Genomic DNA, 56,085 nt, shown 5'->3' with positions numbered 1-56,085 from the left:
CTGGCGGCCCGGCTGAGCGAGGACCCGGCCGCTCGGGTGCTGCTGCTCGAGGCCGGAGGCGAGGACACCGCCGACGAGATCCACATCCCGGCCGCGTTCGCGTCGCTGTTCAAGACGCGCTGGGACTGGAACTACGAGACCGTCGAGCAAAAGCACACCGGCAAGCCGGCCTACTGGCCACGCGGCAAGATGCTCGGCGGCAGCTCGTCGATCAACGCCATGATCTACATCCGCGGCAACCGCGCCGACTACGACGGCTGGCGCGATTCCCACGGCGCCACCGGCTGGGGCTGGGACGACGTGCTGCCGTACTTCAAGCGCGCCGAGGGCAACCAGCGCCTCGGCGGAGCGCTGCACGGCACCGACGGCCCGCTGCAGGTCGAAGACCGCCGCTTCACCCACGAGCTCTCGAGCGCGTGGGTCGACAGCGCCGTGGCCTGGGGTTTGAAGCGCACCGACGACTTCAACGGCGAGACCCAGGAAGGCGCCGGCGTCTACCAGGTCACCTGCAAGCGCGGGCGACGCTGGTCCACCGCCGACGCGTACCTGCGGCCCGCGTTGACCCGGCCGAACCTGACTGTCCACACCCACGCGCAGGCCACGCGGGTCGTGTTCGAGGGCACGCGCGCGGTGGGCGTGACCTACCTGCACAAGGGCGTCGAGGTCACGGCACGCGCCGACGCGGAGGTGCTGCTGTCGGGGGGCGCGGTGAACTCGCCGCAGCTGCTGATGCTGTCCGGCATCGGGCCGGCGGAGCACCTGCGTGAGCTGGGGATCGACGTCGTCGCCGGGCTGGCGGGCGTCGGTTCGAACCTGCACGACCACCCGGCGGCCGGGATCATCTGGTCGACCAAGGGCACCACCGACCTCGTCGACGCGGCCACGCCGGCGGGCCTCGTCCGCTGGCAGCTGACGCGGCGCGGGCCGCTCGCGTCGAACATCGGCGAGGCCGGGGCGTTCTTCCCGACCCGCGACGGTCTCGCCGCTCCCGACATGCAAATCCACGTCGCGCCAACGTTGTTCTACGACAACGGTTTCCGCGAGCCCACCGTCCCGGGCTTCACCTCGGCGGCGACCTTGGTCGACGTCGCCAGCCGCGGCCGATTGCGGCTGAAGTCGGCGAATCCCCTGTGGAAGCCGGAAATCGACCCGGCTTACTACGCGGAACCGATCGACCTGGACATCATGAAGACGGCGCTGCGGTCACTGATCGACATCGGCAAGTCGGGGCCGCTCGCACGGTTCCTGGACAAGCCCTTCCTGCCCACGACCCACGACCTCTCCGACGACGCCCTCACCGACCACATCCGCGAGAACACCCAGACGCTCTACCACCCGGTGGGCACATGCGCGATGGGCTCGGACGAGCGCGCGGTGGTCGACCCTTCGCTGAAGGTGCGCGGGGTGGAAGGCCTGCGCGTCGTCGACGCCTCGGTGATGCCGGTGGTGCCGCGCGGCAACACGAACGCTCCGACGATCATGGTGGCGGAGAAAGCTGCCGACTTGATTCGAGGTCGGTCGGCTTAGGTCGGACCCCGGTTTAGGTCGGACCCAAGGAGCTGTCCCCAGTTTGCGCGCAGCTAGGTCGGACCTAGGCAGTTGTCCACGATTGGGTCGGACCTCGCCTCACCGGTTGCCCCCAGCCTGGTCCGACCTCGCCAGTTATCCCCGGCCGGGTCCGCCCTCGCCGGTTATCCCCGGCCGGGTCTACCTCGCCAGCGACCCCAGTTAGGTCGGACCTAGCCAGTGGTCCCGATTGGGTCAAACCTAACCAGTTGTCCCCTGGTGGGTCAGACCTGACGAGACCACCCACAGGTAGGTCCGTCCCAACCAGCCAAACCTAGGTCGAACCCAGCCGCCTACCCACAGTCTGGGTCGGACCCACCCGCTTATCCACACCTGGGGTCAGCCCATGGACTTCTCCCCAATTGAGTCGATCCCTGGCGCCTAGCCACACGGTTGGGTTCGACCTAAGTACCTGCCTTAGGCCTAACCCAAGCAGTTGTCCTCAGCTCGGTCCGACCCAGCCAGTTGTCCTGAGCTGAGTCCGACCTCGCCAGTTATCCCCAGCCGGGTCCGACCTAGTCAGTTGTCCCCAGCTGGGTCCGACCTAGCCAAGCTGTCCACAGCCAGGCCTGTTAGGCCCGACCTAACCAACCTTCCGCAGGCTGTCGCGCGTGAGGTCGGCGAGCGTCGGGTAGCCGTCGACCGCCATGATCAGGTCGGCTTCGGCGAGGAGGCTGCGGAGGACGTGGACGGCGCCGTCGACGCCGCCCAGTGCGAGGCCCCAGACGTAGGGCCGGCCGACCCCCACTGCCCGCGCGCCCAGCGCCAGGGCCTTGATGACGTCCGCGCCCGAGCGGACCCCGGAGTCGAACAGCACCGGCGTGTCACCGGAAGCGTCGACCACGCCGGCGAGGCAGTCGAGCGCCGGGAGCCCACCGTTCGCCTGGCGCCCGCCGTGGTTGGAGCAGTAGATCCCGTCGACGCCGCCGTCGATGGCGCGCAAGGCGTCGTCCGGGTGCTGGATGCCCTTCACGAGCAGCGGCAGCGACGTCAGCGAGCGCAGCCAAGGCAGGTCGTCCCAGGTCAGCGGGTTGCCGAACAGCTGGGCCCACAGCCCGACGGCTGCCATCGGGTCCTCCTCGGGCGCCTTGCCGAGGAGCCGCCGGAACACGGGATCGGTGAAGTAGTTCGCGAGACAATGACCGCGCAACTGCGGGAAGTTCGACGTGCTCAGGTCGCGTGGACGCCACCCCGTGACCCACGTGTCGAGCGTGACCACGATCCCCTTGAACCCCGCCGTCTCGGCGCGCTGCACCAAAGACGCGGCCAGGTCGCGGTCAGTCGGCGTGTAGAGCTGGAAGAACCCGGGCGTCTCCCCGAACTCGCCCGCGACCTCGTCCATCGGGTCGGCCGAGAGCGTCGACGCGACCATCGGCACGCCCGTCCGCGCGGCGGCGCGAGCGGTGGCGAGGTCGCCGTGGCCGTCCTGTGTGCAGATGCCGACAACGCCCACCGGCGCCATGAACAACGGCGACGCCAGCTTCAGCCCGAACAGGTCCACCGACAGGTCGCGGTCCTTGGCCCCGACGAACATTCGCGGCATCAGGCCCCAGCGACCGAACGCTTCGGCGTTGCCTCGCTGAGTCGCCTCGTCGCCGGCACCACCGGCCACATAGGACAAAACCGAAGGCGGAAGTGCCTGCGCAGCACGGGCTTCGAGGTCGGCGTAGACCATCGGCATGGTCGGGACGCGGCCGGTGAGCCCGGCGAAGTAGATCTCGTTCTGGAAATCGCCGTAACGCGTCATTCGGGCTCTTTCTGGGCTCGGGAGGACCGCACCCCGGCGTTCCGGGGTCGCGGTCCAGACCCTAGCGCTTGCCGTGCATGACCGTGATGAGCTTGGCGACCAGCGCGTCGGTCGATTCCTTGCGGCTGAAGGAAGTCAGGGTGATCGGCGCGGTGAAGCGCTGCCGCGCGACGGCCTTGGTCCGGGCGAACTCGCGCAGGCCCTCCGGCCCGTGGATGCGGCCGAAGCCCGAGTCGCCGACGCCGCCGAAGGGCAGCGACGCGATGCCGGCGAACGAGAGCGGCGCGTTGATCGACGTCATGCCGGTGCGCAGCCGCGCAGCGAGCTCGACGCCACGGGACTTCGAGAACACGGTGGAACCGAGGCCGTACGTGGTGGCGTTGGCTTTGTCCACAGCCTCGTCCATGTCGCGGACCTTGGCGATGGTGACTGTCGGGCCGAACGTTTCCTCACGCACGGCTTCGGAGTCTTCCGGCACGTCGACGAGAATGGTGGGTTGGGCATAACGATCGCCGACGCTGTCCACACCCCCGAGCACCGCGCGGCCGCCGCGTTCGAGGGCGTCGGCGATGTGGCGGCGGATCACGGCCAGCTGCGAGGGCATGGTGACGGGACCGTACTGGGCGTCCTCGTCGGAGCCGGCGCGCACGTTCTGCGACTTCTCCACGACCTTGGCGACGAATTCGTCGTGCACGCGCTCGTGGACGTACACCCGCTCGACGCCGATGCAGGTCTGGCCGGAGTTGGAGAAGGCGCCCCAGACGGTGGCGTCGGCGGCTGCGTCGAGGTTGGCGTCGGCGTCCACGAGCACGGGGTCCTTGCCGCCGGCCTCGATCACGACCGGCGTGAGCGTATTGGCCGCCGCGGCCATGATCTTCTTGCCGGTGGCCGTCGAGCCGGTGAACGCGATCTTGTCCACACCCGACGTCACGAGCGCGCCACCGGTCTCGCCGAATCCGGTGATCAGCTGCAGCACCGGCTGCTCCGGCACGACCTCGGCGAACGCGTCGACCAGCCACTTGCCGACGCCTGGGGTGTACTCGCTGGGCTTGAAGACCACGGCGTTGCCGGCGGCGAGCGCGTAGGTGACCGAGCCGAGCGGCGTGTACACGGGGTAGTTCCACGGGCCGATCACGCCGACGACGCCGAGGGGCCGGTACTCCACCGTCGCCGCCTGGTTCGACATGAGCAGCCCCGCCGAGCGGCGATGACGGCCGAGGTACTTGCGCGCGTGCTTCGAGGCCCACGCGATGTGCTCGATGGCGAGCACGGACTCGAGCTGGGCGTCGGCGATGGGCTTGCCCGTCTCATCGCGCACGACCTGGCACAGCTGCGGCAGCCGGCGCGTGATCACGCCCTTCCACTGCCGCAACCGGTCGGCGCGCCCCGCGAAGCCCAGCCCGTCCCACCACTCCGCCGCCACGCGCGCCCGCTCGACCGCCGCGCGCACGTCTTCGGCGGTGTGCACCGGGTACGTGCCCACGACCTCGTCGGTCGCCGGGCTGAGCGAATCGAAGGTCTCACCGACCGAGGTCGGCTTCGGCTGGACGGCGGTCATCGGCGTCTCCCCTGCTCTTCGGCGTTGTGGTTCAGGCTACGAGGTTGCTGACGCAGTGCCAATAGTCGCCCGACGCTCCCGTCAGCATCGCACCGGCGGGCACCGCGGGGAAAGGGTCGTCGAAACCACCCGATCGAGACCGCGGCCGCGACGCCCAGCAGCGGCGCCAGCCACAACGGCAGCACCCCCACGGCCAGCGACCCGAGCCCGAACCCGCACGACTGCACCGTGAACGACACCGAGAACCCTTCCGACCTGCGGTTCTCCGGCAGCAGACGTTGCATGTTGACGGACGCGATCGTCACGAGCGGTCCGGTCGCGCCGCCGATGAGCACGACTCCGGCGATCAAGCCCGCCCAGCCGAGGTTGGCCGCGACGAGCGTCCCGCCGGCCACGAAGCCGGCGAGGAACAGCCCCGGCCCCCGATCACGGCCGCGCCACGCGTAGACCGCGCTGCCGGCGATGCTCGCACCGCACAGCAGGGCGACGACTCCCGGCGCCGCCGCGGGCGGTGCGTTGAGTCGCTCGACCAGGGGCAGCGGCGCGACTTCGATCGTCGACAGCAACAGCCCGACGGTGAACTGACACCCGAGCCAGGGCAGGCAGGCGTTGAGGGGCAGCTTGGTTCCTTTTTTGGTCCCTGGTTTGGCGACCCTCCGGGGCACCAAACACGCTGCGGCGGCTGCCGCACCCGCCATCGTGAACAACGGCACGAACGGACCACTCACACTCGCCACAGCCACCAGCACCGGCCCGGCCACCAACACCCCGTCGAGAATCATCGCGTCGACGGCGACGGCCTCGGTGAGCTGGCGTTCGTCGACGACCGCCGCCAGCAACGCCCTGAACCCACCCGCGACCCCACCTCCTGCCAATCCCGGCAGGACGACGAGCGCGATCAGCGTTGCTTCGTTCACCCTGGCCTCGGCCGCCGTCGCCACTGCGGCCAGCCCCACCGCGACCGCCGCGAGCAGCGTCCTGAGGCCGCGCGCCGTCCCCACCCGATCCAGCAACCTCCCCACCGGCACCGCCCCCGCCATCTCGGCCACGACGAACACCGCCATCAACACACCCCCGAGCCGATACGACCCGGTCACCGCGGCCGCCACCGTCGTGAACGCGAGCGGCGCCATCCCCCCGGGCAACCGCGCCAACTGCACCCCTGCTGACCAGCGCCAATACGTGGTGGTGAACATGCTTCGGAGCCTTGCTGGGGAGCCGCCTTGCCGGAACTGATTCGTTTTTGGCCGAATGTTGTGGCTCGTTTCTCTGGTATCCACAGGGCGTGGCGAGTTGTGGACAACCGGTGGCTCGCGCGGGTCTTTGTCCGTTTCTGCTGCCGCCGCCCGATAGACGGGGTCTGGGGACGCCCCCATTGGGCTTGCCTGGCGGGGGCTTGCCTGGCGTCGGGGTTGGGCGAGTAGCTCGCCGACATTCGGTATATCCGAATTCATGGTCGAGTTGGTCCTCAGCACCGCCGGAGTCCGGTTTGCGATCTCGCCGCTCGAGGAGGTCATCGGGGTGGTGCGGGGGTGGCTGGGGAGGCGGCGGCTGCCCGGTGGGGTGGTGTGGCTGGGCGAGGAGCGGCTGGACGTGCCGGAGTTGGCGGCGGTGCTCGGGGCGCGGCACTACATCACGGAGTTCCTCTCACCACCACCGGCGACGCCGGAGACCACAGCCGACGAGCAGTTGACCGTGGTCAGAGGGACGCCGCCGGGGCAGGTGCGGGTCGAGCTGGGGATGGTGGACGCGGACCTGACGAAGCTGCCGCGGGATCCGGCCGCGGCGCGGGACCTGCTGGCGGATCAGCTCGAGACCGTGTGGCACCACACCGTCGAGCCGGAGTGGGGGCGGATGCGGGAGGTGCTCGCGGCGGACATCGCGTACCGGACGCGGCGGCTGGGTGAGCACGGCGTGGCGGGGGTGTTCGAGGGGCTGCACCCGAGGGTGCAGCTCACCAAGGACTCCGTGCTGGTCGACATTGCGGCGCGGCAGCGACTCACGCTGGGCGAGCGGGGGCTGCTGCTGGTGCCGAGTGTGTTCGCCTGGCCGTCGGTCGGGGTGGTCACCGTGCCGCCGTGGCAGCCGACGTTGTTGTACCCCGCGAGGGGCTTGGCCGGCCTGTGGACGGAGCCGGCGGCGGCGCCGGGGGCGCTGGCCGGGGTGGTGGGGCGGGCGAAGGCGATGTCGCTCACCACGTTGGACCGGCCGGCCACCACCACGGAGCTCGCCGCGCGGCTCGGGCTGGCGAAGGGGACCGTTTCCGCGCACCTCACGGCGTTGCGGGCCGCAGGCCTGACCGCGACAACGCGCCAGGGCCATCGCGTGCTCTACCGGCGGACCGAGCTTGGCGACGCGCTCTGCGCGGGCATAGGGTGAATGTGACCATGTGTGAAGGAGAATCCTGATGCGGATCGTCCATTTCGGACACGCCTGTGTACTTCTGGAAACCGACGGCGAGCGGATCCTGATCGACCCGGGCGCGTTCTCCACCGACTTCGAGCGCGAGCGCGAGCTGTCGGCCGTCCTCATCACCCACCAGCACTTCGACCACATCGACGGCGAGCGCCTGCCGAAGGTGCTCGCGGCGAACCCGGACGCGAAGCTGATCGTCGACCCGGGCACGGTCGAGACCGTGCAGAAGCTGAACCTGCAGTACGAGGTCGCGAACGTCGGCGACGCCTTCGAGATCGGCGGCACCGCGGTGAACGTGGTGGGCGGTGAGCACGCCGTCATCCACAGCGACATCCCCGTGATCCCGAACATCGGCTACGTGCTGGACCACGGCGCCTTCTACCACCCGGGCGACTCGTTCTTCGTGCCCGAGCAGAAGATCGACGTGCTCGGCCTGCCGACGGGGGCGCCGTGGCTCAAGGCCGGCGAGGCGGTGGACTTCCTGCGGGCGGTCGCGCCGCGCAAGTCCGTGCCGATCCACGAGGCGGTGCTGTCGAGCCCCGCACTGCACTACGGCCTGTTCGAGAACCTCGCGCCCCAGGGCACCGAGGTGAAGGTCGTCGAGCGCGGCGTCGCCACCGACCTCTGAGGACACTCCGGGGTGGTGACCGACGGGTTACCACCCCGGGAGCTCAGGGTCGCGAACCCACGATCTGCAGTGCGAACCGGCTGTATTCGTCGGCGACGGCGTCGGCCGGCATCGGGCCGTCGTCGCGGAACCAGCGGGCGATGCTCACGCACATCTCACGGATCGCGAACGACGCCAGCGCCGGCGAGCCCACGTGGAACACCCCCGCGTCGACACCACGGGCGATGATCCCGCGGAAGGCGTGCTCGTGCCGGCGGCGCCGATCCTGAAACCGTGTGCGATGCGGTTCGCCGAGGCAGTCGGTGTCGCGGTTGACCACAAGCGCCTCGCGCCGGTGGGTGGCGTGGCGGAACGCGTACACGCGGGTGGCGCGCGCGAGCTGGGTCGGCCAATCGCCGTCCTCGCCGGACACGCGCTCGAAGTCGTCGAGCACCGCGGCGGTCGTGCGGTCCACAATGGCGCGCAGCAAGTCCTCCTTGGACCGCATGTGGTTGTAGAGGCTCGGGGTGCGGATCCGCAGCACGTCGGCGATCTGGCTGAGCGCGGTGCCGTGGTAACCGCGTTCGGCGAACAGCGTGAGCGCCGTGTCCAGCACCACTTCTTCGCTGACCGCGGCGCGCGTTTGACCTGCCGTCACCAGTTCCTCCCCCGCACGAGCGCGCCGAAATCGGCACCCGTCAGCGGCCGGTCGACCGGGAACACGACCTCGTCCGCCTCGAACTCCCGCCGCTGTGTCACCACGACGGAGCTGGTCGGCACCGGTCGGCCGAGCGCGGCGCAGCGGGCGGCCAGGTCGTCCGGTTCGCCCGGAACGTCCATGGTCTGCCGGCACGTGGCGAACTCCGCCGCCAATCGCACGGTACCCCGGCCGCCGGCGACCGTGATCGGCACCGGGCCCAGCGCCCTCAGTACTTCCTCGGCCAGGCGGGCGTGCGCGGTGATCGAGCCGAACGGGCCGTCGTCGTCATCGGCCGGACGCAGCCCGAGCACAAACCGGCCGTCGCTGAGGTACTGGACGGTCCGTGCGCCGGGCAGCACCTCCGCGGGCCGGGGCGCCACGAAACAGCAAATCTCGGCCGAAGTGGTCTCCACCGCCAGAGCCGCGCACAACGCGAGATCGCCGTCGACGTAGAACCTCGCGCAGCCGTGGCGCTCGAGCACTCGCCACGTCTCCCGCGCGGCCGAGGCCGGCACGCCGGCCACCCGCAGCCAGGCAGCGGTTCTCATCGCGGGTTCAGCTCCTGCGCCGCGGCCTCCACCGCGTCGACGATCCCGACGTACCCGGTGCACCGGCAGATGTTGCCGGACATCTCCTCCCGGATGCGTTCCCGGCAGGGCGCGGGTTCACGGTCCAGCAGGTCCAGCGCCGTCATCAACATGCCGGGCGTGCAGAATCCACATTGGAGCCCGTGCTTCGCGCAGAACGCTTCCTGCAACGGGTGCAGCGTGCCGTCGTCGGCCGCAAGGCCCTCGACGGTGCTGACGGAACACCCGTCCGCCTGCACGGCGAGCATCAGGCACGCGCGCACGGGCTCGCCGTCCACCAGCACGGTGCACGCGCCGCACACGCCGTGCTCACAGCCCAGGTGTGTGCCGGTCAGGCCGAGGTCCTCGCGCAACGCGTCGGCGAGCGTCCGGCGCGGCTCGACGTCGACGTCGTAACGGGTTCCGTTGACGCTGAACTCGGCTTTCATGCCGCGGCTCGCTTCCCGTGAGGTGCCAGGGCACGGCGGACGAACTCCGCCGTCATCGCCCGCCGGTAGTCCGCCGACGCGTGGATATCGCTCTGCGGCTGGGTTTCCGCAGCGGCGGCCGCAGCGACGGCGTCGACATCGGCGCCGTCGTTCAGCAGCTGCTCGGCCTCCGCCGGACGCAGCGGCACCCCGCCGACGCCGCCGATCGCCAGCCGCCACCGACCGTCCACTTCGGTCGCGACCACGAGCACGAGCCCGAAATCACCGTGCCGTCGGGAAAACTCGGCGAACCCCCATCGCGACGGCGCAGGCAGGTCCACCGCGGTGATCATCTCGTCCTCGGCCAACGTGGTTTCCAGTGGCCCCGCGAAAAACGAGGTCGCCGTCTCCACGCGCCCGCCACCTGGCCCGGCAATGTGGACGGTCGCTTCCAGCGCGGCGGCGACCACCGGAAGCTCAGCGGACGGGTCGGCGTGCGCGATGCTGCCGCCGCTCGTGCCACGCGAGCGGATCGCCGTGTGCCCGATCCAGCGTGCGGCCTCGGCGAGGAGCGGGTGGTGCGGTTGCTCGATCAGCCGCGCGTGCCGGACCAGCGCGCCGAGCCGGACGCCTTCGCCGGTGGGTGTGATCGTGGCCAACCCGGGGATCCGGTTGACGTCGACCAGGACCTGCGGGCGCGCCATGCGCAACGCGAGCACCGGCATCAGGCTCTGGCCGCCGGCGAGGATCTTGCCGTCCCCGTCGGCCTCCGCCAGGGTGCGCACAGCCTCGTCGACGCTGTGCGCCCGGACGTAGTCGAACGGTGCCGGTTTCACTTCGACGCCTCCCGGGGCCAGCTCTCCTCGAACGCCGTGTCCAAAGTGGAATCCCACGGCGCGCCTTCGAACAGCGTGTCCAGCGCCTGTTTCGAATACTTCAGGGACGATGGCGCGAACTCGGCGATCTCGGCGGCCCACTCCAACGCGGCATCGAGGTCACCCAGGCGGTCGACGAGTCCACGGTGAAAAGCCAGACCAGCGTCCAGCCGGTCACCACCCAGCAGCATCGCCCGCGCGGCCCCGCCGCCGGCCAGCAACGCCAGGCGGCGGACCGTCCACGGGTCCACGACAAGGCCGTTGCGCGCGGTCGGCACCGCGAACACCGCGGACGGGGCCGCCACCCGCAGGTCACAGGCGATCGCGAGCTGCGTGCCGGCGCCGATCGCCGGCCCGTTGACGGCCGCGAGCACGGGCACGGGCAGCGCCGTGATGCTGCGCAACGCGCCGTACAGCGCCGTGCGGAACCCGTCGCCGTAAACGCCACCGAGGTCGGCCCCCGCGCAGAAGCTCGTGCCCCGGCCGGTGATCACCAGCGCGCGCACCCGAGGGCCCAGATCCAGAACCGCTTTACGCAGGTCGACGCAGTGCTCGACGTCCAGCGCGTTGCGCCGCTCGTGCCGGTCGAGGGCGATGACGCCGACCTCGCCGCGGACTTCGGTGGTGATCATCGCAGTGCCTCCCAGATCGCGCCCGGCGTCAGCGGCAGGTGCGTGACCTGCACGCCGAGTGCGTCGGTGACCGCGCCCGCGAGCACCGCGTTCGGCCCGAGCGTGCCGCCCTCGCCGACGCCGCGGACGCCGAGCGGGTTGTCCGCGGGGTGCGAGAGGTGGCCGATCACGAGCTCGGGCACCTCGGCGCTGGTCGGCATGAGGTAGTCCATCAGCGTGCCCGTGGACAGGTTGCCGCCCTCGTCGTAGATCAGGTGCTCGTACAGCGCGCCGCCGATGCCCTGCGCGATCGAGCCGGCGATCTGCCCCTCGACGACCTGCGGGTTGATGACGGTGCCGGCGTCCTCGACGCACACGTACTTGAGGATCTTGAGCTCCCCAGTCGCCCGGTCCACCTCGACGACCGCGGCCTGCGCGCCGGCCGCAAAGGCCCCGCGGATCGGGTCGTAGAACTGCGTGGCCTCCAGCCCCGGCTCGATGCCCTCCGGCAGCCGGTTGGACTCCAGGTACGCGACACGCGCCAGCTCGGCCAGCGTGCCGACGGGTTTGGCCTCTCCGGCGACGCGCACGTCACCGTTCACGAGGCTGAGATCGTCCACATTGGCCTCGTAGAGCTCGGCCGCGAGCCGGAGTATCTTCTCCCGCACGGTGATCGCCGACCGGTGCGCCGCGCCCCCGCCGATCACGGCCTGCCGTGAGGAGAACGCGCCGAAGCCCCAGAGCGATTCGTTCGTGTCGCCGATCCGGACCTCGACGTCCGCATAGGACACTCCGACCGCGTCCGCGACGATCTGCGCCACGGTCGTCTCGAGTCCCTGGCCCTGCGACGTCACGCCGGACAGCACGGTCACCCGGCCGTCGGGGTTCACGCGCACGGTGCAGGCGTCGTGACCGGTGCGGAAGGGCATCCGCGGGCCGGTCGCGGCCGCGCGGCCCAGGCCGGTGAGCTCGTTGTAACAGGCCAGCCCGAGACCGATCGGGTTCTCATCGGCCGACCGGCGCCGGGCTTGCTCCGCGCGGAAGTCCTCGTACCCGATGGACTCCACGGCCTTCTCCAGGCACTCGCCGTACCACCCGGAGTCGTCGACCAGCCGCGACGGCATCCGGTACGGGATCTCCTCCGGCGTGATCAGGTTCCGCCGACGGATGTCCAAAGCGGACATCCCGAGCTCGGCCGCCGCCGCGTCGAGCACCGACTCCATCGCGAATACGCTCGCCGGCCGCGCGACACCCCGGTACGGCCCGGACGGCGCCGTGTTCGTCGCGACCCCGCGCACAGTGCAGCGGTAGTGCTGCAAACGGTACGGCCCGGACAGCAGGCCGCCCGCCATCAGCGGCTCGATCCCGGCCGTCCACGGGTACACCGAATACGCGCCGACGTTGCAGATCACGTCGGCGTCGAGCGCCACCAGCTCGCCGTCGGACCGGAACCCGGCCTTCACGACGTAGCGGTGATCACGCGCGTGCGTGGCCGCGAGCAGGTGCTCCGCGCGGTCCTCGACCCACTTCACCGGCACCCCGCGCAGCTGCCGCGCGATCAGGCACAACGCGACGTCTTCGGGGTACACCACGGCTTTCACGCCGAAGCCGCCGCCGACGTCGGGCGCGATCACCCGCACGTTGCCTTCGGGGATGCCCAGCAGCTCCGCGATCATGTTGCGCGCGATGTGCGGCACCTGCGTGCCCGACCACAGCGTGAGCCGGTCGTCCGCCGGGTCCCACAGCGCGACGCCCGCGCGGCATTCCATCGGGTTGCCCGCGTGACGGTTGGTGATCAGCTCGCGCTCGACCACGAGGTCGGCGCCCGCGAGCGCGTCCGGCACCTCGCCGGTGTCGAAAGTGCGCTCCAGCAGGACGTTGTCCGGCGCGTCGGCGTGCACCGGTTCGGTCGGCGGCAGCCACGCGGTGATGTTCACCGGCAGCGGTTCGTAGTCGACGTCGATGAGCTCCAGCGCGTCTTCGGCGCGGTAGCGGTCGTCGGCGACGACGGCGGCCACGGGCTCGCCCGCGAACCGCACCTTCTCCCGCGCCAGCAACGGCTGCTCGGTCTCCACATAGGACGGCAGCGCCGACAACGCCCGCAACGGCACGGCGGCGAACTCCGCCTCGTCGCCGGTGAACACGTGCACGCGCGGGAGCTCGCGAGCGGCGGACGCGTCGACCCGCGTGATCCGCGCGTGGCCGAACGGGCTGCGCAGGAACGCGACGTGGCGCATGCGCGGCAGCTGCAGATCGGAGACGTACCGCCCGCGTCCGGTGATCAGCCGCGCGTCTTCCTTCCGCCGCACGACCTTCCCGACGGCGCCAGCTGGGTTCTCCTCCACGGTGGTCACGGCATCGTGTAGCCGCCGTTGACCGACACGATCTGCCCCGTGGTCCAGGACGAGAGCGGGGAGGCCAGCAGCAGCACGGTCGGGGTGACGTCCTCGGCGCGCCCCAGGCGGCGCAACGGGTAGGCCGACAGGATCTTCTTCATCTTGGCGTCGTCGGCGTGTCCGGTGTGGTCGTCCAAACTGGACGTTTGGACAAGCGCGATGGAGACAGCGTTGGCGCGGATGCCGTGTCGGGCCAGTTCCTTGGCGAGCGACTTGGTGAGGCCCACCGTCGTCGAGCGCGTAGTGGCCGTGACCAGCAGCCGTGACTCGCCGACGCGACCGGAGTCGCCCATGAGGTTCACGATGGCGCCGCCACCGCCGTCGACCATCTGCTTCGCGACGGCCTGGGTGATCCGCAGCGTGCCCTCCACCGTCACGCCGATCTGCGGCGCCCAGTCTTCTTCCGTGCTTTCGAGGAAGGGCTTGCTCTGCGTGGCCGCCGCGTTGTTGACGAGCACGTCGATCGAGCCGAGCTGCGCCACCACCTCGTCGACGGCCGTGCGCACCGAGTCGCCGTCACGCAGGTTGGCGCCCACGGCGATGGCCTTCACACCGAGCGCGGCCGCTTCCTTCGCCGCGGCTTCGGCGCCGTCGGAGGAGGTGTTGTAGTGGAACGCGACGTTGGCGCCTTCGCCGGCGAACGCCATCCCGATCGCGCGGCCGAGTCCCTGGCCGGCGCCGGTGACCAGCACGTTCTTGCCACTGAGCTTGAGGTCCATGGGTTCCCTTTCAGATGAGCTCGAACCGGCGCTCGCCGGAGACGGTCACGACGCGGCCGAACCGCAGGCCCGGGAAGTGCGCGCCGGCCACCGCGTCGGAGCTGTCCGTGAGCTCCTCGATCAAGCCGGCGCGCACCTTCCGCGCGGCCGTGCGGTCGACGTCGAAGATCGCCTCCCACGTTGGGCCGGTGAGCTCCACTGTGGAGTGTGCGACGTCGCCCAGCAGCAGCGCGCGTTCGCCTTCGCTGGAGACCACGAAGATCGTGGAGCCGGGCGTGTGGCCGGGCACGTGCCGGGTGTCGAGGCCGGGCGCGAGCGTGGTGTCCGCTTCGAACGGTTCCAGCCGCTCGGCCAGCGGCGACAGCTTGCGGACCGCGCCGGGTTCGGAATCCGGGCTGTCGACGAAGTGGGCCCAGTCGGCCGCGTGCACGCGGTAGGTCGCGTTCGGGAAAACAACCTGACCCTTCTTGGTGGCCCAGCCGACATGGTCGAAGTGCAGGTGCGTGAACACGACGTCGGTCACGTCGCTGGGAGCGACGCCGTGTTCACGCAGGCTTTCGAGGAACTGCCCGCCGTGGTACTTGTCGTTGTCGATCGTGCCGACGCCGGCGTCGATCAGCACCACGCGGTCGCCGGTGCGCAGCAGGAACCCGCCGAGCGTGAGGTCGAGGTCGCCGCGCTCGTCGAGCAGGTGCTCGTGGCAGGCCCACGCGTCGGGCACGTCCGGTCGCACGAGGACTTCCCGGGCGGGCTCGCGGCCGTAGCCGTCGTAGACCGGTTCGATGGTGAGGGCTCCGACCTTCATGCCGGCACCACCAGCGTCCGCACGCCCTGACCGGCAGCCATGTCGGCCAGGGCGTTTTCGATATCGCCGAGTCCGCCGTGGCCGGTCACCATCGCGGCGAGGTCGAGCCGTCCACTGCGGACGTCTTCGAAGTACCTCGGCAGGTCGTGGGCCGCGTCGAGTGAGCCGGCGACGCAGCCGACGAGAGTGCGGGCGAAGTGGAACAGTTCGAGCGCGCTGAACGACACGAGGTCGTCCTTGCCGCCGACACCGACCACGCACGCGGTGCCGCCGCGGCGCGTCATGCCCCACGCGTCGCGGATCGTGCGGGCCGAGCCGACGCAGTCGAACGCGTAGTCCACCCCCTCGCCGCCGGTCAGGGCGCGCACGGCCTTTTTCGTGGTGTCGTCGGCCGGGACGAAGTGGTCGGCGCCGAGTTTTGCGGCGTAGGCCGCCTTGTCGGGGTTGCGGTCGACGGCGATGATCGTGCGGGCGCCCGCCAGCCTCGCGCCCTGGATCGCCGCCAAGCCCACGCCGCCGAGACCCACCACCAGCACCGACGAGTCGGGCTGAACGCGCGCGGTCTTGGTGACGGCCCCGACGCCGGTGGTCACCGCGCAGCCGAGCAACGCGGCGTCGGCGGAGCTGATGTCGTCGGACACCTTCACCGCTGCAGCCGCCGGGACGACGGTCTGTTCCGCGAAGGAACCGACAGTCAGGCCCGCGTAGACAGGGTTTCCGTCAGCGTCTGAGGCGTACGCTTCGCTGCCACGCGCGGCCCCGTTGACGCACAGGTGCGCCTCACCCCGTCCACAGTGGACGCAGTCGCCGCACGGCGTGATCCACAGCAGGATCACCCGATCGCCTTCGGCCAGGTCCGTGACTTCGGCGCCGGTCTCCAGCACCGTTCCGCACGCCTCGTGCCCGAGCACGGCCGGGAGCTGCTGCACGAGCACGCCGCGGGCCAGCGAAAGGTCGGAGTGACAGACGCCGGTGGCGTCGATGCGCACCCGCACGTCACCCGGACCGACATCGCGCAGGCGGATGCGTTCCACGGTCATCGGAGCGCCGGTTTCCCTGAGCACCAACGCGTTCACTTCGGTCACAGCTGCACCGCCTTGATCTCGAGGACGTCGGAAATGCCGTAGTCGCCGATCTCCCGGCCGATGCCCGAAGCCTTGTACCCGCCGAACGGTGCACGCGGGTTGAACTGCGCCGCGTTGACGTCGACCTGGCCGGTGCGGATGCGGGCGGCGTACTCCAGCGCGTGGTCCGGGTCACCGGTCCACAGTGCACCCCCGAGGCCGTAGCGCGAGTTGTTGGCGATGGCGATGGCATGGTCGTCCGACTCCGCGGACAGGATGGCCAACACCGGGCCGAAGACCTCTTCCTGCGCGAGGCGGGAGTCCGGATCCACACCGCTGTAGACGGTCGGGGTGACGTAGTGGCCGCGCTCGGGCAGTTCGGCAGGCCCGGTGATCACGCGGGCCTCACCTGAACCCAGGAAGCTCTCGACCTCCTTGCGCTGCCCGGCCGAGATCAGCGGTCCGAGCCGCTCACCGGGCACGTACTTCGCCGACGCCGCGGCCGCCAGCTCCTCGACCTGCGGCAAACGATCGGCCGGCACGATCAGCCGCGAGAGCGCCGTGCACGTCTGGCCGCCGTTGAGGTAGCAGTTGGCCACGGTGACCTTCACGGCCTTGGCCAGCAGCGCGTCGTCCACATCGGACAGAACAACGCTCGCGGACTTCCCGCCCAGCTCCAACGTGACACCTTTGATCGTCTCCGCCGCGGCGGCCGCGACCTGCGCCCCCACCGGCGTCGAGCCGGTGAAGGACACGTGGTCGACGCTCGCGTTGCGGGTGAGCTGGTCACCGACGTCGCCGCCGCTGCCGGTGACCAGGTTGATCACGCCGGCCGGGAACCCCGCGGCTTCGAAGGCGCGCATCAGTTCGAACGCGGTGAGCGGCGTCAGGGCGGCGGGTTTGAGCACCACGGTGCAGCCGGCCGCCAGCGCCGGGACGACCTTGACCATGATCTGATGCAGCGGCAGGTTCCACGGCGTGATCGCGGCGACGACACCGACGGGCTCGCGCAGGATCACGGAGTTTCCCAGCTGGCTCCGGAAGGGAAACTCCTCCAGCGCGTCGGCCGTCTGAGCCAGCACCGCGAGCGGAGTGTCCACATGCAACTTCCGCGCCACCGGTGGTGGGGAGCCTTGTTCGAGCGTGATGAGCTCGGCGAACCGGTCGGCGCGCTGGGTGATCACGTCGTGCAAGCGGCGCAGCGCGGCGGCCCGCTCGGCGACCGGGGTGGTGGCCCAGCCGTCGAACGCCGCGTTGGCCGAGGCCACGGCCAGGTTGACGACGGCGGGCGAGGCCTGCGTGACGGCACCCGCGAGCTCCTCGGTGGCCGGGTTCTCGACCTCGCAGTCGGTGCCGCCGCCGGCGATCCACTGGCCGCCGACGTAGAGGTGGGGTTCACGAACCACGGTCACTGCGCCGCCTTTCCCTTGCGCGTCAGGAGGATCGCGAGCATGACGAGCACCAGCGCGACGGCCGCGACGGGCACCGCGCGCTTGGCGACCGTGCCGCCGACGCTCGCCATCACGTCGAGCGGTTCGACGTCGTCGAGGTTCACGGGCTTGACCGGCGCGGCGCTCGCGACCTCCGCTTCCAGCCGTTGGACGAACTGGCCGAGCAGCTTGCCGGTGACGTCGGCGATCACGCCGCGGCCGAACTGCGCGACCCGGCCGGACAGCGCCAGGTCCGTCCGCACGTCGACCTTCGTCCCGCTGCCCTGCGCGGTGAGCGTGGCGGTGACGGTCGCGGCCGCGTTGCCCTGACCGCCGGCGTCCTTGCCCTCGGCCCGCAGCACCGCACGGTGGGCGTCGGCGTCCTTCTCGACGAAGCGCGCCGTGCCCTGGTACTTCGCGGAAACGGGGCCCACCTTGATCTTCACCGCGCCCCGGTACACCCCGTCTTCGAAACCGAGCAGAGCCGCACCGGGCAGGCAGGGCGCGACGCGTTCGAGGTCGGTCAGCACGCGCCAGGCGGCGTCGATCGGGAGGTCCACGGTGAAGGTGTTGGAGAGGTCCACGTACACCACCTTACTAATTAACGTTAGTTTGCAGAGTAGGGGGATGGCTTGGTGCGGTCAACCCGCGACCGGAATCAGGCGTCGACCAGGCGTTCCTGCAGGCGGAAGCGCATGACCTTGCCGGAGCCGGTGCGGGGGATGGCGTCGATTTCGAGGATTTGCTCGGGCACCTTGAAGTGCGAGAGCTCCTGCGCGCAGGCGGCGCGCAGCGTGGCCACGTCGAGGTCACCGGGTTGTTCGGGCACGACGAACGCCACTGGCACCTCGCCGAGGTCGGCGTGCTTGCGCGCGACGACGGCGGCGTCGGCCACGCCGGGCACCTTCAACAGCACGGCTTCCACCTCGGCGGGGTAGATGTTCTCGCCGCCGCGGATGATGAGCTCCTTGGTGCGGCCGGAAATCGTGAGGAAGCCATTGGCGTCGCGGCGGCCGAGGTCGCCGGTGCGGTACCAGCCGAGCCGCAGCACTTCGGCGCTGGCCTCGGCGCGGTTGTGGTAGCCCCGCATGATGTTCGGGCCGCTGACCCACAGCTCGCCCTCTTCGCCGACGCCGACGTCCTCGCCGGTCACGGGGTCCACGAGCCGCACGCCGACGCCGGGCAGCGGCAGCCCGCACGAACCGAGGACCCGTCCGCCGTCCGGGGTGTTCATGGTGACCATTGTGGACGTTTCCGTGATGCCGTAGCCCTCCAGCAGCTGCACGCCGAACGCCTGCTCGAACTCGGCGTTGAGCGCCGCCGGCATGATCGCGCCGGCCGACACGCACATGCGCAGCGTGGTGCTGCTCCACGGCGTACCGCGGACGCCGTGCAGGAGGTATTGGAACATCGTGGGCACGCCGGGCATCAGCGTGAACGGCTCTTGTTCGAGCAGCTCGAGCACGCGAGGCGTGGAGAAGCGCGGCAGGATCCGTTCCGTCGCGCCGACGGCGAAAACGCCGAGCACGCACAGGTCCAGGGCGTAGGAGTGGAACAGCGGCAGCGGGCAGAGCACCCGGTCGGCCGACGTGAGGCCCACGATCGGGGCCCAGCACGCGGCGACCACCCACAGGCAGCTGCGCTGCGTGAGCAGCACGCCCTTGGGGCGACCGGTGGTGCCGGACGTGTAGAGCATCCACGCGACGTCGTCCAGCCCGAGGTCGTCCCGGGGCGCGGATTTCGGTTCGACGGTGGCGAGGTGTTCGTAGTTCTCTTCGGGTGCTTCGTTTTCAGTGACCAGCACGACCAGCGCTTCCCGTCCGTCGACCATGGCGCGAACGTGGTCGATGTGCGCGTCGTCGGTGATCACGACGCGCGCCTCACTGTCGGCGAGCTGGTACGCGACCTCCGCGGGCGCGGCGTTGGGGTTCACGCACACGCCGACCGCGCCGAGCCGCGTGGTCGCGAGGTACGACTCGGCCGTCTCGACGCTGTTTTCCAGGTAGATCAGCACCCGCGCACCTCGGTCCACGCCGCGATCCACGAGGTTCCCGGCGAGCCGGCGGGTGCGCTCGGCCAGCTCCCCGTAGGTCACCGCCCGGCGATCGTCGTAGAAGGCGACCTTGCCCCCGAAGCGCGCCGCGTGCCCGACCAGCAGCTGAGGGATGGGACGGATCAACTCGACTCTGAGCATCGACATCTCCACCGCGAGGTTAACTAATGATAGTTAGTTGATGGAGTGTAGGGAGGAGGAACGGCGGGGGCAAGGTGCGGTCGGGTGGGGATTCGGGTGGTTCGGCCGAGGACAGGTGCGCAGCTGCGGGACGCGTGGTCTTGCACCCAGGCGGGTCTTGGCGGGCGAGATCGGAGTCGCGGTCGCTGTTACCGAGGCGGTGGGCGAAACGGGGTTGCCGCTGTGGAGCGCGTGGCTTTGCGCCGGCACGGCAGGGCTCGGCTGTTGCCCAGTCCCGAAAGTCCACAGCGAACTCGCGTGACGCAGGTGAATCCGGCGCGACCGGCGTCGGGGCGGGTCGGCAGCCGTCTGCGATCGAGATCGACGCCGGTCGGCGGGAATCGCTATTGCCTGGGCTCGCGGAAACGCCGGCAGTACACCCACCCGACCCGAGCAGTGCCCGGCGGCGTGCTCAGGCGAGGGAGGCTGTGCGGGACCGATCCGCGGGTGGGGGTTCGGGTCGTTGGCCGTCGCTGTTACCGAGCCTTGTGGTCAGGTCGCCGGCACACGCCAACGACGCGGCGAGGTGGTCAGGCGAAGCAGGTGCGCGTCGCCGAAAGGATCCTCAGGCGAGGCCCGCGACGCGCAATGCGTACTCGCTGTACTTGTCCGCCACGGCTTCCGCCGACAGGGGCCCGTCTTCGTGGAACCAGCGGGCGATGCTCACGCACATCTCCAGGATGCCGAACGCCGCGAGCGTCGCGGATTCCTCGTCGGTGGGGCCGGCCTGTTCGATGAGGGTGCGAAAGGCGTGGGCGTGGCGGCGGCGCAACTCGAGGACGGCCGTGCGGGCGGGGTCTTCGAGGCTGGCGATGTCGCGGTTGACGACGAGGGCTTCGCGGCGGTGCGTGGCGTGGCGAAGGGCGTAGACGCGGGTGGCGCGGCGGAGGCGTTCGGCGACGTCGTCGATGCCGGCGACGGCGGACTCGTAATCGGCCCAGACCTGTTCGGTGGTGTCGGCGACGATGTCGCGCAGGAGGTCCTGCTTGGCGCGCATGTGGTTGTACAGGCTGGGCGTGCGGATGCCGAGCGCCGCGGCGATCTGGCTGAGCGCGGTGCCGTGGTAGCCGCGTTCGGCGAACAGGGTGAGGGCGGCGTCGCGGACTGCCGCCGGGCTCACCGTGGTCTTCGTTTCCGCCATGCGGCCCATGATTCCAGCCGCGGGCTTGGCGGGTGGGGTCAGGCGGCGGCCGCGCGGCGCAGGGAGCCGTAGGTGCTGCCGAAGGCGCGGTTTTCGATGGCGACGTCGACCGCGTCGAGCAGGGCCTGGCGCAGGCCGGGGCGGGTGAGGTCGGCGGCGTCGATGCCGAGGCGCACCAGGCCGCCGCGGCGGGCGGCGCGGGCCGACGCCAGCACGAGGGCGAAGCAGCGGACCGTCTCGGTGCGGTGCGACTGGCTCGTGAACTCCTGCACGCGCGCCCGGAGCACCTCGCCGGTCACGAGGTCACGGACGGAGCCCACGTCGGCGCAGAGCGTGAACCCGTGTTCCCGCAACGCTTGCAGCGTGCCCTGCGAGGCGAGCCAGCGCGGCGGCGCGAAGCCGTCGACGGCGACGCCGGTGGTGTCGAGCGCGGCCTTCGCGGCGATCAGGCGCAGGCGCGCCTCGTGCGCCGGCAGCGCGGCGAACTCCGCGCGACGGCCGAGCTGGACGGTGCGGTGCGTCGGGGTGATGCGGTGGTCGTAGCCGTGCAGCAGCACCGAGTCCCCCGCGGCGGCGCGCGTGCGCACCCAGGCGGTCACGGGGCCGTTCTCGGTCCGCGCGACGTGCAGGATCGACAGCGGCACCCGCCGCCGCTCCAGCTCCGACGCGAGGTCGGCGCAGCGGTGCAGCGTGCGCGGGGTGGCCCCGGACAGCGATACCAGCAGGCGAGCATCCACGTGTCCCATTGCGCCTCAGCCCGGTGGCGCCTGCCTGACAACGCCGTGAACTGCGCAGAAAGGACACATGAGAGTTACGCAGTGTCAGGCTTTCGTGGCCTCCACCAACCTGCTCACGGCCATCGCGATCCGGCCCCGCAGGTCGGGGTCGGTGATGATGCCGTCGGACACGGTGTGGCGCGGGATGGGGATGCGCGCGCAGGCGTCTTCGACGATGCGCGCGCCGGCGTAGGTGAGGACCTTGCGCAGCGACTCGTGGGCGTCCGCGCCGCCGGTGGGGGCCGCGACTGACGACGCGTTGATCCACGACACGGGCTTGCCGTAGATCTCACCGCCGCCGACGGTCCAGTCCAGCACGTTCTTGAACGACCCCGGCAGGCCGCCCGCGTACTCCGGCGTGCAGATCAGCACGCCTTCGGCCGCACCGACCTCCGCGCGCAACGCCACAACGGCCGGGTGCAGGGGGTCTTGGTCGTCGTCGGGGTTGAAGTGGGGGAGGTCGCCGAGGCCCGCGTAGACCTTGGACTCGGTGAACCCCGCGGCGGTCCCGATCACCGCCGCGTTCACCGAACCGCCCCGCAGACTGCCGCAGATGAGCATGATCACGGACGCCAGTCTGCCAGTGAAAGTCGGGTCGGCTGCCTGTTTTCCGCCTCACTCATGAAGCGATCACACCCCGGACATGGCCCGACCTCCGCGATCCACTGCAAAAACTGACCCGATCGAATGCCGCACACCCGCCGATGCCGCGGGTCCGCCACCATCGCCAGATGTTTACGCAGGTCGCCCGCCCACCCGGAGCAGCGTCCACCGCCGTCAGCGGGACTAGGCGATCAAAAACGGCCGGAAAGGCCCGATGGCACAGCAAGCACGACTCTCCCACACGATCATGGGACCCAGACACTCACATGATCGCCAGAGACCGTGCCCGCCCGACAACCAGGCCACAAGACTTTTCCGGGCCCCCAGCCGGGAGGACACACAACCCCCGCCCCCCTGGGGGGCGTCCCCGTCCCAGTCTATCGGCGCCCGCGGCCGAAAAACGGCATGCGCGGAATCTGTGGACAACTGCGCCTCGAGCGGGTGGGTGTGGACAAGTCGTGGGCGGAATCTGTGGACAAGTGCGGCCCGGGCGAGCAGGTGTGGACAAGTCCCGGGCGAGCGGAGCGACAGCGGCAGTGACCACGGCCAGAACACGACCGTGGCGAAGCGATCACGACCAAACGATCTCCAGGCCCTTTCCCTGCACCCGCCCCGCCTCGGCGGATGGGCGGCGCGTTTCCGGGTCCAGGGGGTTCTGGCCGATCGCCGCCAGGGAGGCCTCGTCGGGTTCCACCACGGCCACCGAGGAGCCGCCGGCGCGCAGAGAGGCCACGACGTCCGCGAAGGGCTTCTCCGTCGGAAAGACATCGGCCGAGCCCAGGGGCATGACCACCAGCACCCGGTCGTACCCCGCGGCGTAGTCGGCGTTGTCCGCGGACCGCACGCCGCCGTCGACGTAGCGGTGGCCCTCGATGGAGACCGGCGGCCAGATGCCCGGGACGGCGCAGCTGGCGGCCACGGCGTCGACCAGCGACACGCCCGAGTCGTTGCGGAAGACGCGGGGCTCGCCGGAGACCGCGTCGACCGCCACGATCGCCAACGCGCGGGTCGGCCACTCGTGCGACGGGAGCCGCGCCTCGATCACCGAGCGGCGGCGCGACTCCGGCACGGTGGAGGCCGACAGCGCGAACTCGCCGACCGCGCGCCGGACCTCGAGAACCGAGCCGGCCGAAACCGCGGCGCCGAACTGCTCGCCGAACTTCTCCAGGTCCACCTCGACCGGGATCTCCGGGGACTGACGCGCCGCGTCCGCCTGCCGGACGTACAGCTCGCCCAGGCTCAACCCGCTGCCGATCTGCGCGGCGACGGCGGAGCCCGCCGACGTGCCGACGATCAGGTCCGCGCCGCTGACGTCATGCCCCGCGTCGGCGAGGCCCGCCAGGAGGCCCGTCATCCACGCGATCCCCGCGACCCCGCCGCCGCCCAGTACCAAAGCCTCGCTCATGTGATCCAGTCTGCCAGCGCCCACCGACAGTTTCAGGCGCCCGGCCAGTCGGCCAGCGAAAGCCCGCTGATGCGCTCGTAGGCCTCGACGTAACGCGCGCGCGTGGCGGCCACGACGTCGTCCGGCAGCGGCGGCGGCTGGGTGTTCGACGCGCGGTCCCAGCCGGACGGGCCGGTGAGCCAGTCGCGCACGTACTGCTTGTCGAACGACGGCTGGGTGTGGCCGGGCTCGTAGCCGTCGGCCGGCCAGTACCGCGACGAGTCGGGCGTGAGGACCTCGTCGGCGAGGACGAGCCGGCCCTCGGCGTCGAGGCCGAACTCGAACTTCGTGTCCGCCAGCAGGATGCCGCGCTCGGCCGCGAACTCGGCGCCGCGGCGGTAGATGGCGAGCGTCGCGTCGCGGACATCGGTCGCGCGCGCCAAGCCGATCTGCGCCGCGACCGTTTCGAACGACACGTTCTCGTCGTGCTCACCCAGCTCGGCCTTCGTCGCCGGCGTGAAAATGGGCGAGGGCAACCGTGCCGACTCCACCAAGCCGCCCGGTAACTCGACGCCGCAGACCGAACCGCTGCGCTGGTAGTCGGCGAAGCCGGACCCCGTGAGGTACCCGCGCGCGACGGCCTCCACCGGCAGCATGTCCAACCGCCGCACGAGCAGCGACCGGCCCAGGACCTCGGCGGGGATGCGCGGGTCGTCCCAGGCCACGAGGTGGTTCGGGATGAGGTCGGCGAGCTGGGTGAACCAGAACACGCTCATCGCCGTGAGGACGCGCCCCTTGTCCGGGATGGGCGTGTCCAGCACGAAGTCGTAGGCCGAGATGCGGTCGGACGTGACCAGCAACAGGTGGTCGTCCCCTACGGCGTAGAGCTCCCGGACCTTGCCGGCGGCGATCTTCGGGTATTCGGCGAGCGTCGTCACGGCTGCACCCTAACCCGAGGCCCCGGGAACCGAGGATGATGCAGGTCATGCGCTACCGCTGGATCTCGTTCACCACCGACTACGGCCTGCGCGACGGCTTCGTCGCGGCCTGCCACGGGGTGATCGCGCGCCTGGCGCCCGACGTGCGGGTGCTCGACGTGACGCACCTCGTGCCGCCGCAGCAGGTGCGCCCGGGCGCGGCGGTGCTGGCGCAGACCGTGCCGTCGCTGCCGGACGCCGTGCACCTGGCCGTGGTGGACCCCGGCGTGGGCACCACAAGACGAAGCATCGTCGTCGTCACCCCCCGAGGCCCGCTGGTCGGGCCCGACAACGGCCTGCTCCTGCCCGCCGCGGCCGCGCTCGGCGGCGTGACCGAGGCTTTTGAGATCGACGTGCCCGACCCGGCGTCGGCGACCTTCCACGGCCGCGACGTGTTCGCCCCCGCCGCCGCCCGCCTCGCGCTCGGGGCCGAACCCGCGAGCTTCGGGCCAGAGGTCGACGACCTGGTCCGGCTGCCTGAGCCGATGATCGCCGCGTTCCCCGGGAAGCTGGTGTCGGACGTGCTGACGGTCGACCACTTCGGCAACGTCCAGCTCGCCGCCACCCCCGCCGACCTCGAGCTGACCGGGCTGACGGGCGGCGTCACGGTCCACAGCGAACGCGTGGCGGTGTCGGCGACGATCGGGCGGACCTTCGGCGACGTGCCCCCGGGCACGAACCTGGTTTTCACCGACTCGGCCGGCCACCTGGCCATCGCCGTGAACGGCGGATCCGCTGCTGCGGTGCTGAATTTGGGTGCCGCCGAGGAATGCACGATCACCGCTTCCCCCGCCGGCTGAGTCAAGCCCCGCCTTGTCAACGCCCGCACCGAGAGACGAGTGTGGACGAAAGATGGGGAGGCACAAATGGTGGCGTTGGTTTCCCACGGCAACAAGGTCATTTCCGCGGGATTCTTCCGCGACGACGAGCTCGATTTCGCCACTCGCGGAGTGCTCGGCCGCGCCGTGCGCGGGGCGAGTGAGGTCGGTGAGGTGCTGGCGACGATCGCCCGCGTCGGCCGGCCGACGGACTGGTCGCGCGAGTGGGAGCGGACGGCGACCCGTGTGCAGGAAGAAGCCGCGAAGGCGCGCGAAGCCGGGCACCTGGTCAGCGCCGGCTCCCACTACCTGCGAGCGGCGACGTACTGGGCCTGCGTCGTCGACGGACTGTCCACAGGGGACGACACGGCCGCGTTGAAGGAAGCGTTCAAGTCCCACCGGGAATGCTGGGAAGCCGTGGTGGACTGCTCCGAAGGCGCCTTCCTCCGCGTCCCCGTTCCCTACGAAGGCACGGAGCTGCCCGGTTACCTCCTGCGCCCCGACGCGTCCGGCACCTCGCGCCCGACGCTCGTCGTCACCAACGGCAGCGACGGCGCCCTCAGCGACCTGTGGACCTCCGCGGCGGCCGGCGCGCTGGCCCGCGGCTGGAATGCGTTCCTCTACGACGGCCCCGGCCAGCAGTCGATGCTGTTCGAGCGCGAAACCTGCTTCCGCCACGACTGGGAAGCCGTGCTCACCCCGGTCGTCGACACGCTCGTCGACCGTCCGGACGTTGCCGAGCTCGCCGGCTACGGAATCAGCCAGGCCGGCTACTGGCTGCCCCGCGCGCTCGCGTTCGAGCACCGCCTGGCCGCCGCGGTGATCGACCCTGGTGTGGTCGACGTGTCGACTTCCTGGATGCGCCCCCTGTCCAAGGGCATGCGGACCGCGCTGGAGCACGGCGAGCGCGACACGTTCAACCGCGACATGGGCATCGCCGTCCGCCTGCCGGGCCTGCGCCGCACCTTGACATTCCGGGCGCGGCCCTACTCGCACGAAGACTGGTACGACCTCTTCAAAGCCGTCGAGAAGTACCAGCTGGACGAGGAAACCGTCGCCGCCATCACCACGCCCTTGCTCATCACCGACCCCGACGACGAGCAGTTCTGGCCCGGCCAGTCCAGCCGGCTCGCCGAGCTCGTGCGCGGACACGGCGGCCGCGCCGACCTGCTGCGGTTCACCGTCGAGGAGGGCGCCAACGAGCACGTGCAGCCGATGGGCCGGCTGCTCACCGAGAACCGGATGTTCGACTGGCTCGAAGAGCTGGTGCCACCACGGCCGGGGCGAAGCTGAACACGTCACCCGGATCCCAGACGTCCTTGAGGCGCGCTAGCTCCGTGGCCGTGGCCGGTTCGTAGCAGGACGACGCGTCGGTGTGGCTCGTGGGCAGGAACGTCCTCAATGGACCGCCGGAGCTCCACCCCGAGACGGCTTCGTACACGTGCGACTGCGACCCGGGTGCGGCGCCGGGGTGCGCCGACGTGAACAGGTTCAGCCGCGCCGCGCGGTGCCCGACGGCGTCCGCGACCTCGGGTTCGTCGGCCAGCGCGCCGCCGAGGTGGCGCAGCTCCAGCATGAACGGCGCGCGCGGATCCACGAGCGACGGCACGACCTCCAGCGCGTCCTCGCTGGTCAGCGCGAGGCTCTCGCTGTCGACCGGCATCGGGCCCACCGGGTCGGCGTGGATCGAGCCGAGGTCGGTCATCGGCATCGTCGTCACCGTGTCCAGGAACGGCCCCGCCGTGACCAGCGGCTCGACGAACCGCCGGCCGACGTCCGCGGCGCCGAGGTAGGCCACGCGCAGGTGGCAGCAGAACCGGCCCCGCAGCGGCTCGGGTACGCCCGGCACGTCCGGGAAGGCGAGGAATGCGAGCGACAGGCTCAGCTCTCGCGGCGCCGTCGCCAGGCTCGACCGGAACCGTTCGATGACCACCGGTGCGCGCTCGGAGGTGAAGAACAGGCTGCCCCCGTAGAGCTCGCGCAGCGGCACCAAGCTGGTTTCCAGCGCCGTGACCGCGGCGAGGTTGCCGCCACCACCGCGCAGGGCCCAGAACAGGTCGGGGTGCTGTTCGGCCGTCACGGTGAGCTCGCGGCCGTCCGCCGTGACGACGTCGAAGCGGCGCACGTGGTCGGCGGCGTAACCGTGGCGGCGGCCGAGCATCCCGAGGCCGCCGCCGAGGCTGTAGGAGACGTAACCGACGCCGGGCACGGACCCGACCGGCGCGGTCAGGCCGTGTGCCGCGGTGGCGACGAGGACGTCACCCGCCGTCGCGCCGGCCGAGACGCGCGCGACCCGCCGCCGCGGGTCGACCTCGACCCGGTTCAGGCTCCGCGTGGTGACGAGCAGACCGCCGCCCATCGAGCGGTGCGCGCCGTGGCCGGTCGACTGCACGTCGACGGCCAGCCCGTGCTCCGCGGCGAAGCGCACACCCGCGCCCACGTCGGATTCGGCCGCGGCCGCCACCACCACCTCGGGCCGGTGGTCGAGCGCGAGGTTGAACCCGCCCCGTTCCCGGTCGTACCCCACGTCGCCTGGAAAATAGACCCTGCCCTTGACCCGCGCGGTGAGCTCCCCGGCTCCACCCATCTCGGCTTCCTCGCTCTCGCCTCGAGCGTGAATGCGATGAAGTGCGGGGCCGAGACTACGCTCACGAATTCTCCGGTCAAGTCACCGAATTTCGTGATACGCGCGAACAATTCGGGGAAATTGCCGAGAGCGCTCAGAGCACCTGCGAAAGGAACTGCTGCAACCGCGGGCTGCGCGGGTTGTCGAAGATCTGATCCGGGCTCCCCTGCTCCACGATCCGGCCGGCGTCCATGAACGCCACTTCATCGGCGACGCTGCGCGCGAAGCCCATTTCGTGCGTCACCACGATCAACGTGAGGCCCCGCGAAGCCAGGCCCGCCATCAGGTTCAGCACGCCCTTGACCAGCTCGGGGTCCAGTGCGGAGGTGGCCTCGTCGAACAGCATCACCTCGGGGTCCATCGCCAGCGCCCGCGCGATGGCCACGCGCTGTTGCTGCCCGCCCGACAGCGCCGACGGCCGGTACGGCGCCTTGTCCTCCAGGCCCACCTCGGCCAGCCGCGCGTGCGCGATCTCCGCTGCCTCCTCTTTGGACAGTCGCTTCACGCTCCGCAGCGGCAGCACGATGTTGTCCAGCACGCTGCGGTGGCCGAAGAGGTTGAAGTGCTGGAACACCATGCCCACGCGCTGGCGCAGCGCGTCCGGGTTCGAGTGGATCACGCTGGTGCCGTCGAGCAGCAGGTCGCCGCTGTCGGGTTCCTGCAGGCGGTTGACGCAGCGCAGCAGCGTGGACTTGCCCGAGCCGGACGGGCCGATGACGCACGTGGTGCGGCCGCTGGCCACCTTCAGGTCCACGCCGCGCAGGACTTCGAGCGTGCCGAAGCTGACGTGGATGTCGCGCAGCTCCACACTGGACGATCGCACGGCGGTGGTCACAGGCTCACCCTCTCGGTGTTCACGAGCGACAGGTTGCTGCCGCCGTCGTCGCCGGGGTCGGCGCGGACCTTGCGGCCGGTCTGCAGTCGCTTGTCGATGTAGTTCACCAGGTGCGTGAGCGGCACGGTGATCACGAGGTACACCACGCCGGCCGCCACCAGCGGCGACAGGTTGCCCGTGTTGGCCGCCAGGTCCTGGCCGATGCGGAACAGCTCGCGCTGCGAGGTGAGGAACCCGAGGAAGTACACCAGCGTCGAGTCCTTCACCAGCGCGATGAACTGGTTCACCAGCGCGGGCAGCACACGGCGCACGCCCTGCGGGATCACCACCAGCAGCATCGCCTTGGTGTAGGTCATGCCCAGCGCGCGGCTGGCCTCCAGCTGTCCTTTTTCGACACTCTGGATGCCCGCGCGGAAGATCTCACCGATGTAGGCCGCGGCGATCAGGCTCAACGCGGTGATGCCCAGCGGGTACGGGTTGTGGCCGACGATCGGCCGCGCGAGCGTGCCCAGGCCTTGGCCGATCACGAGGATCGTCAGGATCGCCGGCAGGCCGCGGAAGATGTCGGTGTACACCCGCGCGGGCCAGCGCAGCCAGACCTTCTTGGACAGTCCCATCACCGCCAGCACCATGCCGAGCACGGTGCCGATGACCGCCGACACCCCGGCGAGGATCAGCGTGTTGACCAGGCCCGTCTTCAGCAGATCGGGGAAGACCTGCCAGATGTAGTCCCAGTTGAGGAATGTGTCGAGAAACTGATCCATCTTGGACTACTGCCCCGCGGCGAAATCGGTGGGCACCGGCTCGTTCGGCTCGAACTGCTGGTGCACGTTCTTCCAGGTGCCGTCGGCGACGATCTTCTTGATGCCGTCGTTGAGCTTGTTCAGCAGGTCGGTGTTGCCCTTCTTCACGGCGTACCCGTGCGGGATCGTCGTGGTGATCGTCTTGGTGACCTTCAGGCCAGGGTTCTTCGCCGAGTAGTCCTCGGCCGAGGCCGCGTCGAACACCGCGCCATCGATGGCCGACGACTTCAGTGCGCTCAGCGCCGCCGCGTCGTTGGGGAAGCGCACGGCCTGGGCCTTGGGCGCGTTCGTCGCGAGCCAGGTGTCGGAGACGGTGCCCTGCACCACGCCCATCCGTTTGCCCGCCAAGGAGTTCTCGTCGGTGATGCCCGCCGTCTCCTTAGCCTCGATGCCCAGCGACTGGTAGTTGTACGGGTCGGAGAACGCCACGGTCTGCTTGCGCGCGTCGGTCTGCGCGATGCCCGCGCTGCCGATGTCGAACGTCCCGTTGGCGACCTGGCCCAGCAGCGCGGAGAAGTCGACCGCGACGAACTCGACCTTCAGGTTCTCCTTGGCCGCGATGTCCTTCAGCAGCTCGTTGTCGAACCCGGTGAACTGGCCGTTCTCCTGGTAGGCGTTGGGTCGCGAGTCGCTCAGCGTGCCGACGCGCAGGGTGTCACCATCGCTGCCGCTGCCACCGCCGCACGCGGTGAGCGTGGCGAGCAGGGCCGCCGCCGTGACGGCTGTGACCAATGTCTTCTTCATGTCACTCCTCAGCTTCCCGGCCGGAACCGTCGATGCAGGATAGGACAGTCACGCGTTCTTCACCGGCAGGCCGGGACCGCCCTTGGCGAGCTCCGGGGCCACGGGTGCCTGCTTGAAGAACTGGGCGTGCAGGCGGGCGACGGTGCCGTCGGCGATGGCCTTCGCGAGGCCGTCGTTGAGCTTGTTCAGCAGGTCCGGATCGGACTTCGCCACGGCGTAGGCCGAGGGCGTGTCCTTGTCCAGCACGGTGTAACCGAACTCGAGCGGCACGGCCGGGTTCTGATCGAGGTACTTCTGGCCGATGTCCCTCGGTACCACCCAGCCGTCGAGGCCGCCGTCGCGCAGCTGCGCGAAACCCGCGTTGTAGTCGGGGAAGCGCACGACCTCGGCGCCCGCGAGCTTGCCCGCGAACTCGTCCTGCACGGAACCCTGCACCACGCCGAGGCGCTTGCCCGAGAAAGCGCTCGCGTCGGCCAGGCTCGCGCCCTTCTTGCTGACAACGGTGGTGTAGCTGGTGTCGTAGCCGTTGGAGAAGGAGACGGTCTTCTTGCGCGCGGTGGTGGCGGAGATGGTGGAGCTGCCGATGTCGAGCTGCCCGCCCGCGACCTTGGCGAGCAGGCCGGAGAACTCGGTGCCGACGAACTCGACCTGGAAGCCTTCGCGCTTGGCGATGTCGCGCAGCAGCTCGTTGTCGTAGCCGGTGAACTGGCCGTTTTCGAGGTAGATGCTGGGCGGCGCGTCCGTGAGGGTGCCGACGCGCAGCGTCTGGCCCGACGCGTCCGACGAGCCGCACGCGGTGAGCGTGACGGCGGAGGCGACTACGACGGCGAGAGTGCTGAGGAGCTTGCGCATGACTTCTTCCTGGCTCACGGACATGAAAAACGCCAGGCCGCGGGGTGCGGCCTGGCGCTTCCGGGTTCAGCGTCCGAGATTAGGGATTTCGCCCGATCGGGTAACTTCGTCTCAGTAGGTGGACTTCGTGCCCGCGGTCACAGGAATTCGCGCCGGCGCCGGTGGAGCCGGAATCGGTTTCCCGTCGAGCGTGGGTTCGCCGCGCTCGCGAATGAGGTGGATCACGGCACCGCGCCGGTCTCCACGCACTGCGCTTTGCCGCCGCCGAAGGTGGTTCGCAGCCACGACAGGTACAACGCGTTCGCAGCGGGCGCGGCGAGCTCCTCCTGGATCGCGTGCCCACTGCCGGCGACCAGGTGCGTGGCGAGGCACGCGTTGGGCAGCAGCTTCTTCTCGTAGCTCTGGAACGCGGGCGCGCCACCGCACTGCGGAGTCGGTGACGGCGGCGCGCCCACGGGATTGCCCTCGCAGTAGTGGCGATCGAACTGGCCGACGGCGACCAGCGCCGGCACCGTGATCCGGGCCGCCTGTGCTGCCGCGGCGGCGCCCTGCGGCCGGGAGGACAGCTCGGTGTCGGAAAGGATCCCCTGGTGGGCCCCGATCACCGGCAGCGCCTTCGGGTCGGTGCCCGGGCCGTGGACGAGGCCGATCTGCTCGACCTTGTCCGGCAGCACCGTCACGTACCCGTCGTCCAGCCCTCGCCACCGGGTCCCGACGGTCCGCGCCGGCACCTGGTAGAGCTTGTCGAGCTGAAGGGTTTCCGGGGTCACGGCAGCGCCGTACCCGGTGAGGATCAGCGCGTCGAGCACTCCGGCGTGCCTCGCCGCGACGCCGGCCAGCGTGCCGGAACCCAGCGAGTGCCCGATGCCCACGACGGTGTGCCAGGTGGTGCCGAATACCTGGATGTCGCTGTGCAACGCCGTCGCCACCTGGTCCGCAGTGGACACTTGGGCGTCGTAGGTCACTGATGTGCTCGAAGCGGGCACGGTCGAGCGGCCGGTGCCGAGCCGGTCGAGCGCGTAGGTGGCGTAGCCCTTGGCCAGGGCCGCGCGGACGAGGCTGCTGGAACGCAGCTCGGGCAGGTCCCAGTAGTCGGCGTTCTCCCCGCCCCCGGCGACGAGCAGCAGCACGGTGCCGTTGCCGCTCGGGGGCGTGCACAGATCACCGGTGAGCTGTCCCGGCGCGGCCACGCCGGGGATCGAGACGGGGGTCTTCACCACGCGGCACGTCGGCACCGGGGCGGCCGGTGCCGACGGCGGGCTGCTCGAACACGCGGCAGCCAGCACGGCGGTGAGTAGGAGAACCAGGGCACGGCGGCTGAGCGGCATCGTCGACTCTCTTCTGTCGCCAGTGCCCAAACGCTAGGAAGCCGACTCGCTCCGCAGTAGCCGGATTTTCCGCCGGGTCCTGTCAGCTCCGCTTACAGGATGGGCCCCGGCGCGTACTGCGCCGCTTCCGGGAAGCGCTCCAGCACGGTCTCCACGCGCTGCGCCACCTCCTCGACCTGCGCCGGCGCCACACCCGTGAACGAAATCCGATCGGCGAGGAGCTTGTCCAGGTCACCGCGGTCCAACGGCAAGCGTGAGTCGGCCGCCAGCCGGTCGAGCAGGTCGTTCTCGGCGCCGCGCTCGCGCATCGCCAGGGCCACGCCGACGGCGTTCTCCTTGATCGCCTCGTGGGCCGTCTCACGTCCGACGCCGCCGCGCACAGCCGCCATCAGCACCTTCGTGGTGGCGAGGAACGGCAGGTAGCGATCAAGCTCACGCTCGACCACGGCCGGGAAGGCGCCGAACTCGGCCAGCACCGTGAGGAAGGTCTCCAGCAGGCCGTCGAGCGCGAAGAACGCGTCGGGCAGCGCGACGCGGCGCACGACCGAGTCCGACACGTCGCCCTCGTTCCACTGGTCGCCCGCGAGCTCGCCGATCATCGACAGGTGCCCGCGCAGCACGACGGCCAGACCGTTGACCCGCTCGCACGAGCGTGTGTTCATCTTGTGCGGCATGGCCGACGAGCCGACCTGGCCGGGCTTGAAGCCCTCGGTCACGAGCTCGTGGCCGGCCATCAGGCGGATCGTCTTGGCGAGGCTCGACGGCGCCGCGGCCAGCTGCACCAGCGTGGACAACACGTCGAAGTCGAGCGAACGCGGGTAGACCTGCCCGACGCTCACGAAGTGGTTGCGGAACCCGAGGTGCTCGGCGATCTTGGATTCCAGGAGGTCCAAAGTGGACTCATCGCCGAGCAGGTCGAGCATGTCCTGCGCCGTGCCGACCGGGCCCTTGATGCCCCGCAGCGGGTAGCGCTCGATGAGGTTGTCCAGGCGGGAGAACGCGACCAGCAGCTCGTCGGCGGCGGTCGCGAAGCGCTTGCCCAGCGTGGTGGCCTGCGCGGCGACGTTGTGCGAGCGCCCGGCCATCACCAGGTCGGAGTGCTCCACGGCGAGCGCGGCCAGGCGCGCGAGCACCGCGGCGACACGGCTGCGCATGAGCTCCAGCGACCGCAGCTGCTGCAGCTGCTCGACGTTCTCCGTGAGGTCGCGCGAGGTCATGCCCTTGTGTACGTGCTCGTGGCCGGCGAGGGCGTTGAACTCCTCGATGCGGGCCTTCACGTCGTGGCGCGTCACGCGCTCGCGCTCGGCGATCGACCCGAGGTTCACGTCGTCGATCACGCGCTCGTAGTCCGCGAGCACACCTTCGGGCACCTCGACGCCCAGCTCGTTCTGCGCGCGGAGCACGGCGAGCCACAGCTGCCGCTCCAGCACCACCTTCTGCTCGGGCGACCACAGCCGCACCAGCTCGGGCGACGCGTAGCGGGCGGCGAGCACGTTGGGAATCCGGGGCTTGTCCGTCACGCGGCCACGATACCCGTGCAGGTCAGAGGTGGGCGGGGCCGGTGGGATCCAGACGGCTCCCACCGGTTCGGCCTCGCGAAGGCCTCGGCACCCCGTGCACCGAGCCGGCGGAGAGCCTGGCACACGCCAGGTAGGGCAGTCGAGGGAATTACAGCGCGAAGAGCCGCTCGAACGCCGCGGCGACCGTCTCCGGAAGCGTTTCGGGCGAGCTGAAGGCCTGCGTGTAGCCGGCGTCGTAACACGCGGTCGCGACGTGGGCGGCCTGCCTCGCCTCGATCGGCGCCGCGCCTTGTTCGACCAGCGCCGCGTCCAGCGCGTCGGTGTACCCGCGCTCCTTGACCAAACTGCACGCCTGCAGCTGAGGCGTCTCGGCGATCAGCTGTTCGCGCACCGGGTACCGCACCGCCTGGATAGCCTTGGAATCGGCGAGCACGAGGATCGCGGCGCGCGCCACCCGCATCACCGCGCCGAACGAGTCACCGAGTGGTTCTTCCGCCGCTCGCGCCGCGCCCGCCACGGCCTTCGCCAGGAGCAGGTGTGAGGCCGAATCGTCCTCGAACAGAACTTCGGCCTTGTCCGGGAAGTACCGGAAGAACGTGCTCCGGGCGACCCCGGAGGCTCGCGTGATGTCGGTGACGGTGACCTGGTCGAAGCCGTGTTCGGCGAACAACGCCACGGCGGCTTGGCGGATGGCTTCGCGGGTCTCCGTTCGCTTCGCCTCGCGAACCGAGCCGGCGGCCGGGTGGGGCGACGGGTGGGGCGCTGTCACGAGGCCAGCTTAAGCGCGGACCGCCAGAGGACGAACGGGCAGAAAATGAGACTCAGTCCTGCGAATTTCGGACTGAGTACCGGGTATCGTCCGAGATCATCTCGAACGAACGGGGAGTCGCCATGACAGAGCAGCAACTGCGCGGCAAGGTCGCGCTGGTCACCGGGGCCAGCCGGGGGTTGGGCGCCGCGGCGGCCCGGCACCTCGCGGCGGCCGGCGCCGACGTCGCGCTCGCCTACGTGCAGTCGGCCGACAGGGCGAAAGCCGTTGCCGAGGAAGTGCGGGCGCTGGGTGTCGCGGCCGAGGTGTTCCAGGCCGACCAAGGCGACGTCGCGCAGGTCAACGCCATGGTCGACGCCGTGGCCGAGCGGTTCGGGCACATCGACGTCCTGGTCAACAGCGCGGGCACGCTCATCGGCGGCACCACGGGCACCATCGCGCAGGCCGACCGCGAGCGGATCTGGGCGGTGAACGTGCTCGGCCTGGTCGCCACCACCGAACGCGTGCTCGCCCACATGCCGGACGGCGGCCGCGTCATCAGCCTCGGCTCCATCGCCGGGGAACGCGCCTACACCGCCGGTCTGGCCGACTACGGCGCGACCAAGGCGGCAGTGAGCGGCTACACGCGCTCGTGGGCGCACGAACTCGCGCCGCGCCGGATCACCGTCAACACCGTCGTGTCGGGCTTCGCCGAGACGGACATGGGCATCCCGAAGGACTCCCCGCTGGGGCAGCGCGTCCTCGCGCAGCTGCCGTTCGGCCGCTACGCCACCGCGGACGAGGTCGCCGCGATGATCGCGTTCCTCTCCGGACCCGCCGCGTCCTACGTCTCAGGCAGCGACCTGCGCGTCGACGGCGGCTGGAACGCCTGAGCCGTCAGCCCGAAACGGTTCCCGTCACGGTCAGCGACGTCGTCTCACCGGGAGCGAGCGTGGTCAGCGGACCGAGGGCTTCCAGCTCCACGATGCGCGCCGGCGGGTCGAGGTCACCCAGGTCGGCGAGGGGTTCCGGCAGCGGGTGCTCCAGCCAGATCTCCAGCGGCGAACCCGCGTCGGGGTACTCCGCGGCCGGGTCGACGTCGAAGGACAGCGTGAGTGTGGCCTCGCCGACGGTGCACGAGACCCAGCCCGCGGTGTCCGGCACGCCGAGCTTGCCGACGACGTCCTGCGGCGGCACCACGAGCGTGCCACCGTCCACTGTGTACTCGGGGTTCCCAGTGCCCGCCACGAGCTCCACGACCGCCGGCGCGCGCACGCCCGCGAGCCCGGCCGTGACGGTGCCGCCGCCGGGCAGCTGGGTGACGTTCCACAGGGCCCAGCGCACCGGCGCCGAGGACGCGTTCTCAGCCGTGAGCCGCAGCGTGTACGAAGCGCCGGAGCTCAGCGTCAGCTCTCGTGTGAACCGCAGGCCCGTGCGGGGTTCGACGCCGCTGGTCAGGGTGACCGACCGCTCGGTGAGACCCGAGACGGAGTACGGGCCCGAGTCCAGCACGGGGTCCGGCGGCCCCGCCCACTGGCCGGGCCCGTCCCAGCCCTGCGGCGCGGGCCAGGTCTTGTCGCCGCCGTAGTTGACCCAGTCGCCCATCCGGCCGGAGTTCGGGGCCAGGACGTGGCCGCCGAGCGGCTGCAGGTCGGGACCCAGCAACGCCGGGTTGCGCCACAGTAGTTGGACGTCTCCGTGCACCAGCGACAACAGCCGCCCACCCAGCGCCGGGACGACGCCGAGGCGCAGCACGCCGTTGTCGAGCCACACGACGTCGGTCACCATTCGGCGAGCCCGCCGTCGTCCAGGCGCCACACGGGCGAACGCCAGTGGTGGCCGACCTCGTCGGCGCGGCGCACGGCTTGCTCGTCGACCTCGATGCCGAGGCCCGGGGCGGTCGGACGGGCCGCATAACCGTCGGTGAAGCGGAACAGCGCGGAGTCCGTCAGGTAGCTCAGCGCCTCGGTGCCCTGGTGGTAGTGCATGCCGAGACTCTGTTCCTGAATCAGGAAGTTCGGCGTCGCGAAGGCCACCTGCATCGACGCCGCCAGCGAGATCGGGCCGAGTGGGCAGTGCGGCGCCATGCTCGCCCCGTAGACCTCGGCGAGCGCGGCGATGCGCCGCAGCTCCGAGATGCCACCGGCGTGCGACGGGTCGGGCTGCACCACCGCGACGCCCGCATCGAGCACCGGCTTGAACTCCCAGCGCGAGTACAGCCGTTCGCCGACCGCGATCGGCACCGTCGACGCGGAGACGACCGACGCCAACGCGCCACCCTGCGTCTCCGGCAGCACCGGCTCCTCGACGAACATCGGCTGGACCTCTTCGAGCATCTTCACCAGCCGCCGCGCCATCGCGGGCGAGACGCGGCCGTGGAAGTCGATGGCGAGGTCGCGCTCCGGACCCAGCGCCTCGCGGGCCTCGCGCGCGCGAGCCAGCGCCGCGTTGGCTTCGGCGGGTGACGCGATGGGCGCGAGCGGTCCCGCCACATTCATCTTCACCGCCGTGAACCCGGCCTCCACCTGCGCGGACACGGCGTCGAAGATGCCCGAAGGACGGTCGCCGCCCACCCACGAGTACACGCGCACGCGATCGCGCACGGGCCCGCCGAGCAGCTCGTGCACCGGCACCCCGTGCACCTTGCCGGCGATGTCCCACAGCGCGTGGTCGAAGCCCGCGAGCGCGCTGGAGAGTACCGGCCCGCCGCGGTAGAACCCGCCGCGGCGCAACGTCTGCCAGTGGTCCTCGATGCGCAGCGGGTCCTGGCCGACGACGAGCTCGGCCATCTCGTGCACCGCCGCGCGCACCGTCTCGGCGCGGCCCTCGACCACGGGCTCGCCCCAGCCGGAGATGCCCTCGTCGGTGTTCACCTTCAGGAACAACCAACGTGGTGCGACGAGGAACGTCTCGATACCGGTGATCTTCACCTGGCCCCCATTTCCTATGAGACGCGGTCTAAGCGGAATCCTTGGCGGCCGACCAGCCGCCGTCGACGGTCAGGTCGGCGCCCGTGACGAACGAGGCCGCCGGCGAGAGCAGGAACGCGATCACCGCGGCGACCTCGCCCGGGTCGCCCAGCCGCCCGACGGGGGTCGCCCGCGCGCTGCGTTCGATGTCCTCTTCGGTGAGCCGGTCCCACGCCTGCGTGCGCACAGGACCTGGCAGCACCGAGTTCACGCGCACGTCCGGCGCGTACTCCACGGCGAGCTGGCGCGCCAGCGAAACCAGCGCGCCCTTGCTCGCCGCGTACGCCGGGTGGCCCGGCAGGCCGAACCGCGCGTGCACCGAAGACACCAGCACGACGGAGCCCCGCCGGGCCCGCAGCGACGGCAGGCACGCCTTCACCGCGAGGTAGGAACCGGTGAGGTTCACGTCGAGCTGGTGCTGCCACTGCTCCCGCGGCATCTCGTGCAGCGGGCCGGTGGTCGGTACGTACGCGTTGCTGACCAGGGCAGTGATGCCCCCGCCCTCGCCGGCCAGCTCGACGACCTGCGCCCAGGTCTCGTCGGCGGTCACGTCGCCGCGCACGCCGGCGAGGTCGTCGGGGAGGGGGGCGAGGTCCACACCCACGACGCGGTAGCCGTCGGCCTGCAGCCGCCGCGCTGTCGCCGCGCCGATACCTGACGCGGCACCGGTCACCACGGCCGTCGGGTTGTCTGGTGTGGACATCGCCAATCCTCCTCGTGCTCAGAGCCTGGTACTCAGAGCTTGTCTACGCGGACATGGTCGTCCGGACCACGCACCCCGAGCCAGACGCCATTCGCGTCAGCCGCACCGCCGAGGGTGCCCACGACGTTGCCGGACGGGTACTTCGGCTGCTTGAACCAACCGGCCCACGTGGTGCCGTTGCGGTCGTTCTGCCACAGCGTGTAGTCGCTGGCCAGGGCGAACACGGAGACCTTGTCGCCCTGCGCGACCAGCGTCGGGCTGCTGGAGATGGTGCCGCCGATCGACGTCCAGTCCGACCACGTGCCGTCGGTGCCGCGGGTGCGGGTCCACACGCCGTCGTCCGGGGTGCGGACGGCGACCACGGTGCCCGACGTCGAGGTCGCGGCGCCGGGGCGGCCGTAGATCTGCGCGTCGTTGGGCGAGCCGAGCGAGGACCAGCGGCCGTCGGTGGTGCGGGTCCAGACCTTTCCGTCGGTGCCGCGGGTGTAGAGCGTGCCATCGGCGGTCACGGACGGCGAGTCGGTGAGGTTACCGCCGAGCCGGTGCCAGGCGCCCCAGCGCTTGCCGTCGTAGGTCAGCTGCCACACGGCATTGTCCAGACCACGGACGTAGACGTCGATGTTCGAGCCGTGCGCGTTGGCGGCCGGCTGGCCGAGGAACGGGCCACCGATGACCGAGGTGCCCTTGCCGAGGCCCTGCGTTTCGAGCACGCCGAGCGGGCCGCGGGTGAACGTGACGGTCTTGTCGCCGGTGCGCACCACGGCCGGGCTGGCCGAAGCGCCGCTCGCGACGCTGGTGCCGGGCACCAGGTCCGTGCCGTGCAGCTTCAGGAACGCCGTGCCGTGCGCGGGAACCGTGACGGTGTACGTGCCGGTCGCGCTGCCGCGGTCGGCGCGGGCGCGCAGGTCGCGGATCGAGACCTTGCCGGTGAGGCCGGCGTCGGCGAAGTTCAGCGTCATCTGCGTGTCGGCGTCACCGCGGTTGAGCAGTACGACCGCGCGGTCGCCGTCCTTCGACAGGCGCTTGCTGTAGGTGTCCGTGGAGCCGTTGCTGGCCGCGCGGACGCCCTGGATTCCGAGCTTGTCCTGGTCGACGGCGATGATCTCGGGGTTCTTCAGCGTGTCGATCATCGACTGCGGCAGCGTGCGCGGGTCGGAACCGATGATGAGCGGGGAAGCCATTTCCGCCCACAGCACGAGCTGGGTGGTCGACTCCTCCTCGTTCATCTCGAGGGTGCCCTGCTCCGTCTTGCGCATCGGGATCAGGAAGTCGGGGTCGTTCCAGTGCCCGGGGCCGTTGGCCTCGGGGTGCGCCGCGTTGACGTCGGCGTTGCGCAGCATGTCCTTGTAGATCCCCTCGTACGGGGTTCCGAAGGCCACGTCTGTGTTGGTGCGCCACGAATCGGCCACGAGCGGGCCGAAGGTGTAGGACACGCCGGCGGTCTGGCTCGGCGTGTGCGGCACGCCCCAGTCGTCGGTCACCGGGTTGCAGATGTTCAGGATCATCTTGCGGCCGGCCTTCTGCAGGGCCGCGCTGAACTCGGTGTACGCCTTCGCCGGGTCGAGGTTGTTCGCGATACCGCAGAGGAAGTCGACCTTGATCGCGTCGAAGTTCCACGTGGCGAAGCGTTTCGTGTCCTGCTCGTAGTAACCCTGGCTGCCGGCGGCGCAGTTCTTGCCGTCGGACGGGCCCGCGTCGGTGTAGATGCCGGCGAGCAGGCCGCGGTCGTGGATGTACTTGACCAGCGCGTCCATGCCGGACGGGAAGCGCTCGGGGTCGGGCACGAGGTTGCCCTGCGCGTCGCGCGGGACCTTGGCGTTCCAGCCGCCGTCGATCCAGACGTACTTGTAGCCGGCCTTGGCCAGGCCGCTGGAGACGAGGTAGTCGGCGACGCCCTTCACGCCGGCCTCGGTCACGGTCGGCATGCCGAAGTAATTGTTCCAGCCCATGTACGGCGTCTGCGCCAGGCCGGAGTCGTAGTAGTCCGGGGCACCCTGGTCGGCCGCGGTGTTCTGCTGGGGGAAGAGCGAGGCCGGGGCCGCGGAAGCGGGGGTCGCGAGCCCGAGCACGGTGGCGGCGGCCGCGGCGGCCGCCGTGATCGCCAGTGCCCTACGGGATCTGCGTGGAGAGCGCGGGAGCATGTGGGCGACACCTTTCGTCGTCGAAACAGCGCCGAACGGGGCCGTGATCTTCCGGCCCGCGAGCAGCATGCCGGGGTCGCGGAGGTCGCGTCAAGAATAAATCCTAAATTAAGATTTCACGCGGTATGCTTCCCGCGATGAACGACATCGAAGTCCTCACCCTGGGCGAAGCGATGCGGCTGCTGCTCGCGGAACCCGGCGTCGCGCTGCGGCGCGCGCACACCTTCACCGCTTCCGTGGCCGGGGCTGAAGCCAACGTGTCGGTCGGCCTCGCGCGCCTCGGCCACCGCGTGCGCTGGCTCAGCCGCGTCGGCGACGACTCGTCCGGCGCGGCCGTGCTGAGCGCGCTGCGGGCCGAGGGCGTGGACGTTTCGGGCGTCGAGGTGGACCCGGCCGGGTTCACGGGACTGCTGCTGCGCGACGACACCCCGGGCCGCGGCATCGACGTGCAGTACCACCGCGCGGGTTCGGCGGCGTGCTCGCTCTCCGCCGACTACGTGCGGGCCGCCGGCCTGGGTGGCGCGCGGCTCGTGCTGGTCTCGGGGATCACGGCGATGCTGTCGCTGTCCGCGCGCGACGCCGTGCTGGCCTTGTTCGAGCTGGCGCGCGCGGAGGGGGCGACGATCGCGTTCGACCCCAACGTGCGGCTCAAGCTCGCGTCGCCGGCGCAGTGGCGCGAGACCGTGGGACCGCTGCTGCACCAGGCGGATCTGGTGTTCGCCGGCGAGGACGAGCTGGAACTGCTCGACGCTTCGGCGCCCGAGCTGATCGTCAAGGGCGTCGGCACGGTCGTGGTGAAGCAGCGCGACAAGGTGGCGCGCGCAGTCACGGCCGAGTACGAGTGGAGCCAGGAAACCCTGGTCACGCACGTCGTCGACCCGGTGGGCGCGGGCGACGCGCTCACGTCCGGCTACCTGTCGTCCTGGCTGCGCGGCGGTTCGCCCGCCGAGGCGCTGCTGGCCGGTGCGGTGTCGGCGGCGTTGGTCGTCGGCACGCGGACGGATCTGGAAGGACTGCCCGACCGGGCCGAACTGGCCCGCACGAGCGCCGCCCTCGGTGGCGGCGAGGAGGTACACCGATGAGCTACCGCTGGGAGATCACGCACGCGGCCCTGCGCCAGGGGGTGGTGGGCATCGTGCGGACCGCAGATGCCGCGTCCGCCGTCGTCGCCGCTCGTGCGGCCTTGGACGCGGGCCTGCGGTCGATCGAGGTCCCGCTCACCAACTCCGGTGCACTGGCGGCGATCGAGGAGCTCACGGCCGCGTACCCCGACGCCACGATCGGCGCCGGCACGGTGCTCGACGAGGCCTCGGCCGTACTCGCGATCCGCGCGGGGGCGCGGTTCCTGGTGTCACCGAACGTCGAGGCCGCCGTGATCCGCACCGCTCACCGGTACGGCGCGGCCGCGTTCCCGGGCGCCGGTTCCGTCACGGAAATCGTGCGGGCGCTCGAAGACGGCGCCGACGCGGTGAAGGTCTTCCCGGCCACGGCGCTGGGCCCGCGGTGGGTCAAGGACGTGCGCGCGGCGCTGCCCCAGGCGCCGCTCGTGCCGACGGGTGGAATCGCCCCCGAGGACGTGCCAGAGTGGCTCGCGGCGGGCGCGGTCGCGGTCGGCATGGGTTCGGCGCTCACGCGCGGGACAGCCGAGGACATCCGGGCCCGGGTGGCCGCGATGGTGAGGGAGGGCTCGTGACGGACGTCGTGCTGGTCGGCTGCTACACCGCCGAGATGGGCGGGAAGGGCGGCGGGATTTCCACGTTCCGCCGCGATTCCACCGGTCTTGTTCTCGACTCCACGCTCGAGCTGCGGTCGCCGTCGTGGCTGGTCAAACACCCGACGTTGCCGGTGCTGTACACGACCGACGAGACCGACTCCGGCGCCGTCTCGTCGGTGTCGCTTGTGGACGGTGCGCTGACCCTGCTGGATTCCGAGGTGCCGAGCGGCGGCGCGCACCCGTGCCACCTCGCGGTGACGCCGGACGGCCGGTTCCTGTTGTGCGCCAACTACACAGGGGGCAGTCTCGCGGTGTTCGGGCTGTCGGCCGAAGGTCGGATCACAGGCCGGACGGATCTGGTGCAGCACAGTGGGACCGGGCCGAACGAGGTGCGCCAGGAAGCCGCGCACGTCCACATGGCGGTGCCGAGCGCCGACGGGTCCGTGGTGAGTGCCGTGGACCTGGGGACGGACGAGATCCGCAGCCACACGCTGTCCGACGCCGGCGAGCTGACGCCGCTCGCCGTGTCGAAGCTGCCGGCGGGCAGCGGTCCGCGGCAGCTCGTGCGGATTCCCGGCTCCGACCTGGCCTACGTGGCCTGTGAGCTGTCCAGTGAGGTCCTGACGGTCCGGGAGACGTCACCGGGCGCGTTCGAGGTCGTCGCTTCGACGCCGGCCACCCACGATGCTTTCGACGGCGAGAACATCGTGGCGCACCTGGAGATCCTGGACTCCGGCGTGTACCTGTCGAACCGCGGCGCGGACTGCGTCACGTCGTTCTCCGGCTCGCCGCTGGCCGCCAGCGCGGACCAGGCTTGTGGTGCGCACCCGCGGCACTTCGCGGTGGTGGACGGGGTTTGTTACGTGGCGGCGCAGTTCGACGACAAGATCACGGCCTTCCCGCTGGATGAGCTGGGCAAGGCCGAGATCGTGGAGTACCCGACCGGATCGCCGAGTTTCGTGCTGCCGCTGACCTTCTGATAAACGACTCATCAAAAAACGCCCTGCCGGCCCAGTGAAGCCGGCAGGGCGTTTCGCTGTGTTCAGACCTGAGTGAGGACGAACACGTCTGCGTCGTGCTGCGCGGTCCACTCGACGGGCAGACCCACGTGCACAAGGTGCGCGCCGGAGTACTCCGCGCCGGCCTCGTCGCGGTAGGTCGCGGCGGCGTCGAGCCCGTGCAGCTTGATGCGCGACGAACGGCCCGGCACGAGCGGCGTCCCCACCAGCTGCCCGGTGCTCCAGGCGAGCACCACGGTCTGATCGCCCAGCGTGTACTGGCTGGCCGCCGTGGGTTCCGCAGGTCCGGAAAGGACGCGGCACCGTCCGGTGTGGAGGATCGGCCGCAACTCCTTGTACCGCGCGATCAGCTCCGTGGCCTCCGCCCGCTGGCCCGCGTTCCAGTGCGACAGATCGGCCCCGATGCCCAGCACGCCCGCCATCGCGAGCACGAACCGGAACCGCAGCGAGCGCGGCCGCGGGTCGAACACGCCGGGTGCGTCGGTGACCCACGAGCTCATCAGGTGCGGCGCGTGCATCAGCAGGAACCCGTCCTGGATCCGCAGCCGGTCCAGCGGCGCGGTGTTGTCGCTGGGCCACACCACGTCGCTGCGCGACACCGTCGCCAGGTCCGTGCGGCCACCGCCGCCGGCGCACGACTCGACGATGAGGTCGGGGTATGTCGTGCGCAGGTGGTCGAGCAGCCGGTGGTAGTTGGCGACGTGCTCGGCGTCGAGGTCCGCCGACGGCGCGCTGGGGCGGCCGCGTTCGGTCGGCGGGCGGTTCATGTCCCACTTGAGGTAGGAGATCGGGTACGCGGTGAGCAGCTCGTCGAGCACTCCGCGCACGTACTCGAACACCTCGGTCTTGCCGAGGTCGAGCAGGAGCTGGTTGCGGATCAGCGTCGCGGGGCGGCCGTCGAGGCGGTAGACCCAGTCGGGGTGTTCCGCGTAGAGTTTCGACTTCGGGCTGATCGCCTCGGGCTCCACCCACAGGCCGAAGTCCAGGCCCAGCGCGCGCACGGAGTCGACGAACACGCCGAAGCCACCCTCGAACGACGTCTGCTCCGGCGTCCAGTCGCCCAGGCCGCCGGTGTCGTCGTCGCGGCCGACGAACCAGCCGTCGTCCACCACGAACAGCTCCACGCCCAGGTCCGCGGCCTGCTTGGCGAGGTCGAGCTGACGCGCGCCGTTGACCTCGAAACCGGTGGCTTCCCAGGAGTTGTAGAGCACCGGGCGGCGCTTTTCGAGCCGCGGCCCGGCGAGCTTGCGCGAGTACGCGTGCCACACGTCGGCCAGCCCGGCGAGTCCGTCCATACTGGATGCCAGCGCCAGCTCCGGAGTGACCAGAGACGCACCGGGTTCGAGCCGGATCGGGCCGGGATTGGCCAGCCGGCCCGCGCGCACGCGCGTGAGCCCACTCGGCTCGATCTCGGCGTCGAGCTCCCACGAACCCGACCAGGCCAGGGAAACTCCGTACGCAGGACCGTCCGGCGAGGCCGCGTCCTGCACCGCCAGCCACGGCACGTACTGGTGGCCCGGCACACCGAAGCGGCTCGCCATACGGAAGCCGCCGGCTTCGAGCACGGTCGAGCGGCGGGTGAACTCCTGCGACCACTGCCCGGTCAGGTAGGTCAGCCGCGCGCCGTCGGGCCCGGTCGGCACACACACGCCCGCCGACCCGAGCCGGTCGATCTCGACGGTCGCGCCGCCGGTGTTCGCGAACTCGACCCAGCGGCACAGCACATCGGTGCCCGGCTCGGCGCGGTAACACTGCACCGCCCGCAGCCCGGTCACCTCGTCGACAAAGGCCAGCCGCAGCACGGTTTCCGTGGACTCGTCGGCGGCGAAGCGCCACCACGAATCCCCCGCGACGACGAAGTCCGCGCCCGAGAACGGCCGCAGGCCGCGCGGCGCGTACTCCACCGGAGCCGCGTCCGCGTCGGTGATGAAGTGCACGTCACCGCGGTTGGCCAGCGGCGACGGACCACGCTCGACGCCGCGCGGACCCCACGCGACGAGCTCCAGCCACCGGTTCCCCGGCTCCAGCGTGACGGTGTACGAAGTGGACTCGAGTTCGATCGTCCACCGTTGGTTCACTTGATCGCCCCGATCGCGAGCCCGGAGATGAAGTGCTTCTGGAACCGCAGGAACACGGCCACGGTCGGCACGGCGGCGATCACCGAACCCGCCGCGATCACATTCCAGTTGGACACGTACTGACCCTGCAGGCCGAGCAACGCCGGCGTCACCGGCATCACGGTTTCGGTGCGCAGCACGGTGATCGACCACAGCAGGTCGTTGAACGTCCAGGTGAACGCCAGCGCGCCGAGCGCCGCCAGCGCCGGGCGCGTCATCGGCAGGATGATGCGCCAGAAGATGGCGATCGGCCCGGCGCCGTCGATCAGCGCCGCCTGCTGGATCTCGTCCGGGATGGACCGCATGAAACCCTGCAGCACGAACGTGTAGAAGCCCAACCCGAAGCCGACCTGCACGATGATCAGCGCGGTGAGCGTGTCGTAGATGCCGAGCAGCTCGGACAGCTTCGACACCGGCACCAGCAGGATCTGCGGCGGCAGCAGGTTGCCCGAAAGCATGACCAGGATGATCGTGCGCCGGAACGGGATCTGGAACCGGCTCAGCGCGAACGCCGCGGCCGACGCGAGCAGCAGCGACAGCAGCACGGTCGGGATCGTGACGATGAAACTGTTGAGCATCGCGTGGCCACCGCCGCCGACACCCCACGCCTCACCGAACGAGCTGAGGTCGAACGAGTGCGGCAGCGCGCCGAGGCCGTTGCTCGCGATGTCCGAAAAGGATCGGACGCTGGTCGTGATGACCAGCACGATCGGCAGCAGCCACAGGACGGACAGGCCGCCGGCCAGCAGGTGGAAGCCGAACGTGCGGCCCTGCTTGCGGTGGCTGCGCTTGGCGGGAACTCGCTCTTCCGGCGCGGCGGCGGGTGCCGGCCGGGTCGTGGTCACGCTCACTGGTCCTCCCGGAACGCTCGCACGAGGTAGGTCACGATCACACCGAACGCGAGGACGAAGATCACCACGGCCAGCGCGGACGCGTAACCGAGCCGCAGCGACTGGAACGCGGTGGAGTACATGTAGGTGCTCAGCAGCTCGGACGAGTGGTACGGCCCGCCCTTCGTCATCGACCACACCACGTCGAACGACCGCAGCGAGTCGATGATGATCACCGACAGGACGACGGAGTTGACGCTGCGCAGCTGCGGCCACGTCACGTGGCGGAACTGCTGCCACGCCGTGGCACCGTCCAATTTGGCCGCCTCGTACAGGGCGGGGTCGATGCCCTTGAGCCCGGCCAGGTACAGCACCATCACGTAGCCGAGCTGGCGCCACAACGCCGGCACGAGCACCGCGTAGAGCGCGGTGTCGGGATCGGCGAGCCACGAGTGTTTCCAGCTGTCCAGGCCGATCGCGCCGAGGACGTTGTTGAACACGCCGTCGGGCTGGTAGATCGCCTGCCAGATCAGCGCCGTGGCGACGAGCGAGAACACCACGGGCGTGAACAGCGCGGCCCGGTAGAACCCGACGCCCTTGCGCTCGCGGTTGAGCAGCATCGCGAGCCCGAGCCCGCCCGCGGCCGACAACCCGCCGAACAGCACGATCCAGATCACCGTGTCGAGCGCGGCGGTGCCGAAAATGTCGTCGGACAACATCTCGGCGTAGTTGTCCAGCCCCACGAACGTCGGCGCGGAGACCCCGTCCCAGTTGGTCAGCGACAGGTAGAACCCCTGCAGCGCGGGCCAGAAGACCCAGAAGCCCTCGACGGCCACGGGCACCAGCACGAACAGGAGCAGCGTCGGGGGCACGCGGCGGACCGCGCGCCTCCGACGCTTCACCGGGGCAGCCGGAGCTGCGAGCACCGCCATGTCAGGACTGCCCCTGGAAGACCTTCGCCGCGGCCGTCTGCCAGTCACTCAGGATCGAGTCGAGCTCGTTCGGCTTCTGGATGAAGCGGATGAGCGCAGCGTCGGCCGTCGGCTGCAGCGCGTCGGAGGAGTCGCGGTTGAAGAACTGCGTGAGCTCCTTGGCCTCGTCGAGCATCTTCTTGCCCTTCAGGACCAGCGGCGTGCCGTTGTTCTTCGCCGACGGGTTCGCGGGCAGCACCGTGCCGGAGGAGTTCTTGATGTAGAGCTCCTGCGCCTCGGCCGTGGCCACGTACTTGAACCACTCCTTGACCTCGGCCACGTGCGGCGAGCGGGCGCTGGCGAAGAAGCCGTCGGTCGGGCCCTCCTCGGCGACGGGCACGCTCGGGTCGAGGATCGGGAACTGGAAGAAGTCGAGGTCGTCCAGCGCGTCCTTCGGAGCGGCGTCGGCGAAGAAGGTGCCGGTGAGCACCATGCCGGTCTTGCCCTGCAGCAGCACGGTGGTGGCGTCCTGGAACGCGAGCGCCGTGCCGTTCGGGTCGGTGTAGGGCAGCGCCTGACGCCACGGTTCGAAGATCTTCTTGACCTTCGGGTCGTCGAAGCGGCCGCGGCCGGCGAGCAGGTCGCGGTGGAACTGCGCGCCGTTGATGCGGATGTTGAGGTAGTCGAACCACGCCGAGGCGGTCCACTGCGTGCCGCCGCCCGCGCCGAGGCCGATGGGCGAGATGCCCTTGCCCTTCAACGTCTCGCACAGCGCGAGGAACTCGCTCCAGTTCGTCGGCGGCTTCACGCCCCACTTGGCGAAGTTGGACTTGCGGTAGAAGAAGCCCCAGAAGTAGTAGCTCGTGGGCACGAACACCTGGTGGCCCGCGCCGTCGCCGGAGAGGCTGCGCATGGCCGGGGTGTAGTTGCCCATCGTCTGCCACACGTCGCCGACGTCGAGCAGCAGGCCCTTCTTGGCGTAGCCCGACAGCAGCGAACCCGGGTACCAGGTGAAGCTGTCGGGCGGGTTCGCCGAGGTCAGGTAGCTCGGCAGCTGCGTGCGGAAGGTTTCCGACGCGACGGTGTTGACCGTCGCCGTCGCGCCGCCCTTGTCGCCGAACGCCTTGGCGAGCGCCTCGATCGCGACCTTCGCCTGCGGTGAGGAGAGGTTCGACTGGACGGTGACCGCACCAGCGGCCTGTTTCACCGGGCCGTTGGAGGCCGAAGTGGCGCACGCGGCGAGAAAGCTGCTCGAACCGAGCGCGCCCAGGCCGACGATGCCGGCGTTGCGCAGGAAATGACGGCGGGACAGGCCTTCTGCAGTCGTCATCGCTGTGACCCCTTTGTCTGAATGGAGCGTCGCTCCCCTGCGGGGGAGTGACTGCTGGCACAGACTTGCAACCGGGCTGGCAGCTGTCAAGATGTATTCATAATTTATGACGTAATCGCGTCCGAGGTAGGATGACTCCGCACTGCCGACTGAGGGGACCTCCATTGTCCGAACACCGGCCCCGCGGTCTGCACGGACAGACCGTGGAGACGCTCGCCGCCCGGATCCTGTCCGACGAGTGGGACGAGGGCACCGTGCTCGACCTGCCCGCGCTGCGTGAAGAGCTCGACATCAGCCTCACCGCCCTGCGCGAGGCGCTGAAAGTGCTGGCAGCCAAGGGAATGATCGACGCCCGCCAGAAGCGCGGCACCTTCGTCCAGCCGCGCGACCAGTGGAACATGCTCGACACCGACGTCATGCGCTGGCAAACGGCGGCCAGCGACGACCCGGGCCTGCTCGACGAGCTGACCGAGGTCCGCACCGTCGTCGAGCCCGCCGCCGCGCGCATCGCCGCCGAACGCGCGGACGAAGGCGATCTCCTGGCCCTGCGGGCCGCCCTCGACGACATGACCACCGCCGGCGACGACCCCGAAGCCAGCGTCCGCGCCGACCTGACGTTCCACCGCGCCCTGATGACCGCGACGCACAACAACTTCCTCCTTCAGGTGGAACGCGTCATCGCGATCGGCCTGGCGGAGCGGGACAAGCTGGTGCACGGGTCGGGTCCGTCGGACAACCCCGTGCCGTCACACCGGAAGGTCCTGGACGCGATCCTGGCGCGCGATCCGGGGGCGGCGGAGAGTGCGATGTTCGCGTTGGTGACGAAGTCCCGGGACGACTTGGACAAGGCGAAGAAGTCGCGGCGGTAGGCGTCAGCTTTCGGCGAGCGCGGCCTGCAACATCCTCGCCGCCGCAGCACGCGGCGCCGGGTCCACCGCGATCAACGCGTTCACCACCGCGCCGTCGACGAGGGCCACCAGCTTCTCCAGCTCCACGCCGTCCACCGGCGTCCCCGAGCGGGTGAAGATCTCCACCAGCAGCTCGTTCAGCTGATCCGACAACGTCCGCATCAACGGCCTCAAGTACGGCCGCCGCCCGGTGGCGACCAGGCGCTCGTACCGCAGCAGCACCGCCTCCGCGTCGGCCTCCGGGTCGCCGGACGGCGGGCCCAGCAGGAGGTCCAGCACCAGCTCCACGGTCGCCGAAACGCCGCGGTTGCGGGTGGCCAGCTCCTCCAGCTGCTGCCGCCCGTTGGCCAGCTCCACCTGCGAGTGGTGCTCGACCGCCGCGGTCACCAGGTCCTCGAGCGAGTCGAAGTAGTACGTCGTCGACGCGAGCGGCAGGCCGGCCCGCTCGGCGACGGCCCGGTGGCGCACCGCGTCGAACCCGCCTTCGGCCAGCAGCTCCGCCGCGGCTTCGACGAGGGTGGCTCGCCGGCGCTCGCCCTTCGGGGTGGTTGCTGCTGCCGTCATGGCCGGTCATTCTGCCAGCCGCGCCATCAACAGGCCGTCAGAACCGGGGAGCCAGCGATGCGGCGAAGCGCGCCAGGTCACCGGCATACGGCGCGGGGTGCCCGAACGTCCCCGGCACACTCACCAGCACGAGGGTCCCGCCCGTACCGGTGGCGGCACGCTCAGTCACCGCGTCCGCCGATTGCGCCGGGTAGGTCACCGGCGCCCCGCGCGGGAACACGGCCACGGAGATCGAGCCGTCCGGCAGGGGGAACCCGGCTCCGCGGGCGCCCGTCGTACAGATGCTGCCCTGGGAGGCTTCCGTGGCGGTGAAGTGACCTGGGAGCTCGCCAGCGAGGGCGGTGGCGAGCTCCCAGTCCACCTTTTCGCACCCGGAGGCGCCTTCGACCCGAGGGCCGGTCCTCCCGTCTCCACTGCCTCCCTGCTGAGGCGGCAGAGCCGGGAAGTTCCCCTCCCCAGTACCCAAAGGACGCGCAGCCGACGCACCGGGTTGCGCGGGAGCTTCGGCCGAATTCATGACAGCGGCGGAATCGGACTTACCGCCCGTGTCGGCCACGAGCCCGTACGCGCCGAAGCCCAGCAGGGCCAGCACGACAGCGCTTCCACCAGCGGCGATGCGGTTGCGACGGCGCAGCGTCAGCCGGCGCGACTCGCGGACGACGTCGTCCTTCGTGAAAGACGGAGGCGGCACCGCACCGGGCAGGCCGGAGAACAACGACTCCGCGTCACGCTCATCCATTGGCCTCCACCTCCCGTTCCAGCACCTCTCGCAGGTTCGCCAGCCCCCGTGCGGTCTGGCTCTTCACGTTGCCCTCGCTGCAGCCCAGCGCCTTCGCCGCGGCCGTCACGTCCAGGCCCTCGAAGAACCGCAGCACGAGCACCGCGCGTTGCTTCGGTGGCACTTCCTTCAGCGCCGCCAGCAGGTCTTCCCTGGACGCGACGCGCTCGGCCAGGCCAGGCGTGTCCGACATCGGTTCCGGCAGGACGTCGGTCTGCCACTCCCGGCGCCACGGCCGGCGCGACTCGTCGATGACGGCGCGCACGAGCGTTTTGCGCACATACGCGTCGGTCGCGGCGCGGTCCCTGATCTTCTTCCACCTCCGGTGCAGGGCGACGAACGCCGTCTGGGCGAGGTCGTCGGCCTTGTGCCAATCGCCACAGAGCAAGTACGCGGTCCGGCGCACGGCGTCCCGCTTCGCGGAGAAGTACTCCGCGAACTCGTCTTCGTCGCGCTGGTCCACGCGGTCCGCTGCTCCGCTCTTCTGCTCATCCGTCCTCAAGGACGGAACCGGGGGCGTCCACGGTTGCACGAGACCGCCGATTCCTTCCACCCCCCGCCGCATTGATCGCGCGGGTGGCGGTGTGATGTGATCGCGGCGTGACCTCGACTCCGCTCGATTTCCGCTCCGACACCGTCACCCGCCCGGATCGGCGCATGCGGGCCGCCATGGCCGAGGCCGAGGTCGACGACAACGTGATCGGCACCGACCCGACCATCGCGCAGCTCGAAGAGCGCGCCGCCGCGACGCTCGGCATGCCCGCCGCGCTGTGGACGCCGAGCGGGACCATGGCGAACCTCATCGCGCTGTCCGTGCACCTCAAGCGCGGCGACCGCTTCCTCGCCACGCGCGGCGCCCACGTGCTCACCAACGAGCTCGGCTCCGCCGCGTGGCTCGCCGGCGGCATGCCCGACATCCTGGAGCACGACGCCGGCCCCGGCCGCCCGACGCCCGAGCTACTGCGCGCCTCCATCGGCAACCCCGGCCCGTATTTCACGCTGCGCACCACGCTGCTCTGCCTGGAGAACACGCACAACGCGGCCGGCGGCGCCGTCACCCCGCCCGAGGAGCACGCGCGGCTGGTCGCCGTCGCGAAGGAAGCCGGGCTCAACGTCCACCTCGACGGCGCCCGCATCTGGCACGCAGCCGTCGCGCTGGGCGTGCCCCCGGCGGCGCTGACCGTCGGCGTCGACAGCGTGAGCGCGTGCTTCAGCAAGGGCCTCGGCGCGCCGGTCGGCTCGGTCGTCGCGGGCAGCGTCGAGTTCGTGGAGCAGGCGCGCCGGATGCGCCAGATGCTCGGCGGCGGCGTGCGCCAGGGCGGCATCCTCGCCGCGGCCTGCCTGGTCGCGCTGGAGAACGTCGGCGAGCTGGCCGAGACCCACGAGCACGCCCGGCGCCTTGCCGCGGGCCTGGCCGAGCACGGCTGGGGCGTCGCCACGCCGGACACCAACATCGTGCTCGCCGAGGTCCCCGACCTGGGCGTGGCACTGGAGTGGCTCGGTTCGCTCGGCATCCAGGCGCTGCCGATGGCCGGCAAGGTGCGCTTCGTGCTGCACCGCGACCTCGAACCCACCGCCGTCGAAGACGCGCTGCAGCGCATCAAGGCGGGCGCGCGATGAACTGGATCGTCTTCGACTACGGCGAGGTCCTCTGCACGCGCACCACCGCGCTGCCGAAGCTCGCGGCCACGATGGGCGTGCCGGCCGAGGAGTTCGAGCCCGTCTACTGGGCGGTGCGCGAGCCGTACGACCGCGGGTCGAGCGACCTCGAGTACTGGACGTCGATCGGCGACCGCCTGGGTGCGCGCGTGGACGACACGATGTCGGAGGAGCTCACGGCCATCGACATCGCAGGCTGGTCGAACCTGGCGCCGTCGTCGCTGGAGCTGCTCGAAGCGCTGTCGGAGGCCGGGGCCGCGCTGGCGCTGCTGTCGAACGCGCCTTCGTCGTTCGCCAAGTGGGTGCGCGAGCAGGAGTGGGCGAAGCTGTTCCGCGTCACGCTGTTCTCGGGTGACGTGAAACTCGCCAAGCCCGACGCGGAGATCTTCCGGCTGCTGCTGGAAAAGCTCGACGCGAAGCCGGAGGAGTGCCTGTTCTTCGACGACCGCGAGTCCAATGTGGAGGGAGCGCGCGCCGTCGGCATCCGGGCGCAGCTGTGGGACGGCGCCGAGGCCGCCCGCGCCGCGCTCGATTGAGGCCTTACCGTCGCGACACGGCCGCCCACCGGGCGCGAACTCGATCACCTAAGCTGTGCGCGTCCTGACCGATCTTCTCCGGTAGGTGCGCTGTGGCCGACCACCTCTCGCCGGTCGACTTCGACCGGCCGGGCAACGCGCGGGTGTACGACGCCCTGATGGGCGGCCGTGACCACTACGCCGCCGACCGCGCCGTGCTGCGCCAGATCCTGGAGCTGGCGCCGGCCGCCCAGACGATGGCGCAGGAAGTGCGGCAGTGGCTGGTGCGCGCGGTGCGGATGCTCACCGACCGCCTGGGCGTCGACCAGTTCCTCGACCTCGGTTCGGGCTTTCCGACGGTGGAGAACACGCACCAGGTCGCCCAGCGTGTAAACGCCGAAGCGCACGTCGTCTACGTCGACCACGACCCGGTGGTGCAGGCTCACGGCCGCGCACTGCTGGCGGAGAACGACTACACCCACATGGTCGGCGCCGACCTGCTCGACCCCGAGCGCACGCTGGCGCACCCGGACGTGACGGCCCACCTGGACTTCGAGCGTCCGCTGGGCCTCATCCTGTGCGCGGTGGTGCACCACATCCCCGACTTCGCCGTGGCGAAGGCGGTGGTGAAGGCCTACGTCGACGCGCTCGCGCCCGGCTCGTACCTCGTGCTGCTGCACCAGTACAACCCCGCGGACGGCAGTGCGGCCGCCGAGCTGGCGACCGCACTGCAATCCCGCTTCGCCGCCACCGGCCTCGACACGCTCTACCGCACGCGCGAGGAGATCGCGTCGCTGTTCGACGGGCTCGAGCTCCTGCCGCCCGGCCTGACCCATCCGCACCTGTGGTGGCCGGGCGGCCCGCGCCTGGCCCCGCTCACGCCGACGAACTTCACGACGCTGGCCGGAGTGGCGCGGGTTCCCTAGTCCACTGTGGAGCGTCAGGCTCGCCGGAAACACGAGTCGACGAAGTCGAAGATCAGCTTTTCCAACCGGTCCTTGGTTTTGGGGTCCCGCAGCATGTCGGTGCCGTGGGTCCCGCCCGGCAGGATCTCCAGGTGCTTGTCGGCCGGCGGCGCTCCGGACGCCTGGTACAGCTTCTTCACCTCGCCGATCATGTTGCCGCTGTAGTCGTCCGGCTCGACGGCGAAGAACGCCGGCCTGGTGACCTTGCGGAGGGCCGCCACCGAGTCACCGCCGCAGTTGCTCGGCGAGGACAGGATCAGCAGGCCCACGAGTTGCGGCTCCTTGGCCGCGAGCCGCGCGGCCGAGCTGCCGCCGCAAGAAGCGCCGCCCAGCAGCATCGACTTCGCGCCACGGCGGTGCAGCTCGGCGAGCGCGGCGCTGGTGTCGGTGTCGAAGTTGCCGGTTACGGAGCCGTCGTTCTTCTGCGCCGCGCCGTGGCCGCGGTACTCGAACACCATCACGTGATAGCCCTTGGCGGCGAGCTTCTCCGCGGTGTCCAGCCACGAGCAGATGTAGTAGCCGGACTCGTGGTCGAGGAGGATCCCGCGGTCACCGGATCCCAGCTCGATCGCCGGCAGGTGCAAGCCGTCCGAGGTGGTGAGGCTGAGCACCTGCGGGTCGAGCCGCTCGGGCACACAGGTGTTGACGGGGAAGCCCTGCGCGGTCTTACGCGTACGCTTCGGCGCGGTGACCTCGTACGGCGGCGGCGGGGTGGCGGGCAGCCGTTGCGTGACGGTGACCAGCGGTTTTGTCGGGGCCTGCTGTCTCGAGGTCTGCTGCGCTAAGGTCGCCTGCGCCGACTGCTCAGGGGCGTTGGCGCTGGCCGTGCAGGCGGTGACGAAGAGCGCACACAGCAGAGCCAGCAGCGACCCGGCGGTTCGAGTGGTGGTCATCGGTCCTTCTTCGGCGGAGCGGTACGCGCTCCACGGTGACTGACCGATGTGAGGAAGCGATGAGGATCAGGTCAGCGTGCGAACACGCCGATGCGGCGCCCAGCCGTCGTGGCCGGTCGCCGCACCGAAGGTCAGGGCCCCCTGAAGTCCGAGCTATCAGCGCCCGATGCGCTTCGCGTCCTTCTTGCCGCTGATCGCGCCGTAGGCCGCGGTGCCCAGGAACACCGCGCCGCCGATGATCGCGATCCACAGCACGGCCTTGAAGACGAAGCCGATCACCGCGCCGAGGACCATGAAGGCGATCCAGGCGACGATGAGCCCTCCGACGATCTTCCAGAACATGGCTCCTCCATGACGTTTCCGCGCCACGCCGGCCCGGTGCTGTCCAGCGTGCCACTCGCGGCGCGAAAACTCTCTCGTCCAGGCCAACGTTCAGGGGGATATCCGGGTTCCCCCTGACCGGTTCACCTGAGCCATTCCCCCAGGCGGCGGACCCCTTCGTCGACGTCCTCGGTGGCCCCCGCGAACGAGAACCGCACGAACTTCCCGCCGTCCAACGGGTCGAAGTCCACCCCCGGCGCGATGGCCACGCCCGTGTCGGCGAGCAGGCGCTGGCACCAGCTGAGGCTGTCGTTGGTGTACTCGGAGACGTCGGCGTACGCGTAGAAGGCCCCTTCGGCGGGGGCCAGCTTGTCGAGACCGATTTTCTTGAGCCCGGCGAACAGCCGATCCCGGTTGCGCCGGTAGTGCTCCACGTGCGCGTCGGCCTCCGCGTACGACTCCGGCGTGAACGCCGCGACGGCCGCGTGCTGCGCGATCGCGGGCGGGCAGATCGTGAAGTTGCCCGTGAGCACGTCCACCGCCCGGTGCAACCGCTGCGGCACGAGCATCCAGCCCAGCCGCCAGCCCGTCATGGCGAAGTACTTCGAGAACGAGCCCAGCACGAGCGCTTCGCGGCCGTACTGCCACGCGCAGTCGAGCTGCTTCTCGTACGAAATGCCGTGGTAGATCTCGTCACTGACCAGCTGCACTCCGTGGGACGCGCACCAGCCCGAGATGGCCGCCAGCTCCCCGGGCGGCAGGACCGTGCCCGTCGGGTTGCTGGGGCTCGCCACGATCAGGCCGTCCAGCGGCCCCAGCTCGTCCAGCAGGTCGACGGTGGGCTGGAAGTTGGTCTCGGCGGTCGTCGCGAAT

General features: G+C 70.5%; 55 protein-coding genes (2 of these 55 cut by a window edge). 13 read left to right on the top strand and 42 right to left on the bottom strand.

Annotated elements, in window-relative coordinates:
- On the top strand, window positions 1-1,527 hold the 3' portion of the coding sequence (locus AB0M56_RS01890; protein WP_364169902.1) for a GMC family oxidoreductase N-terminal domain-containing protein. The gene continues 60 nt to the left of window position 1, outside the view; 1,527 of the gene's 1,587 nt are visible here — the last part of the coding sequence; the start codon falls outside the window, past its left edge; its stop codon occupies window positions 1,525-1,527.
- Between the two features lie 622 nt (window positions 1,528-2,149).
- Here the strand turns inward: AB0M56_RS01890 and AB0M56_RS01885 are convergent.
- From AB0M56_RS01885 to AB0M56_RS01875, 3 genes are all read right to left on the bottom strand, one after another.
- Entirely contained in the window at window positions 2,150-3,313 is a 1,164-nt protein-coding gene (locus AB0M56_RS01885) for an alpha-hydroxy-acid oxidizing protein (protein WP_364169899.1), read from the bottom strand.
- Window positions 3,314-3,374: 61 nt separating this feature from the next.
- A complete protein-coding gene (locus AB0M56_RS01880) occupies window positions 3,375-4,871 on the bottom strand; it encodes an aldehyde dehydrogenase family protein (RefSeq protein ID WP_364169896.1) in 1,497 nt (498 codons plus the stop codon).
- Window positions 4,868-6,067: an MFS transporter gene (locus tag AB0M56_RS01875; protein WP_364169894.1), complete on the bottom strand. Its 1,200-nt coding sequence runs from the start codon at window positions 6,065-6,067 to the stop codon at window positions 4,868-4,870. The genes AB0M56_RS01880 and AB0M56_RS01875 overlap by 4 nt, the downstream gene beginning before the upstream one ends.
- Before the next feature lie 256 nt (window positions 6,068-6,323).
- On the opposite strand from AB0M56_RS01875, the gene AB0M56_RS01870 reads away from it, so the two are divergent.
- The gene (locus AB0M56_RS01870; protein ID WP_364169891.1) at window positions 6,324-7,250 is read left to right on the top strand and encodes a DUF5937 family protein; all 927 of its coding nucleotides are present in this window, start codon (window positions 6,324-6,326) and stop codon (window positions 7,248-7,250) included.
- A gap of 28 nt (window positions 7,251-7,278) precedes the next feature.
- Window positions 7,279-7,914 carry an MBL fold metallo-hydrolase gene (locus tag AB0M56_RS01865; RefSeq protein WP_364169888.1) on the top strand — a complete coding sequence of 212 codons (636 nt, stop codon included), beginning with the start codon at window positions 7,279-7,281 and terminating at the stop codon, window positions 7,912-7,914.
- 43 nt (window positions 7,915-7,957) lie between these two features.
- On the opposite strand, the gene AB0M56_RS01860 is transcribed toward AB0M56_RS01865, so the two are convergent.
- The 17 genes from AB0M56_RS01860 to AB0M56_RS01780 all read right to left on the bottom strand — a co-directional run bounded on the left by AB0M56_RS01860 (window position 7,958) and on the right by AB0M56_RS01780 (window position 24,562).
- Window positions 7,958-8,551 (bottom strand): TetR/AcrR family transcriptional regulator, encoded by a 594-nt coding sequence (locus tag AB0M56_RS01860; protein ID WP_364169885.1) that lies wholly within the window; start codon window positions 8,549-8,551, stop codon window positions 7,958-7,960.
- Window positions 8,548-9,141, bottom strand: a complete 594-nt coding sequence (locus tag AB0M56_RS01855; protein ID WP_364169882.1) for a hypothetical protein — start codon at window positions 9,139-9,141, stop codon at window positions 8,548-8,550. Before AB0M56_RS01855 ends, AB0M56_RS01860 begins: the two co-directional genes overlap by 4 nt.
- Window positions 9,138-9,608: a (2Fe-2S)-binding protein gene (locus AB0M56_RS01850; protein ID WP_364169880.1), complete on the bottom strand. Its 471-nt coding sequence runs from the start codon at window positions 9,606-9,608 to the stop codon at window positions 9,138-9,140. Before AB0M56_RS01850 ends, AB0M56_RS01855 begins: the two co-directional genes overlap by 4 nt.
- On the bottom strand, window positions 9,605-10,423 hold the full coding sequence (locus AB0M56_RS01845; protein WP_364169879.1) for an FAD binding domain-containing protein: 819 nt from the start codon (window positions 10,421-10,423) through the stop codon (window positions 9,605-9,607). The genes AB0M56_RS01850 and AB0M56_RS01845 overlap by 4 nt, the downstream gene beginning before the upstream one ends.
- Complete coding sequence (locus tag AB0M56_RS01840) at window positions 10,420-11,094, bottom strand: enoyl-CoA hydratase (RefSeq protein ID WP_364169877.1); 675 nt, start codon at window positions 11,092-11,094, stop codon at window positions 10,420-10,422. The genes AB0M56_RS01845 and AB0M56_RS01840 overlap by 4 nt, the downstream gene beginning before the upstream one ends.
- Entirely contained in the window at window positions 11,091-13,427 is a 2,337-nt protein-coding gene (locus AB0M56_RS01835; RefSeq protein WP_364169875.1) for a xanthine dehydrogenase family protein molybdopterin-binding subunit, read from the bottom strand. Before AB0M56_RS01835 ends, AB0M56_RS01840 begins: the two co-directional genes overlap by 4 nt.
- Entirely contained in the window at window positions 13,424-14,188 is a 765-nt protein-coding gene (locus tag AB0M56_RS01830) for an SDR family oxidoreductase (RefSeq protein ID WP_364169873.1), read from the bottom strand. Before AB0M56_RS01830 ends, AB0M56_RS01835 begins: the two co-directional genes overlap by 4 nt.
- Before the next feature lie 10 nt (window positions 14,189-14,198).
- On the bottom strand, window positions 14,199-14,993 hold the full coding sequence (locus tag AB0M56_RS01825) for an MBL fold metallo-hydrolase (RefSeq protein ID WP_364169871.1): 795 nt from the start codon (window positions 14,991-14,993) through the stop codon (window positions 14,199-14,201).
- Window positions 14,990-16,078, bottom strand: coding sequence for a zinc-binding dehydrogenase (locus AB0M56_RS01820; RefSeq protein WP_364169869.1), 1,089 nt, complete (start codon window positions 16,076-16,078; stop codon window positions 14,990-14,992). Before AB0M56_RS01820 ends, AB0M56_RS01825 begins: the two co-directional genes overlap by 4 nt.
- Entirely contained in the window at window positions 16,075-17,469 is a 1,395-nt protein-coding gene (locus AB0M56_RS01815; protein WP_364169867.1) for an aldehyde dehydrogenase family protein, read from the bottom strand. The genes AB0M56_RS01820 and AB0M56_RS01815 overlap by 4 nt, the downstream gene beginning before the upstream one ends.
- A complete protein-coding gene (locus AB0M56_RS01810) occupies window positions 17,466-18,071 on the bottom strand; it encodes an SRPBCC family protein (RefSeq protein WP_364169866.1) in 606 nt (201 codons plus the stop codon). Before AB0M56_RS01810 ends, AB0M56_RS01815 begins: the two co-directional genes overlap by 4 nt.
- A 74-nt stretch (window positions 18,072-18,145) precedes the next feature.
- A complete protein-coding gene (locus tag AB0M56_RS01805; RefSeq protein ID WP_364169863.1) occupies window positions 18,146-19,681 on the bottom strand; it encodes a class I adenylate-forming enzyme family protein in 1,536 nt (511 codons plus the stop codon).
- A gap of 604 nt (window positions 19,682-20,285) precedes the next feature.
- Complete coding sequence (locus tag AB0M56_RS01800; RefSeq protein ID WP_364169860.1) at window positions 20,286-20,861, bottom strand: TetR/AcrR family transcriptional regulator; 576 nt, start codon at window positions 20,859-20,861, stop codon at window positions 20,286-20,288.
- Window positions 20,862-20,899: 38 nt separating this feature from the next.
- On the bottom strand, window positions 20,900-21,607 hold the full coding sequence (locus AB0M56_RS01795; RefSeq protein ID WP_364169857.1) for a DUF2334 domain-containing protein: 708 nt from the start codon (window positions 21,605-21,607) through the stop codon (window positions 20,900-20,902).
- Between the two features lie 75 nt (window positions 21,608-21,682).
- Complete coding sequence (locus AB0M56_RS01790; RefSeq protein ID WP_364170719.1) at window positions 21,683-22,198, bottom strand: NADPH-dependent FMN reductase; 516 nt, start codon at window positions 22,196-22,198, stop codon at window positions 21,683-21,685.
- Between the two features lie 613 nt (window positions 22,199-22,811).
- The gene (locus AB0M56_RS01785) at window positions 22,812-23,645 is read right to left on the bottom strand and encodes a patatin-like phospholipase family protein (RefSeq protein ID WP_364169854.1); all 834 of its coding nucleotides are present in this window, start codon (window positions 23,643-23,645) and stop codon (window positions 22,812-22,814) included.
- 32 nt (window positions 23,646-23,677) lie between these two features.
- Entirely contained in the window at window positions 23,678-24,562 is an 885-nt protein-coding gene (locus tag AB0M56_RS01780; RefSeq protein ID WP_364169852.1) for a phosphoribosylaminoimidazolesuccinocarboxamide synthase, read from the bottom strand.
- Window positions 24,563-24,597: 35 nt separating this feature from the next.
- Here AB0M56_RS01780 and AB0M56_RS01775 point away from each other — a divergent pair, with 35 nt between their 5' ends.
- Together AB0M56_RS01775 and AB0M56_RS01770 are read left to right on the top strand one after the other, a co-directional pair.
- Window positions 24,598-25,401 carry an SAM-dependent chlorinase/fluorinase gene (locus AB0M56_RS01775; protein ID WP_364169849.1) on the top strand — a complete coding sequence of 268 codons (804 nt, stop codon included), beginning with the start codon at window positions 24,598-24,600 and terminating at the stop codon, window positions 25,399-25,401.
- Window positions 25,402-25,467: 66 nt separating this feature from the next.
- Entirely contained in the window at window positions 25,468-26,712 is a 1,245-nt protein-coding gene (locus tag AB0M56_RS01770) for a hypothetical protein (RefSeq protein WP_364169846.1), read from the top strand.
- Here AB0M56_RS01770 and AB0M56_RS01765 read toward each other — a convergent pair.
- The 8 genes from AB0M56_RS01765 to AB0M56_RS01730 all read right to left on the bottom strand — a co-directional run bounded on the left by AB0M56_RS01765 (window position 26,648) and on the right by AB0M56_RS01730 (window position 34,896).
- The gene (locus tag AB0M56_RS01765; RefSeq protein WP_364169844.1) at window positions 26,648-28,006 is read right to left on the bottom strand and encodes an FAD-binding protein; all 1,359 of its coding nucleotides are present in this window, start codon (window positions 28,004-28,006) and stop codon (window positions 26,648-26,650) included. The genes AB0M56_RS01770 and AB0M56_RS01765 overlap by 65 nt on opposite strands.
- Before the next feature lie 133 nt (window positions 28,007-28,139).
- Entirely contained in the window at window positions 28,140-28,880 is a 741-nt protein-coding gene (locus AB0M56_RS01760; RefSeq protein WP_364169841.1) for an amino acid ABC transporter ATP-binding protein, read from the bottom strand.
- On the bottom strand, window positions 28,877-29,644 hold the full coding sequence (locus AB0M56_RS01755) for an amino acid ABC transporter permease (protein ID WP_364169839.1): 768 nt from the start codon (window positions 29,642-29,644) through the stop codon (window positions 28,877-28,879). The genes AB0M56_RS01760 and AB0M56_RS01755 overlap by 4 nt, the downstream gene beginning before the upstream one ends.
- Before the next feature lie 6 nt (window positions 29,645-29,650).
- A complete protein-coding gene (locus AB0M56_RS01750; protein ID WP_364169836.1) occupies window positions 29,651-30,427 on the bottom strand; it encodes an ABC transporter substrate-binding protein in 777 nt (258 codons plus the stop codon).
- 48 nt (window positions 30,428-30,475) lie between these two features.
- The gene (locus AB0M56_RS01745) at window positions 30,476-31,279 is read right to left on the bottom strand and encodes a transporter substrate-binding domain-containing protein (RefSeq protein ID WP_364169833.1); all 804 of its coding nucleotides are present in this window, start codon (window positions 31,277-31,279) and stop codon (window positions 30,476-30,478) included.
- 221 nt (window positions 31,280-31,500) lie between these two features.
- A complete protein-coding gene (locus AB0M56_RS01740) occupies window positions 31,501-32,607 on the bottom strand; it encodes an alpha/beta fold hydrolase (RefSeq protein WP_364169830.1) in 1,107 nt (368 codons plus the stop codon).
- Between the two features lie 92 nt (window positions 32,608-32,699).
- Window positions 32,700-34,127, bottom strand: coding sequence for an adenylosuccinate lyase (gene purB / locus AB0M56_RS01735; protein WP_364169827.1), 1,428 nt, complete (start codon window positions 34,125-34,127; stop codon window positions 32,700-32,702).
- A gap of 148 nt (window positions 34,128-34,275) precedes the next feature.
- Entirely contained in the window at window positions 34,276-34,896 is a 621-nt protein-coding gene (locus AB0M56_RS01730; protein WP_364169824.1) for a TetR family transcriptional regulator, read from the bottom strand.
- A 122-nt stretch (window positions 34,897-35,018) separates the two neighbouring features.
- Here AB0M56_RS01730 and AB0M56_RS01725 point away from each other — a divergent pair, with 122 nt between their 5' ends.
- Window positions 35,019-35,768, top strand: a complete 750-nt coding sequence (locus AB0M56_RS01725; protein WP_364169821.1) for an SDR family oxidoreductase — start codon at window positions 35,019-35,021, stop codon at window positions 35,766-35,768.
- Between the two features lie 4 nt (window positions 35,769-35,772).
- Here the strand turns inward: AB0M56_RS01725 and AB0M56_RS01720 are convergent, their stop codons facing one another.
- The 4 genes from AB0M56_RS01720 to AB0M56_RS01705 are packed head-to-tail and all read right to left on the bottom strand — an operon-like array spanning window position 35,773 to window position 40,688.
- Entirely contained in the window at window positions 35,773-36,663 is an 891-nt protein-coding gene (locus AB0M56_RS01720; protein WP_364169818.1) for a DUF4380 domain-containing protein, read from the bottom strand.
- Window positions 36,657-37,805, bottom strand: a complete 1,149-nt coding sequence (gene dgoD, locus AB0M56_RS01715) for a galactonate dehydratase (protein WP_364169816.1) — start codon at window positions 37,803-37,805, stop codon at window positions 36,657-36,659. Before dgoD ends, AB0M56_RS01720 begins: the two co-directional genes overlap by 7 nt.
- Window positions 37,806-37,833: 28 nt before the next feature.
- Window positions 37,834-38,547: an SDR family oxidoreductase gene (locus tag AB0M56_RS01710; RefSeq protein WP_364169813.1), complete on the bottom strand. Its 714-nt coding sequence runs from the start codon at window positions 38,545-38,547 to the stop codon at window positions 37,834-37,836.
- Between the two features lie 32 nt (window positions 38,548-38,579).
- Entirely contained in the window at window positions 38,580-40,688 is a 2,109-nt protein-coding gene (locus AB0M56_RS01705; RefSeq protein ID WP_364169811.1) for a hypothetical protein, read from the bottom strand.
- Window positions 40,689-40,825: 137 nt separating this feature from the next.
- Here AB0M56_RS01705 and AB0M56_RS01700 point away from each other — a divergent pair, with 137 nt between their 5' ends.
- From AB0M56_RS01700 to AB0M56_RS01690, 3 genes are read left to right on the top strand one after another with little or no spacing between them, the layout of a single operon-like run.
- Window positions 40,826-41,770, top strand: a complete 945-nt coding sequence (locus AB0M56_RS01700; protein WP_364169808.1) for a sugar kinase — start codon at window positions 40,826-40,828, stop codon at window positions 41,768-41,770.
- Window positions 41,767-42,381: a bifunctional 4-hydroxy-2-oxoglutarate aldolase/2-dehydro-3-deoxy-phosphogluconate aldolase gene (locus tag AB0M56_RS01695; RefSeq protein WP_364169805.1), complete on the top strand. Its 615-nt coding sequence runs from the start codon at window positions 41,767-41,769 to the stop codon at window positions 42,379-42,381. The genes AB0M56_RS01700 and AB0M56_RS01695 overlap by 4 nt, the downstream gene beginning before the upstream one ends.
- Window positions 42,378-43,382, top strand: a complete 1,005-nt coding sequence (locus AB0M56_RS01690; protein WP_364169803.1) for a beta-propeller fold lactonase family protein — start codon at window positions 42,378-42,380, stop codon at window positions 43,380-43,382. Before AB0M56_RS01695 ends, AB0M56_RS01690 begins: the two co-directional genes overlap by 4 nt.
- Window positions 43,383-43,444: 62 nt before the next feature.
- Here the strand turns inward: AB0M56_RS01690 and AB0M56_RS01685 are convergent, their stop codons facing one another.
- From AB0M56_RS01685 to AB0M56_RS01670, 4 genes are read right to left on the bottom strand one after another with little or no spacing between them, the layout of a single operon-like run.
- Complete coding sequence (locus AB0M56_RS01685; RefSeq protein WP_364169801.1) at window positions 43,445-45,499, bottom strand: alpha-galactosidase; 2,055 nt, start codon at window positions 45,497-45,499, stop codon at window positions 43,445-43,447.
- Window positions 45,496-46,383 carry a carbohydrate ABC transporter permease gene (locus tag AB0M56_RS01680; RefSeq protein WP_364169798.1) on the bottom strand — a complete coding sequence of 296 codons (888 nt, stop codon included), beginning with the start codon at window positions 46,381-46,383 and terminating at the stop codon, window positions 45,496-45,498. The genes AB0M56_RS01685 and AB0M56_RS01680 overlap by 4 nt, the downstream gene beginning before the upstream one ends.
- A 2-nt stretch (window positions 46,384-46,385) precedes the next feature.
- Window positions 46,386-47,270 carry a sugar ABC transporter permease gene (locus AB0M56_RS01675; protein WP_364169795.1) on the bottom strand — a complete coding sequence of 295 codons (885 nt, stop codon included), beginning with the start codon at window positions 47,268-47,270 and terminating at the stop codon, window positions 46,386-46,388.
- 31 nt (window positions 47,271-47,301) lie between these two features.
- On the bottom strand, window positions 47,302-48,609 hold the full coding sequence (locus AB0M56_RS01670) for an ABC transporter substrate-binding protein (protein WP_364169792.1): 1,308 nt from the start codon (window positions 48,607-48,609) through the stop codon (window positions 47,302-47,304).
- A 164-nt stretch (window positions 48,610-48,773) separates the two neighbouring features.
- Here AB0M56_RS01670 and AB0M56_RS01665 point away from each other — a divergent pair, with 164 nt between their 5' ends.
- Window positions 48,774-49,478 carry a FadR/GntR family transcriptional regulator gene (locus AB0M56_RS01665; RefSeq protein ID WP_364169789.1) on the top strand — a complete coding sequence of 235 codons (705 nt, stop codon included), beginning with the start codon at window positions 48,774-48,776 and terminating at the stop codon, window positions 49,476-49,478.
- Window positions 49,479-49,481: 3 nt separating this feature from the next.
- Here AB0M56_RS01665 and AB0M56_RS01660 read toward each other — a convergent pair whose 3' ends face one another.
- From AB0M56_RS01660 to AB0M56_RS01650, 3 genes are read right to left on the bottom strand one after another with little or no spacing between them, the layout of a single operon-like run.
- Window positions 49,482-50,081: a TetR family transcriptional regulator gene (locus tag AB0M56_RS01660; protein ID WP_220245140.1), complete on the bottom strand. Its 600-nt coding sequence runs from the start codon at window positions 50,079-50,081 to the stop codon at window positions 49,482-49,484.
- Window positions 50,082-50,118: 37 nt separating this feature from the next.
- Window positions 50,119-50,820 carry a hypothetical protein gene (locus tag AB0M56_RS01655; protein WP_364169787.1) on the bottom strand — a complete coding sequence of 234 codons (702 nt, stop codon included), beginning with the start codon at window positions 50,818-50,820 and terminating at the stop codon, window positions 50,119-50,121.
- On the bottom strand, window positions 50,813-51,322 hold the full coding sequence (locus AB0M56_RS01650; protein WP_364169784.1) for a SigE family RNA polymerase sigma factor: 510 nt from the start codon (window positions 51,320-51,322) through the stop codon (window positions 50,813-50,815). Before AB0M56_RS01650 ends, AB0M56_RS01655 begins: the two co-directional genes overlap by 8 nt.
- A 137-nt stretch (window positions 51,323-51,459) precedes the next feature.
- On the opposite strand from AB0M56_RS01650, the gene AB0M56_RS01645 reads away from it, so the two are divergent.
- From AB0M56_RS01645 to AB0M56_RS01635, 3 genes are all read left to right on the top strand, one after another.
- Window positions 51,460-52,479: a GntG family PLP-dependent aldolase gene (locus tag AB0M56_RS01645; protein ID WP_364169781.1), complete on the top strand. Its 1,020-nt coding sequence runs from the start codon at window positions 51,460-51,462 to the stop codon at window positions 52,477-52,479.
- Window positions 52,476-53,054, top strand: a complete 579-nt coding sequence (locus tag AB0M56_RS01640) for an HAD family phosphatase (protein WP_364169779.1) — start codon at window positions 52,476-52,478, stop codon at window positions 53,052-53,054. Before AB0M56_RS01645 ends, AB0M56_RS01640 begins: the two co-directional genes overlap by 4 nt.
- Before the next feature lie 92 nt (window positions 53,055-53,146).
- Window positions 53,147-53,959, top strand: a complete 813-nt coding sequence (locus AB0M56_RS01635; protein WP_364169776.1) for an SAM-dependent methyltransferase — start codon at window positions 53,147-53,149, stop codon at window positions 53,957-53,959.
- Between the two features lie 14 nt (window positions 53,960-53,973).
- Here AB0M56_RS01635 and AB0M56_RS01630 read toward each other — a convergent pair whose 3' ends face one another.
- From AB0M56_RS01630 to AB0M56_RS01620, 3 genes are all read right to left on the bottom strand, one after another.
- Window positions 53,974-54,891: an alpha/beta hydrolase gene (locus AB0M56_RS01630; protein ID WP_364169773.1), complete on the bottom strand. Its 918-nt coding sequence runs from the start codon at window positions 54,889-54,891 to the stop codon at window positions 53,974-53,976.
- 156 nt (window positions 54,892-55,047) lie between these two features.
- Entirely contained in the window at window positions 55,048-55,233 is a 186-nt protein-coding gene (locus tag AB0M56_RS01625; RefSeq protein ID WP_360598045.1) for a hypothetical protein, read from the bottom strand.
- A gap of 122 nt (window positions 55,234-55,355) precedes the next feature.
- On the bottom strand, window positions 55,356-56,085 hold the 3' portion of the coding sequence (locus AB0M56_RS01620) for an aminotransferase class I/II-fold pyridoxal phosphate-dependent enzyme (RefSeq protein WP_364169770.1). Its footprint extends 437 nt past the window's final position; 730 of the gene's 1,167 nt are visible here — the last part of the coding sequence; the start codon falls outside the window, past its right edge; it ends in the stop codon at window positions 55,356-55,358.

It is taken from the genome of Amycolatopsis sp. NPDC051372 (genome assembly GCF_040682095.1).
In the GTDB taxonomy this organism is placed as follows: domain Bacteria; phylum Actinomycetota; class Actinomycetes; order Mycobacteriales; family Pseudonocardiaceae; genus Amycolatopsis.
The sequence above is the reverse complement of the archived record's forward strand: the minus strand, read 5'-3'. Positions and strand labels throughout refer to the sequence as shown.

Bases quoted from the DNA above. Each gene is read 5' to 3' on its own strand.
- AB0M56_RS01885 (WP_364169899.1), bottom strand. From the start codon at position 3,313: ATGACGCGTTACGGCGATTTCCAGAACGAGATCTACTTCGCCGGGCTC.
- AB0M56_RS01880 (WP_364169896.1), bottom strand. From the start codon at position 4,871: ATGACCGCCGTCCAGCCGAAGCCGACCTCGGTCGGTGAGACCTTCGAT.
- AB0M56_RS01875 (WP_364169894.1), bottom strand. From the start codon at position 6,067: ATGTTCACCACCACGTATTGGCGCTGGTCAGCAGGGGTGCAGTTGGCG.
- AB0M56_RS01870 (WP_364169891.1), top strand. From the start codon at position 6,324: ATGGTCGAGTTGGTCCTCAGCACCGCCGGAGTCCGGTTTGCGATCTCG.
- AB0M56_RS01865 (WP_364169888.1), top strand. From the start codon at position 7,279: ATGCGGATCGTCCATTTCGGACACGCCTGTGTACTTCTGGAAACCGAC.
- AB0M56_RS01855 (WP_364169882.1), bottom strand. From the start codon at position 9,141: ATGAGAACCGCTGCCTGGCTGCGGGTGGCCGGCGTGCCGGCCTCGGCC.
- AB0M56_RS01850 (WP_364169880.1), bottom strand. From the start codon at position 9,608: ATGAAAGCCGAGTTCAGCGTCAACGGAACCCGTTACGACGTCGACGTC.
- AB0M56_RS01840 (WP_364169877.1), bottom strand. From the start codon at position 11,094: ATGATCACCACCGAAGTCCGCGGCGAGGTCGGCGTCATCGCCCTCGAC.
- AB0M56_RS01830 (WP_364169873.1), bottom strand. From the start codon at position 14,188: ATGGACCTCAAGCTCAGTGGCAAGAACGTGCTGGTCACCGGCGCCGGC.
- AB0M56_RS01825 (WP_364169871.1), bottom strand. From the start codon at position 14,993: ATGAAGGTCGGAGCCCTCACCATCGAACCGGTCTACGACGGCTACGGC.
- AB0M56_RS01805 (WP_364169863.1), bottom strand. From the start codon at position 19,681: ATGCTCAGAGTCGAGTTGATCCGTCCCATCCCTCAGCTGCTGGTCGGG.
- AB0M56_RS01800 (WP_364169860.1), bottom strand. From the start codon at position 20,861: ATGGCGGAAACGAAGACCACGGTGAGCCCGGCGGCAGTCCGCGACGCC.
- AB0M56_RS01795 (WP_364169857.1), bottom strand. From the start codon at position 21,607: ATGGGACACGTGGATGCTCGCCTGCTGGTATCGCTGTCCGGGGCCACC.
- AB0M56_RS01790 (WP_364170719.1), bottom strand. From the start codon at position 22,198: ATGCTCATCTGCGGCAGTCTGCGGGGCGGTTCGGTGAACGCGGCGGTG.
- AB0M56_RS01785 (WP_364169854.1), bottom strand. From the start codon at position 23,645: ATGAGCGAGGCTTTGGTACTGGGCGGCGGCGGGGTCGCGGGGATCGCG.
- AB0M56_RS01775 (WP_364169849.1), top strand. From the start codon at position 24,598: ATGATGCAGGTCATGCGCTACCGCTGGATCTCGTTCACCACCGACTAC.
- AB0M56_RS01770 (WP_364169846.1), top strand. From the start codon at position 25,468: ATGGTGGCGTTGGTTTCCCACGGCAACAAGGTCATTTCCGCGGGATTC.
- AB0M56_RS01765 (WP_364169844.1), bottom strand. From the start codon at position 28,006: ATGGGTGGAGCCGGGGAGCTCACCGCGCGGGTCAAGGGCAGGGTCTAT.
- AB0M56_RS01755 (WP_364169839.1), bottom strand. From the start codon at position 29,644: ATGGATCAGTTTCTCGACACATTCCTCAACTGGGACTACATCTGGCAG.
- AB0M56_RS01750 (WP_364169836.1), bottom strand. From the start codon at position 30,427: ATGAAGAAGACATTGGTCACAGCCGTCACGGCGGCGGCCCTGCTCGCC.
- AB0M56_RS01745 (WP_364169833.1), bottom strand. From the start codon at position 31,279: ATGCGCAAGCTCCTCAGCACTCTCGCCGTCGTAGTCGCCTCCGCCGTC.
- AB0M56_RS01740 (WP_364169830.1), bottom strand. From the start codon at position 32,607: ATGCCGCTCAGCCGCCGTGCCCTGGTTCTCCTACTCACCGCCGTGCTG.
- AB0M56_RS01725 (WP_364169821.1), top strand. From the start codon at position 35,019: ATGACAGAGCAGCAACTGCGCGGCAAGGTCGCGCTGGTCACCGGGGCC.
- AB0M56_RS01720 (WP_364169818.1), bottom strand. From the start codon at position 36,663: ATGGTGACCGACGTCGTGTGGCTCGACAACGGCGTGCTGCGCCTCGGC.
- AB0M56_RS01710 (WP_364169813.1), bottom strand. From the start codon at position 38,547: ATGTCCACACCAGACAACCCGACGGCCGTGGTGACCGGTGCCGCGTCA.
- AB0M56_RS01705 (WP_364169811.1), bottom strand. From the start codon at position 40,688: ATGCTCCCGCGCTCTCCACGCAGATCCCGTAGGGCACTGGCGATCACG.
- AB0M56_RS01700 (WP_364169808.1), top strand. From the start codon at position 40,826: ATGAACGACATCGAAGTCCTCACCCTGGGCGAAGCGATGCGGCTGCTG.
- AB0M56_RS01695 (WP_364169805.1), top strand. From the start codon at position 41,767: ATGAGCTACCGCTGGGAGATCACGCACGCGGCCCTGCGCCAGGGGGTG.
- AB0M56_RS01670 (WP_364169792.1), bottom strand. From the start codon at position 48,609: ATGACGACTGCAGAAGGCCTGTCCCGCCGTCATTTCCTGCGCAACGCC.
- AB0M56_RS01660 (WP_220245140.1), bottom strand. From the start codon at position 50,081: ATGACGGCAGCAGCAACCACCCCGAAGGGCGAGCGCCGGCGAGCCACC.
- AB0M56_RS01655 (WP_364169787.1), bottom strand. From the start codon at position 50,820: ATGGATGAGCGTGACGCGGAGTCGTTGTTCTCCGGCCTGCCCGGTGCG.
- AB0M56_RS01640 (WP_364169779.1), top strand. From the start codon at position 52,476: ATGAACTGGATCGTCTTCGACTACGGCGAGGTCCTCTGCACGCGCACC.
- AB0M56_RS01630 (WP_364169773.1), bottom strand. From the start codon at position 54,891: ATGACCACCACTCGAACCGCCGGGTCGCTGCTGGCTCTGCTGTGTGCG.
- AB0M56_RS01625 (WP_360598045.1), bottom strand. From the start codon at position 55,233: ATGTTCTGGAAGATCGTCGGAGGGCTCATCGTCGCCTGGATCGCCTTC.